The organism is Oceanibaculum indicum P24 (assembly GCF_000299935.1).
In the GTDB taxonomy this organism is placed as follows: Bacteria; Pseudomonadota; Alphaproteobacteria; order Oceanibaculales; family Oceanibaculaceae; genus Oceanibaculum; species Oceanibaculum indicum.
Genome location: NZ_AMRL01000020.1, coordinates 1 through 56,836 on the forward strand (window position 1 = coordinate 1; position 56,836 = coordinate 56,836).

Genomic DNA, 56,836 nt, shown 5'->3' on the forward strand with positions numbered 1-56,836 from the left:
GGCCGGCGTGGTGGCGACATCGCTGTCCGGCGGCATCACGCTGACCCGCGACCAGGCCCGCGACCCGGCGCGCTACCGCGCCGCCCGCGAGGCCGCCTCCCGCACCGGCCTGCCGCTGGCGATATTGGGGTAGGGAGTAGCTTCCCCCCTCACCCAGCTTCGGGTAAGGCGCTGGCGCGCCAACCCTTCGCATCCCTCTCCCCTTGCGGGAGAGGGTTGCGCAGCTTTGGCGAGGCGGCAGCCGAGCCTTAGGCGAAGCTGGGTGAGGGGTGTCGCACCGCCACCGCCGCCCCCTCACCCGGTTTGCTGGCGCTCACCACCCTCTCCCGCGAGGGGAGAGGGTTAAGGCCGCACCTACACGAAACGCCCCCTCGCCCAAACCACACCGCCCCTCAACAGGAGATAGAAGCCCATGGCCAATTCGCTTGGCGCCTATAACGCCACCTTCTTCGCGCAGGAAGCGCTGATCCAGCTGGAAAAGGCGCTGGGTCTCGCCAGCCGCGTCTATCGCGGCTATGAGGCGGAGCGCGCCAGTTACGGACTTGGCGACACGGTGAATGTGCCCGTACCCTCCAGCTTCGCGGCGCAGGACCATGCGCCGGGCAGCGGCAGCAGCGCGCAGGATATTGACGCCGGTACGGTGCCGATCCGCCTCGACCGCCACAAGGAGGTGAAGTTCGCCGTCTCCGACCGCGACCTCGCCTACGCCTCGGAGCGCATCATCGACGACCATCTGCGCCCCGCCGCCTATGCGCTGGCCGACGCCATCGACCAGGATCTGTGCGGCCTGTACCGCTTCGTGCCCTGGGCGGTGGATGTCACCGGCAGCGCCGGGGCCGGCTGGGTGACGGCGCCGCGCCGCCGCCTGCGCGAGCTGCTGGTGCCGGTCGATGACGGCAATCTGCATCTGATGGTCGATCCCGCCATCGAGCAGGATTTCCTCGGCCTCGACATCTTCCACGCGGCGCTGGTCACCGGCGGCACGGCGAACCAGGACACGCTGCTGCGCGGCAGCCTGGGCACCCGCTTCGGCGCGGAGATTTTCGTGAACCAGAATGTCCGGCCGCATGCCTCGGGCACGCTGATCTCGGCAGGCAGCGATGTGGACGGCGTGCTGGACAGCGCGGTGGCGCAGGGCGCTGCCAGCCTGTCGGTGGACGGCTTCGCCGCCGGGGCCACGGTGACGGCCGGCGACAGCTTCGTCATCGAGGGCCATGCCCAGCGCTATGTCGTCACGGCGGATGCCACGCTTTCCGATGGCGCCGGTACGCTCTCCATCCACCCCGCCGCCGTGACGGACTACGCCAATGGCGCGGTCGTCAGCTTCGAGGATGGGACCGGCAGTGCGGCGGGCAGCTTCAGCGCCAATCTGATGTTCCACCGCAATTTCGCGGCCCTGGTGCTGGCCCCGCTGCCGGCCACCGGCGACGGCCGCGGCGCGCAGATCGAGAGCGTCACCGACCCGGTGACCGGCCTCAGCCTTCGCGCCCGCATGTGGTACGACGGCGACACGGCGACCAACTATGTCGCCCTCGACGTGCTGTATGGCCTCACCGTGCTGGACGGCAACCTCGCGGTGCGGCTGCGCCGGCCGCTGAGCTAGCCATGAGCCTTATCGTGGAGCTGGGCGGCGGGGACAATCCCGCCGCCAACGCCTATGCCGATCTCGGTTTCGCCAACGCGCATCACGCGCTGCGTGGCCGGGACGGCTGGGCGGAGGCGAGCGAGGCGGCACGCACCGCCGCCCTCCTCGCCGCCACCCTGCATCTCGACAGCGCCTTCGCCTGGAAGGGCAGCCGCAAGCACCCATCCCAGCCGCTGGCCTGGCCGCGCCGCGGCGCCCGCGACGAGGAAGGCGCCTTGCTGACGCTGGTGCCCGATGTGGTGCGCCGGGCCTGTGCCGAGCTGGCCCTGCGCGCGCTCGACGGGCCGCTCACCCCCGATATCGCGCCCGGCGGACAGCCGCTGCGCGAGAAGGCGGGGGAGGTGGAGATCGCCTATGCCCCCGGCGCCTCTCCGCTTCCCCGCCACCCCGCCATCGAGCGGATGCTGGCCGGCCTCGTGCGCCCGCCGGAGCCGCTGGAACGCGCCTAGGAGGATTGTCCCATGGGCTTCTATAACCGGATGGCGCAAAGCGCACTCAGGCTGATTGCGGAGAAGGGCGCCAGCCTCACCTACCGCCGGCTGGTAAAGGGCTTCGACCCGCTGACCGGGGCGACCGTGACCGCCAGTACCGATTACGCCATCACCGGCGTGGTGCAGGAGGCCACGCCCGGCCCGCTGGACAATGCCATGGTCCGGCGCGGCGACCGGATCGTGCTGGTCGCCGCCGAAGCGCTGCCGGTGGTGCCGGAGGCGGGCTCCGTCCTGCTGCTGGAGGATACCGAATGGTCCATCGTGCATGTCGGCGCGATCAAGCCCGGCGACACCGCCATCGCCTGGCGGCTGCAGGTGCGGCGATGAGCCTGGAAGCGATCCGCCGCGCGGTCGAGGCGCATGCCGCCGCGAGCTGGAGCGAGACTCCGCTGGCCTGGGACAATCTGACCTACGATGCCGCCGCGCGCGGTCCCTGGCTGCGCCTCTCGGTCAGCGGCTCGACCGGCCGGCAGGTGACGCTGGGCGCGCCGGAGGGACGCATCTTCCGGCGGCGCGGGCAGGTGCTGCTGCAGTTGTTCGTGCCGGCGAACAGCGGCCCGTCCGAGGCCGCCGGCCTGGCCGACCGCGCAGCGGCATTGTTCGAGGGACGCAGTTTGGAGAGCACGATCGGCCCGGTCAGCTTCGCCGCCGCCGACATCACCGAGACCGGCCCCGACGGCCATGGCTGGCGCCTCACCCTCATCACCGTGCCGTTCCAGGCGGATGAACGGGTGTGAGGGGGGGGCATCTCTACATGTCACCCCCGGGCTTGACCCGGGGGTCCAGGGGCGGCGCGCTGCCTGTTGCGTCTCAGGCCGTGGCCCCTGGATTGCCGGGTCAAGCCCGGCAATGACAAATTACAACTCCCCCTATCCCTTAATCGCGCGTCTCAGCGCGGCGCGGGCGAGCAGGCGGGTGGAATCGAGCGTCGGCAGCGGCGAATTGCCGTCATGCATGATGAGCGGGATTTCGGTGCAGCCGAGGATGACGGCGTCGCAGCCCTCCTCCTCCTTCAGCCGGCCGATGATGCGCTGGAACACCGTGACACCCGCCTCGGTGAAGCGGCCATAGACCAGATCGTCCATGATGACGCGCATGATCGCGTCGCGCTCCGCGATGGTTGGCTTCACGCAGTTCAGGCCGCGTTTGCCCAGGGCGTCGGGATAGACGGCGCTGTCGGTCAGCCAGCGCGTGCCGGTCAGGGCGAGCTTCCTGTAGCCGCGCGCGGCGGCCTCCTCGGCCACTGTCTCAGCGATGTGCAGCCAGGGCAGCGGCGAGCGGGGGGCGACCAGATGGAAGGCCTGATGGATCGTATTGTCCGGGGTCAGTAGGAAATCCGCGCCGATGCGCGCCAGCTTCTCCGCCGAGGCCAGCATCAGGTCGGCCACGCCCTGCATGTCGCCGCGCTCCAGATGCACGACATAGTCGGACAAGGGCGGCGTGTGCATGCTGACCTCCGGGTGGGCGTGCGGACCGAGCAGCTCCGCGCCCTCGGCGCAGATGGTGCGGTAGCAAAGCGCCGCGCCCTCCGCCGAGCAGCCGACGATTCCGATATGCAGGGTCATAAGGCGATATCCCGTTTCTCCGGTTCCGAACGGCGAGCCTAACCGCCCGGCGCGCGTCGGGAAAGCCAGCGAAACATCAAATATCCCCTCACCCGGTTCGCTGACGCTCGCCACCCTCTCCCGCAAGGGGAGAGGGTTACGAAGCTGTCTCTAAACTTCCCTCTCCCCTGGAGGGAGAGGGTTGCGCAGCCTTGTGAGCGCAGCGAGCTAGGCGGCGCTGGGTGAGGGGGAACGCACCGGCTGCGCCAGACATAAGGCACACACCACCGGGCCGCCTTCGCGCGGCCCTTTTCTTATCCCTGAAGGAGGGTCAGCAATGGCGGATTCCAACCGCGTTTCCCTGCGCAGCGTGCGCGAAAGCGTGTGGGGCGAGACCCCGGCAAGCCCGGCGATGACCGCGCTGCGCATCACCGGCGAAAGCCTGAAATACCAGGTCCGCACCGCGCGCTCGAACGAGATCCGGCCCGACCGCATGGTCGCCGACATCCCGCAGGTGGGCGCCTCGGTCAGCGGCGATATCGGCATGGAGCTGAGCCATGGCGCCGCCGACGATTTCCTGATGGCGGCGCTGTTCGCCGAGGACTGGCAGGCGGTTGCGATTTCCGCCGACGACATCGCCGCCGATGCCGGCGGCGGGCGTTTTACTTCCAGCCTGACCGACTTCATCGCCGAAGGCATTACGCAAGGCCAGTGGGTGCGCGTGGGCGGCTTCGCCACTGCCGGCAATAACGGCTTCTTCCGCGTCATCGCCGTGGCGGCGGACGAGATCGCGGTCAGCCCGGCCCCTGCCGCCGACGAATCCGCTGGGGCGACCATTGGTCTCAATGCCGCGACGATCCGCAACGGCGTGACGCCGCACAGCTTCACGCTGGAACGCGGCCTTACCGATGTCGGCGAATATTTCGCCTATCGCGGCTGCCTGCTGACCGGCGCGCGGCTGACCATCCAGGCCGGGCAGATCGCCACCGCCAGCTTCGGCGTGATCGGCCGCGACGCCGCCGTCGCCGGCAGCAGCATCGCCGCCAGCGTGACGGAATCGCCAGCATCCGCCGTGCTGAACGCGACCCGCAATGTCGCCTCGATCCGCGAGGGCGGGGCGGAGCTGGCCGGGCCGAATTTCGCGCGCTCGCTCTCGCTGAACCTCGCCAACAATCTGCGCGAGCAGATGGCGGTGGGCAGCTTCGGCGCGGCGGGCATCGGCCTCGGCCAGTTCCAGGCGACCGGGCAGATCGAGACCTATTTCGGCAGCCGCGCGCTCTATCAGAAATTCCTCGATGGCAGTGATTCGGCGCTGTCCGTGCGGCTGGCCGACAGTGCAGGCAATGCGCTGATCCTCGATCTGCCGCGGCTGCGCTTCACCGATGCCGATGTCATGGCGTCGGGCCCGAACGAGGATGTGATGGCGCGCCTGTCCTTCGAGGCGATCCGCCATCCTTCGGAAGGCTTCGCCGCCGCCTTCCACCGGTTTGCGGCGTAGCCCTTCCCTCTCCCCTTGCGGGAGAGGGTTGCGCAGGCTTGTGAGCGAAGCGAGCTAGCCGAAGCTGGGTGAGGGGGAGCCGCACAGACCGAGCCGCCCCCTCACCCGGACGCTTCGCGTCCACCCTCTCCCGCGAGGGGAGAGGGTTTTAGAAAAGGAACCCCCATGCAGTCGATCTACGATCTGTTTGCCACCGACCCGAAGGCCGAGGCCGGGGAGGGGCTGGTGCTGGACTATGGCGCGTTCGGGCGCATCACCATCCGCCGTGCCGGCGGGGCCAACAAGGCATTCGCCCGCGCGCTGGAAACGAAGCTGCGGCCCTACCGCCGGCAGATGCAGGCCGGCACGCTGGACGAGGCGGTGGCGGAAAAGCTGCTGGCGGAAGTCTATGCCGAGACCGTGCTGCTGGGCTGGGACGGCATCCGGGACCGCGACGGGCAGGACATCGCCTTCACCCCCAGCGCCGCCGCCAAGCTGCTGACCGACCTACCGGAGCTGTTCCGCGACATTCAGGAACAGGCGCAGAAGGCGGCCAATTTCCGCGCCGCCGAACTGGCGGAGACGGCAAAAAACTGACCGCCGCGCTGCGCTGGCGGCTGGACTGGGGCAGCCGGGCGGACTGGCTGGCCGAGGCCGCCGCCGAGCGTAGCGCGGATCTGCCGGCAGCGGTGCTGGACGAACCGGACCTCGCCCCCGGCCTCGGCTGGTATCTCGATGCCTTCGCGGAGCTGGCGAGCTGCCGGTCGCTGGCGATGTCAGCTATCGGGCCGATCCCCTGGACGGCACTGGATTCTTACGCGCGGCGGCATGGCATCGCGGGCGAGGCTTTCGAGACCTTCGTCCTCCTGATCGCGGCGCTGGACGCCGCCTGGCTCGCCCATATCGAGGAACGCCGCTCATGAGGCTCACCGTCACCGGCATCGAGGAGACCGAGGCCGATCTGGAAGCCGCCATCACCGACACACGCGACCGGCTCGCCACGAGCCTGCTGACCGAGCTGCGCGCCGCCACGCCGGTCGAGACCGGCCGGGCACGCGACGGCTGGCACCTAACCGAGACGGGCATCCGCAACGGTGTGCCCTATGTCGGGCGGCTGAATGCGGGATCATCGCGGCAGGCGCCGGCGGGATTCGTCGAGGCCGCCATCGACCGCGCATTGGAGGACTGGCCGTGCAGAAAACCATCGAGATCGCGCTGGATACGCTGCCCGCCGAACGCGGCTTGCGCACGCTGTCGCGGTCGCTGGCGGAGATCGGCGAGAGCGCCGACCGGCAGCAGCCTTCCCTGCAACGGCTGAGCAGCCAGATCGGCGGCATCTCCGGCCAGCTGGCCGAGCTGGAGCGCCGCAGCCGGCCGATGACGGACGCGCTGCGCACGGCCGCCGAGGGCATCCAGCGCGGCTTCTCCGACGCCTTCACGGTGATCTTCCGCGAGGGGCGGCTGCGCTTCGGCGATCTGGCCGACCATCTGAAGAGCGCCTTCGCCCGGCTGCTGGGGGAACTCGCCGCGCTCGCCATCGCCCGCCCCGTGGTGGTGCCGGTGGTGACGGGGCTCGGCTCGCTGCTGGGCCTGTCCGGCAGCGCCGTCGCCGGGGTGACGGACAGGCTCGGTGGCCCCTTGGGCGGGTCTGGTCCGGGTATCACCGACCTGCTCGGGCTAGGCCGCTCCTTAATGGGCGGCGATATCCTGTCCCCATTACTCGCTTCGGGCCTGCCCTCTTTGTTCGGCGCGACGGCCGTGGGCCTCGGCGGTGGAGCGACCGCCGCCAGCCTGGGCGTCTCCGCCGTCGCCGGCGGCATGAGCAATGCCGGTATCGCCACGGCGGGTTCGCTGGCGGGATTCGGTTCCGCCCTGTCGCTGGCTTTGCCGGTGGCGGGCATCGCCCTGCCCTTCCTGCTGGGTGGCCTGTTCGGCGGCAAGCCGAGCGACCATACCGCCTCGCTGCAGGGCATGCTCTCCGGCACGCTGCGCCCGACCGAGGATGGCGCCAACGCCGAGACCCGGCAGGCCCGCGACGCGCTGCAAACACTCGTGATGGGCGCGCTGTCCGAGGTGACGCGCGGCCTGAAGCTGCCGCTGCCGGACGATCTCTATCTCGACCTCGCCACCGGCGGGCGCGACGGCAACCGCTTCTGGCTCTACCGCACGCAGGAAGACCTCTACGGCCAGCCGGCCTCCGCCCGGCCCGATCCGCTGGCCAGCGGCAGCTTCGCCGATGCGGAAGGGCTGGTGGCCGCGCTGGTGGAGTCGCTGAGCGAGGCGATGACCGGCAGCGCCGTCACGCTGGAACAGCTGACCGCGCGCAATTTCGCCGATGCGGCGCGGCGCGCGGCGGACGGCATTCCCGACGCGCTGGATCAGGTGATCGCCCGCTTCCGTGAGTTGCGCGGCAGTGCGGAGGATCTGGCGGCCAGGGGGCTGATCGACCTGGATGCCGTACTGGCCGATCTGCGCCATATCCGCGATGACGGGCTGACGCAGGCGCTGTCCGGCCTCGATGCCCCGGCCTTGCGCGCCGTCATCGACTATTACTCGACGGTCGAGAGCAACATCCCGGTGCTGCGCGCCGCCGAATCGGCGCTGGCCGCGCTGGGCCAGACGGCCGAGGGCACTGCCCTGCGGCTGACCGCGGCGCAGCGCGCCTATGCCGATGCCCAGATCGCCGCCGCCGAGGAGTATCTGCGCGCGCTGGAGGATCAGGCGGCGGACTGGCGGCGCATGGCCGATACGCTTGCCCGCACGCGCCTGTCGCTGCTGGTCGATCCCGAGCTGTCGCCGCTGTCGCCCGCCGACCGGCTGACCGAGGCGCGCCGCCAGTTCGACGAAGTGTCTGCCCGCGCGCAGCTGGGCGATAGCGCCGCCATCGGCGAGCTGCCGGACCTCAGCCGCCGGCTGCTGGAGGCAAGCCGCGCCTATCATGCCAGCTCCGCCGATTATTTCGCGGATTTCGAGCGGGTGAGCAGCGTGCTGCAGGCGACCGAAAGCCTGGCCACACGCCAGCTCGCCATCGCCGAAAGCCAGCTTTCCAGCCTGCGCAGCCAGACCGATACGCTGCGCCAGATGCTGACCGGCCAGCAGGCCATCGCCACCAGCCTGGCGCAGCTGCCCGCCATATTGCAGGGGCTGATCGCCGGGCTTGGCGCGAGCGGCGGGGGCGGCAGCGGGTCCGGTGGTGGCGGCTCGGGCGGTGTTTCCTATGTTCCCGGCAGCTATGGCGAGACGGCTTCGTCAAGCGAATACATGGCAGAGATCGGCCTGACGCGCTCGACCCGCGACGCCATCCTCGCCGGCCTCGGCCAGACCATGTCGGGCGGCGGCACGGTGCGCGACCGCATCGATTCCGACGCCGCCTTCGCCGACTCCTACCGCGCCGCCATCATCGCGGCGGGCGGCACGCCGAACTTCGCGGCGGGTGGCTGGCATGCCGGCGGTTTGCGCCTCGTCGGCGAGCAGGGACCGGAGCTGGAGGCGACCGGCCCGGCACGATTGTTCACCGCCGGGGAGACGCGCCGGCTGCTGGCGCCGGCTGACGGTGCGGACGAGACCGCCGGAGAAATCGCCGCCCTGCGCCGCCAGCAGGCCCGCGAGGCGGAACAGGCCCGCGCCGACCTTGCCAGCTTGCGCGCCGAAATGGCCGCCATCCGCCAGTCGCTCGGCCGAATCATCGCGGCGGGGTGAGGTACATCCCCTCTCCCCTTGCGGGAGAGAGATAAAGAGAAATGGACTCACCGCGCGGCGCCGTTTTTCTAACCGTCATTCCCGGCCTTGTGCCGGGAATCCAGGGTTCAGCCTGCTCGGGCGGGCATCCAGCAAGCGGAAACCTGGACCCCCGGTACAAGACCGGGGGTGACGGCCGGAGTGGATAGCGAAGAATCGCCACCGCCCCCTCACCCGGTTCGCTACCGCTCACCACCCTCTCCCGCAAGGGGAGAGGGTTCAAAACCCCTCACAGGAACCATCCCATGCCGATCCTGTATCTGGCCGAGATCGCGCTGTTCCAAAACGGCGCGGTGGAGACGCTGCGCCTGTCCACCGGCCCGTACCGCACCGCACCCGACGATCCAACACTGCCGGACATCGAGTTCCTGCCGCTGATCGTCAGCCCGCCCGGCTTTTCCGCCCATGCCTTCGGGGCGGGCCGGACCGGCGGGCGCTCCGTCACCGGTGCGGGCGAGATCGTGCTGAACAATGCCGACCGCTTCTTCGACCGCTATGCTGGCGCCGGCTGGGACGGCCGGCCCTTCCGCCTCTATCGCGGGCCAAATGGCGGTCAAGCTGGCAGGCGCTTCGACGATTTCGACCTGATCTTCGCCGGCACGGCGGAACAGGCGGAATGGCGGGACCTGCATCTGCACCTGTTCCTGCGCGACCGGCAGGCGCAGTTCGAGGTACCGATCCAGCGCGAGACCTACGCCGGCAGCAACAGCGGCTCGGCCGGCAATGAGGGCACGGCGGACGATATCAAAGGCCGGCCGAAGCTCCTGTGCTACGGCCTGTGCCACAATGTGCCGCTGGCGCCGCTGAACACGGCGGCGCTGCGCTATGGCGCGCATGACGGTTCGATCTTCTCGGTCGATGAACTGTACGACCGGGGCACGCCGCTCTCCAAGGTCACCGGCACGCCGGCCGCCGGCCAGTACCGCGAGACTGTGACCGAGGGCTTCGTGACGCTGGGTGGCAGTCCGGCCGGCACCATCACCGCCAAGGTTTCGGGCGAGCGGCTGGAAAACCTGTTCCTGTGGTCGGAGCAGTTCATGAACCCGGCCTGGGCGAAAGACCCCGGCGTGACGGTCGTGAACGATGTGATCACCGGCCCGAATGGCGGCCCCACCGCCGAACGCATCGACATCCCCGCCAATGAGGGCGCGGGCTTCCGCCAGAGCGTCAGCGTGACAGCCGGCCAGCCCTACAGTTTCTCGATCTATCTGCGCAGCGTGGTCGGCAGCGTAACGCTGGGCATGGGCATCAAGGCGGCAACCCGGCAGGAAATCACGCTGGACGAAGGCTGGCGGCGCTTCACCGTGACCGAGACCATCTCCGGCGCAACCGTCTCGCCCGGTATCTTCAGCCTGGGTGGGGCGGCGGCGATCCATGCCTGGGGCGCGCAGATCGAGCTCGGGCACGTGGCTAAGAATTGCATCGTCACCGGCGGCACGCCGCACCCCTCCAGCTATACCGCGCAGCCCGCCGACATGCTGCGCACGATTGCCGTCACCCGCTCCGAGCTGGTCGATTTCCTCGACCTCGACCATGCCAGCTTCCAGGCGCTGAACGAGGCTACGTCGGGCATCGGCCTCGGCCTGTTCATCGACCGCGCGATGAGTATCGCCGAGGCCTTCGATCTGATCTGCGAGAGCATCGGCGGCTTCTGGTACTTCACCCGCGCCGGCAAGCTCGCGGTCAGACGGCTGGAAGCGCCCGCCGGCAATCCGGTGGCCATGTTCGACCGGTCGATGGTCGCCCATCCGCGCCGCCTCGCCACCAACGATGCCGGGCGTGGCCTGCCGAACCACCGCGTGGTGCTGGGCTGGCGGCGCAACTGGCTGGTGCAGCAGGGCGACCAGCTGGCCGGAAGCGTGCCGGCCGAGCGCCGCGCCTTCCTGTCCGAGGAATACCGCACCGTGGCCGCCGCCGATCCTTCGGTGCTGGTGGCACACCCGCTGTCCGAGGAGCTGCGCCGCATGACGCTGCTGGAAGACCCGGAGGATGCGGCGGCGGAGGCCGACCGGCTGCTGGCCCTGCATGGGGTGCGCCGCGACCTGATCGAGTTCGAGCTGCCGGTCGCCGCCTATTTCGAGGCCGGCGCGCCCTGGCTGGGCGACGAGATCGCCTACCGCGACGATTGCTTCCTCGATTATGCGCAGGGCCGTGCGCTGATCCTGCTCGGCGTCGAGGAGGACTACACCGCCGACCGCATCACCCTGCAGGCCTGGGGGTAGGGGGATGCCAGCGCTGTTCTCCCCTCACCCGGACGCCGCGCATACACTCTCTCCCGCCGCCATCCATTCTCCAGCCGTCACCCCCGCACTTGTTGCGGGGGTCCAGGCCTCCGCTAGCTGGATGGTGGCCCGAGCAGGCTGAACCCTGGATTCCCGGGACAAGCCCGGGAATGACGGCTGAAGGAAACGGCAGCGAAGTGTGAACTCACTCCCTTCCCCCACTCCCCCCTTTTCTTGCAACCGGAACGGACCGACCATGGCAAACATGATCCTGGGCTGGGTGAACGAGGCTGACCGCGCGAAACTTGCCGGTGGGCGCTGGACGGCAGCGCTGCCGCAGACGGCGCTGGCGGATGACCGGTTGTCGAAGGCAGCGCGCACGCTGGGCAATCGGCCTGCCGATACGGCGATCCTGGCTGATCTGGGCGAGGCGAAGCCCATCGGCCTGGCCGCGCTGTTTGGCGCGGTTGCCGCCCCCGCTGCCGGCTGCCCCGGCCCCACGTCGCGTTACCGCCTGCGGGCCAGCGACGATGCGCGCCTCGCGGGGCCGTGGCTCGATCTCGACTTCACCGGCTATGGGCCGGAAGACCCGCGCATCGCCTTCACCCGCACCAGCCTCGCCACCCGCTTCGACCGCAATGGCGTGATCCAGGGCTATGGCCTGACCGAGCCGCTGACGATCAACCTCGACGGGTTCGATCCGCCCGGCACGCTGGAGATCGTGCTGCAGCAAAAGGACCGTGCCTTCTGTGTCGGCGAGGCGGTGCGGCTGGCCGATCCGGAGGATGCCGCCCGCTATCTCGATGGCACGCTGACGGCCTTCGAGCGGCGGAGCGGTCAGGCCCGCCTCGCCATCGAAAGCACCGCCGGGACCGGCAGCCCGACCATCGCCTGGCGGCTGGAGAGCCTGGCCCCGCGCTATGGGCGGCGGCAGGATCATCAGCCGGCCAGCGGCACGCCACGCGGCTTCCTGATTGAGGGCGCGCGAACCAACCTGCTGGCGCGCAGCGCCCGGTTCGCCGATGCCGCCTGGACCCGGCAGAATGCGACCATTACCGCCGAAGCCGCGATGGCGCCGGATGGAACTATCGCCGCCGATGCGCTGGTCGAATCCGCGGCGACCGGCATCCACCAGATCACCCAACCCGTCAGCGTGGCGGAAGGGGCCACAGTCACGCTCAGCCTGTTCGTGAAGCCGGCCGGGCGGACGCGCCTTGCCCTCCTGCTGTCCAGCGGCGGGGATTTTGCGCAGGGAACCTTCGACCTTACCGCCGGCACCGCGACAACGGCGCAGGGCGGGACCGGCACGGCGCTCTCGGCGCGGCTGGTCCCGCTGGCCAATGGCTGGGCGCGTTGCGTGCTGACCGGCTCCATCGCCGGGGAGGCCTCCTATCTCACTGCCTGCCGCCTGCTGAATCCCGGCGGCACTTACGAGGGCGACGGCAGCAGCGGGCTGCTGGTCTGGGGCGCGCAAGCTGAGGAAGGACCGGACGCCAGCAGCTATATCCCGACAGCCGATGCCCCCGCAACCCGCGCCGCCGATAGTGCAAGGCTGACGCTCGATACTGGCCTTTCGGAGGGCACCCTTCTGGCCGCCTACCGCAGCCGGCGCGCCGGATCGGTCGCCATCGCCGGGCTGAATGACGGCACGGCGGCCAACGCCATCGAGCTGCGCCACGGGTCGGGCGGCGCGCGGCTGGGCTATATCGTCGCCGGCGGGGTCGAGCAGGCAGCCCTGTCCACCGGCAGCCCGGCGGCCCTTGCCGCATCCGTGGCCGGGATCGCTTTCGCTGCCGGGGTCGCGGCCGCCTCCGCCGATGGCGGGGCGGCGGTGGCCGGCACGCCGGGCGCCCTGCCCGCAATCACCGGCCTCGATCTCGGAAGCCGGCCGGACGGCGAACGGCTGGACGGGCATCTCGCCCGTGTGCAGCTCTATGGCCGGCGGCTGAGCGATACCGAGCTGTCGGCGGCCAGCGCGGCGCTGGCGCTGCAGCTTGGCCCCGTCGCCTACGATTCCGGCTGGCTGGATGTCTGGCCGGGCGGCGGACGGCGCGACGGCTATGCTGCCGTGATGATGGCCACGCCGCCGGATGTCGCCGCGCGCTACTGGCGGTTCGATCTGGATGACGGCGCCAGCACCGACGGATTCCTCGACCTTGCCCGGCTGTGGCTGGGGCCGGCGGTGAGCCTGTCGGTGAATTACGAGTATGGGGCGTCACTGGGCCTTGAGGCGGAGGCCCGCATCGCCCGCGCGCAGGACGGCACGGCCCGCTTCGGCGACAGCGCGCGGCGGCGCGTCGCGACCTACCCCATCGAGCATCAGTCGGCGCAGGAGGCCTACCGCGTGCATCTGGAGCTGCAGCGCGCAGCCGGCCCCAGCGGCGAGGTGCTGGCGGTGGCCGATCCCGAGGATACCGAATTCCGTGCCGAGCGGGTGTTCATCGCCCGGCTGCGATCCTTGCGGCCGGTCACCCACCGCGCCTTCCAGCTGTTCGCCACCGAACTGGAGCTGGAGGAACGGCTGAGTTAGGCGGGGTGCCCGCCATCCTTGCCCTTGGGGGTGCCCTTTCAACTCCAACCGTCACCCCCGCATTTATCGCGGGGGTCCAGGCTTCCGCTCGCTGGATCCCCGGTCGAGTAAGCTGAACCCTGGCTTCCCGGGACAAGCCCGGGAATGACATCTGAAGGAAGCGGTAGCGAACTAGGCGAAGCTGGGTGAGGGGGAACAAAAATCCCCTACTCCGCCTTGTCGAGCCAGGCGGCGGAGAGGAAGACGCCATCCCGGAAATCGCAGCGCCAGGCGCGGCGCCAGCGGCCGTCCGGCGAGACCGCCTCGGCGAGGATCGTCCAGTCGCCGCCGCGATGCGTCAGTTCCGACGGGTCGAAGCGGGCATCCCGCGCCTCCGGCAGGGCGGCGCGCAGCGCGGCGAGGCAGGGTTCCATCTCGTAGCGGACCTGCCGTTCCGGCGGTGTCGAAGCACAAGCGCCAAGCATCAGCAGGCAGATCTGGATCGGCAGGATTCTAAGCACGGGTATGGCTCCGGGAGATGGGCTGTCACCCCTAGCACATTTCGACGAGACAAGGAGGGTTCGCATGACCCGCGACGAACGCGAGCGTCTGGCGACGCTGGAACAGCAGATGCGCGACAGCCGCGACGATATGGCGGAGCTGAAGCAGGATGTGAAGGCGATCCGCGGCACGCTGGCCGAGGCGCGCGGCGGCTGGAAGCTGCTGATGCTGCTGGGCGGCGCGGCGGCGGCGCTGGGGGCCGCCTTCGGCAAGCTGCTGGGCGGTGCCTTACCGTGAGCTTCTTCCAGCACTGGTCGCTTGTGCCGAATGCGCTGTGGCACTGGCCGGACTTCACGCCACGGGAGATCGCCAGCCGGGGCGATGGCTCCCTGCTGATCGCGCCAGCTGCCCTCGACCGGTTGCAGGCGCTGCGCGAGGCGCTGCGCCGGCCGGTGATCGTGACCTCGGCCTACCGCGATCCTGTCCATAACGCCCGTGTCGGCGGCGCGCCGCTCTCCCGCCACAAGAGTGGCGATGCCTTTGATCTTTCGCTGCGCGGCCACGACCGGGCGGCGCTGCTGGAGGCCGCCCGCGCATCGGGCTTCACCGGCTTCGGCTTCTATTCAACCTTCCTGCATGTCGATTGCGGGCCGACAAGAGAGTGGGGAGACAAACGATGGACGTCCTGAGCTTCTTCGCCTCGATCCTGACCGGCGGGGCGACCGGCCTGCTGGGCCTCGTGGCGTCCGCCGGCATCCGTCTCCTGGAGGCGCGCGAGAAACGCCGCACGCTGGAGCTGGAGCTGGCCCATGCCGAGCGGCTGCATTTGCTGCAGATGGAGGCGAAGAATGCCGAATGGGAGAATGAACGGCTGATCGCGGAGCTGGCCACGGCACGCGACCTGCGCACCGCCTCCTACGATCACGACCGCAGCTACGGCCGCGCCAGCCAGTGGGTCACGAACATCTTGCGCCTGGTGCGCCCCATGCTGACGCTGCTGCTGATCGGCCTGACCGGCCTGGTGTTCTTCGCGCTCTACAGTGACGAGGACCGCCGCCGCATCGTCGAGATGCTGGTCTATGCGACCACCGCCGCCATCATCTGGTGGTTCGGCAGCCGCGACCTGGAAAAGCGGAAGTGAGGGGAGACGCAAAGCGAACATCATCATCTTGTCACCCCCGGGCTTGACCCGGGGGTCCAGGGGCGGCGCTTTGCCGGTAGTGTCCCAGACCGTGGCCCCTGGATTGCCGGGTCAAGCCCGGCAATGACTTCGAGAAGAAAACAGATATCGGATCAAACTTCCCTGCGCTAATCCAGCAGCGTCGTGGGCAGCCAGAGGGCCAGGTCCGGGAACAGGATGACGAGGCCGAGGCCGATCACCTGCAGGATCACGAAGGGAATGATGCCGCGATAGATCGACTGGATCTTCATTTCGCGCGGTGCCACGCCCTTCAGGTAGAACAGCGCAAAGCCGAAGGGTGGCGTGAGGAAGCTGGTCTGCAGATTGACCGCCACCAGGATGGCGAACCACAGCACCACGCTCTGCGACGGCACATGCCCCTCGAAATCCAGCAGGCCGACGATCGGCGCGAAGACCGGCAGCACGATCAGCGTGATCTCGATCCAGTCGAAGAAGAAGCCCAGGAAGAACACCACCCCCATCAGCACGAACAGGATGCCCCAGGGGCCGAAGCCCAGGCCCTCGATGAAGTCGATCACCAGATCGTCGCCGCCAAGCGAGCGGAAGACGTAGGAAAAGGCGGTCGCGCCGACGAAGATGAAGAACAGCATGCCGCCGGTCAGGGCCGAGCGCTCGCACACTTCCTTCAGCACTGCGAAGCTGAGCCGCCGGTTGAAGATCGCCAGCAGCGTGGCGCCGAAGGCACCGACACCGGACGCCTCGGTCGGCGTCGCCCAGCCGGCGAAGATCGACCCCAGCACCAGCGTGATGAGCAGGATCGGCGGGATGAAGCTGCGCGCCACCATGATCAGCAGCTCGGCCGTGTTCTCCGGCCCCTCCGCGTCGGGCATCGGCGGCGCCATCTTCGGGTTCAGCGTGCTAGTGGTGGCGATATAGGCGAGATAGATCGCCGAAAGCAGGAAGCCCGGAATGATCGCCGCCAGGAACAGGCTGCCCACCGAGATCGCCAGCAAATCGCCCATGATGACCAGCATGATCGAGGGCGGGATCAGGATGCCCAGCGTGCCCGAGGCGCAGATCGTGCCGGCCGCCAGCGGATGGCTGTAGCCGCGCTGCAGCATGACCGGCAGCGCCAGCAGCGTCATCATCACCACCGAGGCGCCGATGATGCCGGTGGTCGCCGCCATCACCGTGCCCATCAGCGTGACCGACAGGGCAAGCCCGCCCGGCACCCGGCGCAGCAGCACCTGCAGCGCGTGCAGCAGGTCGTTGGCGACGCCGGATTTCTCCAGCATCGTTCCCATGAAGATGAACATCGGCACGGCAACCAGCACCAGGCTCTCAACGATGCCGCCATAGACCCGCGAGATGATGTTGAAGAATTCGATGGGCGAGAACACGTCGTAGATCACGCCCAGCCCGCCGAAGGCGAGGCCGATGCCGCCCAGCACGATGGCGACCGGCAGGCCGGAAAACAGCAGGAAAGCCAGCGCCACGAACATCAGCACCGGAAAATAATCTTCGATATAGAATTCCATGGAGGCGGGTCCGTTTCGGCGTTTCGCGATCGTCGTCAGGCGTTCAGAAGTGGCGCTTAGCTGCTGTGCGGGGCTGTGGGCTTGTCCGGCATCTCCATTTCACTGTTCGAGAAGAGATGCAGCCCGGCGCGGTCGCGCAGCCGGTCCGGCCCGAACAGATAAACGAGGTTGCGCAGGATCGAGGAAATCGCGGCCAGCGCCAGCAGGGCGAAGCCGAGCGGCACGAAGCTCTTGATGATCCAGCGGTGAGTGAGGCCGGTCAGCGCCGAGGAGACCTCGTGCGACAGGTAGGAGCGCATGACGAAGTCATAGCCGAAATACAGGATCACATAGCAGTAGGGCAGCAGGAAGAAGAGCATCCCGAAGATCTCGATCCAGGCCCTTGTGCGCCCGCTGAAACTCTCGCGCAGCAGCTCGATGCGGACATGGCTGTCCTTCACATAGGCGAAGGCGAAGCACATCAGGAACAGCACCGCGTGCAGGTGCCATTCCAGTTCCTGCAGCTTGGTCGAGCCCAGCACGAAGAAGCGCCGCGTCACCACGTCGAAGATGATGACCAGCATCAGCGGGATCGCCAGCCAGGCCGCCAGCTTGCCGATGGCGCTGACGAAGCGGTTCAGCCCGTCGCTGACCTTGATGAGGGTATCCATGATCCGTCCTTGAGAGTCTCTTGCCGCCTGCCAGATATTGCGGGCGGGGTAGGGGCAGAACGGCCAGGATCACATAGGCGATCCTGGCCGTTCGCCGTCATTAGGTCAGCCGCTGCTTACCGCAGGTAGCCGACTTCCTTCCAGGCCACATAGTCCTTGCGGAAGGCCTGCAGCGAGTCCCAGGCCCGCTTGAAGTCCGGGTCGACGGACTGTTCCTTGGCGACCTCCTGCCAGGCGGCCTCCAGCTGGTCCAGGATCGGCTTCGGCCAGGTGTGGATGTTCACACCCTTGGCCTTCAGCTCCTTCAGCGCGCCGAACTGGATGGCCTCACCCTCGGCGAAGCCGTAGCGGATATTGTCGCCGCACACCGCTTCGATCTGCGCCTGCTGGGTCTTGTCCAGCGCATCCCACTTCGCCTTGTTGATCATCAGGTCGAACAGCGTGGACTGCTGATGCCAGCCGGGGAAGTAATAGTGCTTGGCGACCTGGTGGAAGCCCAGCTTCAGGTCGATGGCCGGCATGGAGAATTCGGTGGCGTCGATGGTGCCCAGCTCCAGCGCCGGATAGATGTCACCGCCGGCGAGAAGCTGCGTCGAGACGCCCATCTTCTCCATCACCTTCGCGCCCAGGCCGAAGAAGCGCATCTTCAGCCCCTTCAGATCCTCGGCGGTCTTGATCTCCTTGCGGAACCAGCCCGAGGCCTCCGGCGCGATGATGGCGCACATCACCGAATGGATGCCGTTCTTGTGGTAGATGTCGTCGAAGATTTCCTTGCCGCCGCCGAAATAGAACCAGGCGAGATATTCGCCGGCATTCGGGCCGAACGGCACGGCGGCGAAGAGCTGCAGCGCCGGCACCTTGCCCGCCCAGTAGCCCGGCGTGGAGAAGGCGGTATCGACCGACCCCTGCGCCACCGCATCGAACACTTCCAGCGCCGGCACCAGGGCGCCCGGCTCGAAGAACTTGATCTGGATATTGCCGCCCGACACCAGATCGATCTGGGCATCGACACGCTTGGCCAGCGTGCCCAGCTGGGTCAGCGAGCCCGGATATGTGGAGCCCATCTTCCAGCGGATGCGCTTCTGCGCCTCGGCATCGCCGGCGGCCATCGCCAGGATGCCGCAGGCAAGGCCCGCGATGGTGGCGGCCTTCAGGATTTTACGTAGATTCATCCCATCGTCTCCCTAGAGTTCGTTTTTGTAAGTTTTGTTTTTGGTCTTCTTGATTTTGATGTGCCCGGCCAAGGGCAAATGCGGTGGCCGGGCACGGGCGCTCCCTGTCAGGAGGGTTGACATATTCGCAACCCCCTCATTCGTTATTGTGAGGCGAGCCTAGCGGCAATTGCTATGCGCGGCAAGATTGTTTCTTCTTTGGAACAATTACAGTCTGTAAGTGTCGAAAAGGCGCGGAACCGGGGCTCCCTCCGCGCTGCGCGCATGCCGGCCATGCGGCCTGTCGCCCTGGCACCCGCCACCTACTCCGCCCGTCACCCCCGCCTTTATTGCGGGGGTCCAGGCTTCCGCTCGCTGGATGTCTGTCGAGAAAGCTGAAGCCTGGATTCCCGCAACAAGTGCGGGAATGACGACAGGGGAAATGGCATCTCGGAGTCTGTGATTGCCGGCGACTTTCGCGCCGTCAGTCGCGCGGTTTCTTCACCAGCGGCATGAAGACCAGTGCGGCGCCGAAGGTCAGGCCGATCAGCAGCAGGCAGTCGTTGAAGCTGAGCACCAGCGCCTCGCGCTGGGCGAGCTGGAACAGTATCTTCATCGCCGCCAGTTCCGGATCGCCCGCCAGGCCGTCCCCCAGCCGTTCGGAGAGCCGGTCGATATAGGCCTGAACCTGCGGCCGGCTGAGCGTCAGGTTCTCGGTCAGGTAGGACAGATGATGGGCGCCGCGATCCACCAGCAGCGTGTTGATGACGGCCAGCCCCATGGCGCCGCCCAGATTGCGCATCAGGTTATAGAGCCCCGCCCCGTTCTTCAGCTTGTCCGGCGGCAGCGTGCCCAGCGCCAGCCGGTTCACCGGCACGAAGCAGAACATCAGCGACACGCCGCGCACCGCCTGCGGCACGAAGAATTCCCAATAGCTCGATTCCGCCGTCAGGAAGCTGTTCAGGTACAGCGCGAAGCAGAACAGCGAGAATCCGAACGCCAGCATCAGCCGCAGATCCAGCCGCGTGGACAGCGTGCCGACCAGCGGCGCCACGGAGAACTGGAAGGCGCCGGTCACCATCATGATGATGCCGATGTCGAGCGCGCTGTAGTCGCGCACCTGGGCGAGGAACAGCGGCGTCAGATAGACCGAGCCGAACAGCCCGATGCCGACCACGAAGCTGAAGAAGCAGCCGAGCGCGAAATTGCGGTCGGCGAAGGCGCGCAACTCCACGATGGGCTGGCGGTAGGTGAAGGCGCGCCAGAAGAACACACAGCCCGAGACGGCGGACAGCACGGCGAGGCGGAAGATCGTCTGGTCCTCGAACCAGTCTTCGCGCGGCCCTTCCTCCAGCACATAGTTCAGCGTGCCGAGCGAGATCGCCAGCGCCACCAGCCCCGGCAGGTCGAGACCGCGCAGATAGGCCGGCTCCGGCTTGTCCACATCGATGCAGCTCCACACCGTCGCGGCGATGATCAGGCCGGGGACGATGTTCACGTTGAACAGCCAGTGCCAGCCCAGCGTCTGGGTGATGAAGCCGCCCAGCGTCGGCCCGATGGTCGGCCCCATGGTGGCGACCAGCCCGATGACGACCGAGACCTTTCCCATGCTGGAGCGCGGAAACATGGTGTAGGCGGTGGAGAAGATCGACGGGATCATCGCCCCGGCGAAAAAGCCCTGCAGCGTGCGCGCCACGATCATCGCCTCCAGGCTGGTGGCCAGCGAGCACAGGAAGCTGAAGATGGTGAAGCCCAGCGCCGCGATGCTGAACATCACCCGCGTCGAGAGGATGCGCGCCAGCGCCCCGGACAGCGGGATCATCACCACCTCGGCAATCAGGTAGGAGGTCTGGATCCAGCTGATCTCCTCCACGCTGGCCGACAGGCCCGCCTGGATATCGGCCAGCGAGCTGGCGACGATCTGCACGTCCAGGATCGCCATGAACATGCCGAAGATCATCGCGAAGAAGCCGGCCTTCTGGCGGAAGGTCGGCGGCGGCCGGTCGCCGATGGCCGGGGCTGGGGCGGGCGTGCTGCTCATTCCCCGGAATCGCGGATATCCACCGACACCACGGCCGACAGGCCGGGCCGCAGCCTCTCCCGCAGCGGGTTATCCGGCGACAGCGCTATGCGGACCGGCAGGCGCTGCACCACCTTGGTGAAGTTGCCGCTGGCATTTTCCGGCGGCAGCAGGCTGAACTGGGAGCCGCTGGCCGGCGCCAGACTCTCGATGCGGCCTTCCAGCGGCGTGCCGGCAAAGGCATCGATCTCGACCCGCACACGCTGGCCGATGCGCATGCGGCCGATCTGGGTCTCCTTGAAATTCGCCACCAGATAGACCTCCGGCAACGGCACGACGGACATCAGGTTGGTGCCGGCGCGCACATAATGACCGACCCGCACGCCGCGATTGCCGACGACGCCATCGACCGGCGCCCGGATCACCGTATGGGCCAGATCGACCTCGGCGACAGTCTGGGCGGCACGCGCCTCCTCGACCTGAGCCTCGGCCAGCACGCGCTCGCTCTGCAGCACATCCAGGCGCTGGCGTTCCGCCGCCAGGGCAGCCCGTGCGCTGGCCTGCGCCGCCGTCGCCTTGGCGAAATCGGCCTCCGCCGTCTCCAGCCGCTGGCGGCTGACCACATCGTCGCGGCGCAAGGCCTTCAGCCGGTCATAGTCGCGCCGGCTGCGGTTCAGCTCGGCATCGGCGCCGGCGACCGCCGCCTCGGCCTGCTCAATCAGCGGCAGCTGCAACAACAGGCGGCTGTCGATGCCGACAATGACCGCCTGGGCTGAGGCCACATTGGCCGCCGCCTCGGCGACACGCGCGGCATAATCGCTGTCCACCAGCGTCACCAGCACCTCGCCCGCCCTGACCCGCTGATTGTCAGCCACCGGGACGCTGGCCACATAGCCGGGCACGATGGGGCTGACGACCGAGATGTCGGCATGGATATAGGCGTTGTCGGTCTTCTCGACGAAGCGCCATTCGGTCTGCCAGCGCCAGCCGGCATACAGCGCCGCCGACAGCAATCCCGCCAGGGCCAGCATCAGCACCAGCTTGCGCATTCCATCCCCGTCTTTTCCGTACCGTTTCTCTGCACCCGTCCAAACTGAACTGAACGGTTCAGTTTATCCTTGCCCGCACGCTACGCCCGGCTTCATAGTCCGTCAATATTGACTGCGTGGATTCGGTTCAACTCAACTGTCACCCCCGGACTTGATCCGGGGGTCCAGGGGCGGTGCCCAGCTTGGATCGTCTCAGAACGCGGCCCTGGATTGCCGGGTCAAGCCCGGCAATGACAAGGATAGAGAAGGGGCATCAGGTGGAGACGGTCCTGCTGGACAGTGTGATGGAGGAACCCGCCGCCGGCTCGAAGCCGGCGCAGGTGCTGGCCGCCGCCCGCGCGGAATTCCTGCGCCACGGCTTCGCCAACACCAGCATGGACACCATCGCGCGCGTGGCCGGCGTCTCCAAGGCCACGGTCTATGCCCATTTCGGCAGCAAGGAGGAACTGTTCGCGGCGATGGTCGCGACCAACTGCCGGCGCATCGCCGAAAGCCTGAAGGAGGAGACGCTGGAAGGGCTGCCGGTGCGCGCCGCGCTGACACAGATCGGGCGGCAGTTCCTGACCTTCCTGCTGAGCCCCGACACCCAGGCGATCTACCGCGTCGTGGTGGCGGAGACGCCGCGCTTCCCCGACCTTGGCCGGCGCTTCTATGCCGCCGGGCCGCAGAACACGCGCGGCCGCATCGCGCGCTATCTGGAGCGCGCCGCCGACCGCGGGCTGATCCGGCTCGACGATCCGGCCCGCGCCACCGAAATGTTCCTCGGCATGCTGATCGGCCCGCGCCACCTGAAGCGCGTGCTGGGGCTGGAGCCGGCCATGTCGGACACCGAGATATCCAGCGCCGTGGACCATGCCGTCGCATGCTTCCTCGTCCTGCATCCGACGCCCTGAGAGGGTCGGATCGCGAAGCGGGATTTTCATAAAATCTTAAGTATATTGATCCAAAATCCTGCCAACAGCGCGGCGTGGGCTATACTGCCGCGAAACAGGATCGGGATCTGTCACCCCTATGAGTACCCCCTTATGAGTGCGCCTGTCGATATCGCGCACAGCAAGCTGCGCAGCCTGTATCATTTCTGGGAATCGCGGCGCCCGGCCCCTGATCTGCTGCCCGGCCGCCAGCATTTCCAGGCCGAGGATATCTGGCCCTGGATCGGCTATATCGGCATGGTGGATGTGGAACGCGGCGATGGCCCGGATACGCCGCTGCGTTTTCGCATCCGGTTGCAGGGCGAGAATCTGGCGCGGCTGACCGGCAACAGGCAGGCCGGCCGCTATCTCGACGAGACGCTGAACACCAAGTATCGCGAGCTGATCCTGGACCAGCATATCCAGGCCGCCAGAACCGGCCAGCCGGCCTATCGCATCCAGCGCGACGATTCGAAACCCTGGAAGCGGATCGACCGGCTGGTGCTGCCCTTCGCCAGCGATGGCCATACTGTCGATCTGCTGATGACAGGGCTCTACATGGCGGTCACGCCATCGCGGCCCTTCAGCGAAAATATCCCCTGACTCGCCCCGCCACGGCCAGCTTCAATAAATATTTAGAACTTTATTAATTATTTGCCGATCATCCTGTAGCCACGGCCAAATTCCGACCCGGCAAGGACCATGGATTCGATACAGCATAAGGAACTGGCGGCGCTCCACCGCTTCTGGCAGGGGCTGTCGAAAGACGGCCGGCTGCCCGCGCGCCATGATTTCCTGGCGGAGGACCTTGCCGACTGGATCGGCCATATCAGCCTGCTGGAGGTGGAGCGCGATCCGCTGCGCTTCCGCTTCGTCCTGCATGGCGGCCATTTCACCCTGCTGTCAGGCCTGTCGCTGGCCGGCCGTTACCTTGAGGAAGGGCTGACACCGCGCTACCGCGACGAGGTGCTGGCCTGCTACCGGGAAGCCGTGGAGACGCGGCAGGCGGTCTATCGCCACTATAGCGACCACAGCCTGCCCTGGCGCGAACTCGACCGGGTGATCCTGCCGCTGGCCGATGACGGCGTTACCGTGGACCGGGTCATGGTCGGGCTTTACACCCTCGCCGACCCGCCGTCGCAGGGCGGCTCCCGGCTGCTTTCGCGCCGGAACTGAGCCGCCCCCAGACGTCTGTTATTCCGCCGCCGGTTTGGCGATCAGGATGTCACCGCCCTTTTCCATAAAGCTTTTCGACATCTCCGCCATGCCGCTCTGCGCATAGTCGCGGACTTCCTGGCTGATCTTCATCGAGCAGAATTTCGGCCCGCACATGGAGCAGAAATGCGCCAGCTTCGCGCCCTCGGCGGGCAGGGTCTGGTCATGGAACTGCTCCGCCGTCTCCGGGTCGAGCGACAGGTTGAACTGGTCGCGCCAGCGGAATTCGAAGCGCGCGCGGGACAGCGCATCGTCCCGCACCTGCGCCGCCGGATGGCCCTTGGCGAGGTCGGCAGCATGGGCGGCCAGCTTGTAGGTGATGACACCCACCTTCACATCGTCGCGGTCGGGCAGGCCCAGATGCTCCTTCGGCGTCACGTAGCACAGCATCGCCGTACCGAACCAGCCGATCATCGCCGCCCCGATGCCGCTGGTGATATGGTCATAGCCCGGCGCGATATCGGTGGTCAGCGGCCCCAGCGTATAGAACGGCGCCTCGCCGCAGACCGAAAGCTGCTTGTCCATATTGGCCTTGATCTTGTGCATCGGCACATGGCCCGGCCCTTCGATCATCACCTGCACATCATGCTTCCAGGCGATCTGCGTCAGCTCGCCCAGCGTCTCCAGCTCGGCGAACTGGGCGGCGTCATTGGCATCGGCGATGGAGCCGGGGCGCAGACCATCGCCCAGCGAGAAGGACACGTCATAGGCCTTCATGATCTCGCAGATTTCCTCGAAATGCGTGTAGAGGAAATTCTCCTTGTGGTGGGCGAGGCACCATTTGGCGAGGATCGAGCCGCCGCGGCTGACGATTCCGGTCACGCGCTTAGCGGTCAGCGGGATATAGGCCAGCCGCACCCCGGCATGAATGGTGAAGTAATCCACCCCCTGCTCGGCCTGCTCGATCAGCGTGTCGCGGAAAATCTCCCAGCTGAGGTCTTCCGCCTTGCCGCCGACCTTCTCCAGCGCCTGATAGATCGGGACGGTTCCGATAGGGACCGGGGAATTGCGCAGAATCCATTCCCGCGTGGTGTGGATATTGCGCCCGGTGGAGAGGTCCATGACCGTATCCGCGCCCCAGCGGATCGCCCAGACCATCTTGTCCACCTCCTCCGCGACCGAGGAGGTCACGGCGGAATTGCCGATATTAGCGTTGATCTTCACCAGGAAGTTACGGCCGATGATCATCGGCTCCGCCTCCGGGTGGTTGATGTTGGCCGGAATGATGGCGCGGCCGCGCGCCACCTCGTCGCGCACGAATTCCGGCGTCACATAATCGGGGATGGCGGCGCCGAAGCTCTCTCCATCGCGCTCGAACCGCTCCTTCAGCCGCTCCCGGCCCAGATTCTCGCGGATCGCGACATATTCCATCTCCGGCGTGACGATGCCGGCGCGGGCATAGGCCAGCTGGGTAACCGCCCTGCCCGCCTTGCCGCGCAGCGGCCGGATGCCGGACCGGTCGAACATCGCCACCTTGCGCTGTTCGCCCTGCTTCAGCCCATCATCCTCCGGCCTGATATCGCGGCCCTCATAGGCCTCCACATCGCCGCGGCCCTCGATCCAGGGGCGGCGCAGGGTCGCCAGGCCGCGCGCGATATCGATGGAGGCGGCGGGGTCGGTATAGGGGCCAGAGGCATCATAGACCCGCATCGGCGGCTCGCCGGAGGACGGCTCCAGATCGATCTCGCGCAAGGCGACCCGGATATCGGGATGGCGCGTGCCGGGGACGTAAATCTTGCGCGAGGCCGGCAGCGGCCCGGTGGTGACGGAAAATTCTTCGAAAGAGACTGGCTTTGCGGATGACATGGCGATCTCCAACAAGGTTGCAGGAGATCCGGGAGAGCTTCGAAATGGGGGTTGGCCTGTGATGTGTGTGCGGCCCTTTCCATCCCTACGCCGGTACGACCCGGATCAGGTTCTAAGGGTTCCCGCGCGCTAGCGGTATCTCAGCCCCTTCTCGGGGCGCCCCTTGGATAACGGCATGATGGCCCCGGTGGTTCGGCACTGTCAATCGGGGGGATCACGTCGTTGGGATGTCTGCGCTGGAAAGAAAACCGTGACTTTGGCACTTATACTCTTGCCGTCACCCCCGCATTTATTGCGGGGGTCCAGGCCTCCGCTTACTGGATATCTGCCGAGCAGGCTGAGCCCTGGATTCCCGCAACAAGTGCGGGAATGACGGTTTGAGAAAATGTGCGCAACCACAGTACCGCTACCCTCCCACCCGCCGCAGCGCGTAGAGTGCCGGCGACAAAAACGCAGGGGATAAGCTTTCCATGGGGATCATCACCGACATCGTGCTGCCGGTTTCGCTGGCCTTCATCATGATCTCCATCGGGCTGACGCTGACGCTGGGCGATTTCCGGCGTGTCGCGGCGCAGCCCCGCGACTTCCTGATCGGTGCCGTCAGCCAGATCATCGTGCTGCCGCTGGTCGCCTTCGCGCTGGTCACCGCCTGGCGGGTGGAGCCGGTGCTGGCGGTCGGCGTCATGATCATCGCCGCCGCCCCCGGTGGCGTGACCTCCAACCTGCTGACCCTGTTCGCGCGCGGCGATGTGGCGCTGTCGGTCTCGCTGACCGCGATCACCAGCCTGCTCAGCGTCGTCACCGTGCCGCTGATCGTGGTGACGGCGCACCAGCATTTTGTCGCCGGATCGGGGGGCGAAGTCGCGGGTGATCTGACCGTGACCGGGGCGGTGCTGAAGATTTTCGTCATCGTCACCGTGCCGGTGCTGGCCGGGCTGGCGGTGCGCCATACGATGCCGGGTTTCGCCCTGCGTTTCGAGCCGCTGGCGCGGCGGATATCGGCGGTGCTGTTCGTGCTGGTGATGGTGGGTGCGATCTATGCCGAGCGCGCCAATATCGGCAGCTATTTCGCGCAGGCCGGGGCGATCACCCTGACGCTGAACATCGCGATGATGGCGATTGCCTTCTATGGCGCGGCGTGGCTGGGCATGCGACGGCCGCAGCGCATCGCCATCGCGCTGGAATGCGGGCTGCAGAACGGCACGCTGGCGATCGCCGTGGCCGCCAGCCTGTTCCACGAGACGCTCTACGCCATCCCGGCAGCGATCTACAGCCTGATGATGTTCGGCACCGCGCTCGCCTTCGTGTTCCTGGTCACGCGCGGCAGGCCGGCAGCGGTGTAGGGAAAGCGGCGCTTATACCGGCGTGGCGGACAGGCGGACGCCGAAGCTCTTCAGCACCTTCAGCACCGTGCTGAATTCCGGCCGCCCCTCCGCGCTGAGGGCGCGATAGAGCGATTCGCGCGCAAGTCCGGTCTCCTGGGCGATCTGCGTCATGCCCCGCGACCGGGCGACATCACCCAACGCGGCGGTAATGACCGCCGGGTCGCCATCCTCCATGGCCGCATCCAGATAGGCGGCTATCGCCTCTGGACTGTCCAGATGCTCGGAAGCATCCCACAGCCGTGTCTTTACCGGCATCGTCCTATTCCTCCAGTTCCAAAACCAGCGCCCTGGCCTTCGCAATATCTCGGTCCTGCGTGCGCTTGTCTCCGCCGCACAGCAGAATCATCAGGACGGGTCCACGCTGGCAGAAATACACGCGATAGCCCGGCCCGTGATCGATCCGCAATTCGCTGACGCCGCCGCCGACCGGTTTCACGTCGCCCGGATTGCCCAGCGAGAGCCGCCGCAACCGGATCGCGATCCGCGCCTTTGCGTCACGATCCTTCAGCCGGCCAAACCAGCTGGCAAAGACCTCTGTCTGGCGCACTTCGATCATACTGAAATGTAACTTATAGATTACATTCATACAAGCAGCTGAAGTACAGATAACTTCCGCCGGGCGCCGAAACCCCTTATAGAATCCCGCCATGGCATACAGCATCGTTCCCGACACCGAGAGCGCACCCTGGCGGACCGTCGTGTCGGTGCGGGCCTGGTTCGACACCGCCACTGGTCGGGAGGAGAAGACAGGCAGCGGCGTGCTGGTCGGTCGCAATGATGTGCTGACCGCCTCGCACATCGTCTATGACGCCCGCTATGGCGTCGCCGACCATATCGAGATCGCACCGGGCAGCACGCCGCTGACACAGCCTTTCGGCACCTACACGGCGGTCAGCTGGTCGCACGAGATCGTCGATCCGGATGACGACAACGTGCTGGAGATCGACGAGGTCACGCGTGACTATGCGGTGCTGAGCTTCGACACCCCGCTGGGCGAGGAGCTGGGCTGGATGACGCTCGACCCCGGCTTCACAGCAGGAACCGCCACCCTGACTGGCTATCCGGGAATACAATCGGGCCGCATGACGACGGAGACCGCATCGGCTGGCCTGACGGAAGCCGCTGGCGTGCTGTCGCTGACGGGATTTGAAGTACGTCCTGGCCATAGCGGCGGGCCGGTCTGGGTCGAGGGCGCGAACGGGCCGGCGCTGGTCGGGCTGGTTTCCACCATCGCCTGGGGCTTCCAGATTGGCGGCGGCCAATACGACAAAATCCTGTCCCTGACGGCCGGCAACGAGCATCTGCTGGGCGCCTATGGCGCCATCGACGTGACCGGCGGCGCGCTGGCCGACATGATTGCCGGGGCCGACCATGCCGACCGCATTACAGGGGCCGGCGGCGCGGATACGCTGAGCGGCGGCAAGGGCGCGGACACGCTGACAGGCGGCGAGGGCGGCGATGTGCTGCGCGGCGGCAAGGGGCATGATTCGATCGTCGGCGGGGCCGGCGACGATACGCTCTATTCCGGGCTGGGGCGCGACACGCTGGAAGGCGGAGACGGGGCGGATGTCTTCGTGCTGCGCGGATACGATCCCATCTTTCCGGGCGCCGAGCTTGCCCCCACCCTGCTGGATTTCACACAGGGCATGGACCGGCTGATGGTGGAGGGGGTCACCGAGCCGGAAATCCAGGCGGCGCTCGCGCTGCAATCCGATGATGGTGAATTTCTGATATTTAACGTCAGCGGTAGCATGATAAGGCTGGCCGGCATCAACGCCTTGACCGAGGCCGATTTTCTTTTCGAAGTGACCAGCTAACCACTTTGAATAATTGGTTAATCATTTTGTAAAACACTATTATTCCATTGACGGCATGCTGGAAGCGGGCGCATGTTTCCATAAAATTGCTTCTATCTCCGATGCGCACATAGTATCGCCGCGCTAGAAACAGGCGGCAGCCAGCCTTCCAGAAAGGAATCCTCCCATGGCAACCATCCCCGGCGGCATCATCGACACGACGACCAGCATCTCGCAGATCACCAAGGATGTGATCAGCGCGATCCTGACGCAGCAGAACATCGTCGAGACCAGCATCCAGAAGGTGTCGATCACCACGCCGACCCAGACGGTGACGCTGACCGGATCCAATAACAAGGTTATCATCGACAGCTCCGCCAACGACACGGTGACGGTCGCCGGCAGCACGGGCGACGATCTGGTCGTCGCCGGGGCGGGCACCGACATCATCATGGGCGGTGCCGGCAACGATTCCCAGTTCGGCGGTGCCGGCAACGACATTGTCTCCGGCGGTGCGGGCGACGACCTCAATTATGGCGGCGAAGGCAACGACGTCATGTATGGCGGCAGCAATGACTTCCTTTATGGTGGCGTGGCGGCGGATGATGATGGCAACAACACGATGTTCGGCGACGAAGGCGACGACTCTCTGGTCGGCGGCTCCGGCAACGACACGATGCGCGGCGGCGACGACAACGACACCGTCGAAGGCACGGCCGGCAACAACCTGATCTATGGCGGAACGGGGGATGACTCCCTTGTGGGCGGCACCGGCAGCGACACGATGCAGGGCAATCAGGGCAATGATATCGTAACCGCTGGCAGCGCCATCTCCGCGGAACTGCGCGGCGGCAAGGATAATGACAGCATCGTCGGCGGCGGCGGCAACGACACGCTCTATTCCGGCAAGGGCACGGATACGCTGACCGGCGGGGCAGGCGACGATATCTTCTCCTTCAAGCAGGGCGACGGCACGGCGGTGATCACCGATTTCGGCACCGGCAGCGACCGGATCGAAATCGTCGGCTACAGCTTCAGCCAGCTGGCCATTGCCAACAATGGCTCGGGCCATGCCGTGGTCACGCTGCCGGACGGCTCCACCATCGAGCTGCAGGGCGTGGACGCCGCCACCCTGACGGCCGATTTCTTCCTGTTCAGCTGATCTTAACAAAGCAGGCGTAATTTCCCGCGAGAGCCCGGCCGGCAAGAATACCGGTCCGCTGTCGCTTCCTGCGGGTGGAACTGTCCCGCGCCAACAAGGGCTCGTATGCCAGATGCGGGAGACTGCGCCCTCCGGCTCCGCCGCCATCACCCTCTTCCTGCTCGGGCCGGAGCTGTATCTTGGCATCCTGGCCGAGACACAACCCTTTCCCGCCGACGCCACCCTTGCCCTCAATCGCGGCGAGAAGCCGGTGCAGCAGCTTGTCCGCACCGTCGTCGATGTGCGCGGCGGCGTGCGGCGGCGCGGCTTTGTCCTTTTCCGCCGCTCCGGACGCTCCGCGCAGCCCGTCTCGCAGATGAGAATCGGCGACCGCGGCAAACAGACCCTGCTTGTCCCTTCCGGGCCGGCACTGCCCTTCGCCGAGGCCGCGCGGCGGCTGGGCAACGATCTCTGCCTGCGCACCCTCGGTTTCCTCGTGCGTGAGGCCGCTCCCCGGCTTGGCCTGTTCGAACGCGGGCAGGATACATCCGCGATTCACGCCCTGCTGCTGGAGATGGCGACCGCCTATCTGCCGGTCAGCTATCACGCCGACCTGTCGCACGGTAAGCATTATGTCGAATCGCGGCTGGTGGCACCGGACACGCGCCCGGTGACGATCCTGTCGATCGGCCAGGATGGCGCGCGCGTCACCCTGACAAAACCTGTCGAGATTTCCCGCGTCTCCAACAGCGATTTCCGCCAGGGCCTGTTTTTGAACGGGCAGGATGAACAGCCCTTCCGGGACGAGATCGTGGTCATGCTGCAGGGCGATCAGGCGCTGAAGATCGCCGCGCCGAACGTCCGCGGCACCTCAATGAAGGCGTTTCTCGGGCGGGTCGCGGAGTTCGATATGGCGGCCCGGCTGCGCCTGCGTGAGGCGTTGGGCACGATCATCGGCAAGGACGATCCGTTCGGCTTGGTCTTCGCCTGGATGCAGCGGCTGCAGGCCTTCGGCGCCGTGACCAGCGCCAATGCCAGGGCGCCGTTCGGCGGCGGCATTGACCTTGCCGTGCCCTGCGGCGATGCCGGTATCTACCTGCGCGGCTGGCTGTGGGACCCGCATGAGGCGCTGCAGCGCTTCGACGTGGTGTCGGCCTATGGCGAAAAGACCTCCGCCCTCGACCGTCTGGTCCGCATCGACGATGAGAAAGTCGGCAAGCATTTCCAGAAGAACGGCCTGCCGATGCTGCGGGAAAAGCCCGGCTTCGTCGCCTTCCTGCCGATGGCGAAGGGCGCGCGGCATGGGCTGCAGACCCGCGCCGAGCTGGATTTTGCCGGCGGGGTGAAGATCGATCTCATGAGCCCGGTCTCGCAGATGACGCCACGCCTCGCCCGCGATCTTGTGCTGCGTTCCGTCCCGCGCGAGAGCGTCACGCCGGAGATTCTGGAGACCCTCTACCATCCGGCGCTGGGCGCCCTGCAGGCGGAGTGCCTGACCGGCAAGCGGATCGACCGGGTGGTTTCCTTCGGCACGCAACCGACGAAGCCCGGCGTCAGCATCGTCATCCCGCTCTATGGCCGCTATGATTTCATCCGCGCGCAATGGATGCGCTTTGCCTTCGATCCAGACCTGACCAATGCCGAGCTGATCTATGTGCTCGACAAGCCGGAGGATGCGGCGGAGGTCGACTCGCTGCTGCGCGGGCTGCACCTGACCTTCGGCGTGCCCTGCCGGCTGGCGGTGAATGCGGAGAATTATGGCTTCGCCGGCGCCTCCAATCTGGGGGCGTCGCTGGCCACCGCGCCGATGCTGCTGTTCCTGAATTCTGATGTCGTGCCGATGGGGCATGGCTGGCTCAGCCAGATGCTGGGCTTCTACAAGGCAACACCGGAGATCGGCCTGCTGGGGCCGAAGCTGCTGTTCCCCGATGGCAGCATCCAGCATGCCGGCCTGCATTTCATCGGTGGCATCACGCAATGGTGGCTGAACGGCGTCTATTGCAAGGGCTACCCCGCCGACTGGCCTGCGGCCTGTACCTCGCGGGAGGTTCCCGCCGTCACCGGCGCCTGCATGATGATCGCGCGCGGCAAGTACGAGGCGGTGGGCGGCATTCCCGAGCACTATGTGATCGGCGATTTCGAGGATACCGACCTCAGCCTGCGCTGCCGTCGGCAGGGCTGGCGCAACTGGTACATGGCCGACGCCGCGCTGATGCATATGGAGCGCGCCTCCATCGAGGGCCATGCCAGCTACAGCCTGGCGCCGGTCGATGCCTATAATGGCTGGCTGCACACGAAGCTTTGGGGCGCGGATATCGCCGCACTGCAAGGGGCGTTCGCGGGCGGCCCGCTGCGGCAGGTGGCGTGATGCGCATCCTGCAGGTTGCCCCGGCCTTCTTCGAGTTCCAGCCCGGCGGGACAGAGCTGTGCGCGCGCAGCCTGCACCGCGCCGCACTCGGCGAACCCGGCATCGAGTCGCATTTGCTGGCCTGCGTGCCTTCCTGGCATGCCAAACCTGGGGCTGGCAGCGATTTCCTGACGCCGACAGCCGGCCGGAACGAGACCGGCATCTCGATCCGGGCGTTCGACACCTTCCACCTGTCGCAGCTGGATGATCTGGGCGTCCTGCGCTCCTTTAGGGATTTTCTGCAGGATTACCGCCCGGACCGTATCCATTTCCACCATCTGCTGTATCTGGGCGTGGAAGGCATCGCTGTCGCGCGGCGCACCTGCCCGGACGCGGAAATCCTGCTGACGCTGCATGATTACTATGCGATCTGCGCCCATGACGGGCTGATGACGAAGAAGCAGGACGGCGCGCTGTGCTATGGCGCGCAACCGCATGCCTGCCTGCAGTGCCTGCCGGAAGCCTCGCTTGAGGATTTCGCCCTGCGCGAACAAGGCATCCGCGCCGCACTGGAGCTGGTGGACCGGCTGATCGCGCCCAGCGCCTTCCTGCGCGAGCGCTTCCTCGCCTGGGGCATCCCGGCGGAGCGGATCGTCTGCCAGCCCAACGCCCTGCCGGAAGGCTGGGCGGGGGTGACGCCGCTGCCGCCGCGCGAGTGCCGGCCGGACGCGCCCATTCGCTTCGGCTTCTTCGCCAATGTGATGCCGCACAAGGGGCTGCATGTGCTACTGGAGGCCGCCCTGTCGCTGAAGGAACAGGGCGTAGAAGGCTTCCGCATCGCCGTGCATGGATCGGACAAGCATGCGCCCGAGGCCTACAAGGCGCGGATCGCGGCGCTTTCCGACAGGCTGGGCGCATCCGTCTCGCAGCGCGGCGGCTATGCGCATGAGGAACTGCCGGGCCTGCTGGCGGGCGTCGATGCGGTCATCGTGCCGTCGGTCTGGTGGGAGAATGATCCGCTGATCGTCCGCCAGGCTACAGCCGCCGGGCGTCCCATCCTCTATGCCGATCTGGGCGGGCTGGCCGAGGCCGGGCAGCAGTCGGGCGGCATCCCCTTCGCTGCCTGCGATGCCGCATCGCTGGCGGACCGGATGCTGTCCTTTATTCAGGACACGGGCACTCAGGACGCAGGCGTCACACGGCAGCCGACGCTGGCCGTCGGAGGGCAGCGCTGATGGCCCCGGCGCCGGGGAGCAGCCTGCCGGCGCGCCAGGCCAGCCTGCCGGCGCACGCGGGCGGCATTCTCGGCTGCATCGATGCCATCGATGGCGACCGGCTGTTCGGCTGGGCCTGGGACCCGGCACGCCCGTCGGCACGGCTGCCGATCGAGATCTATGTCGATGGCGACCGGACGGCGCGGATGGAAGCCGGGCAGCTGCGCGAGGATCTGGCCGCCAACGGCATCGGCGACGGCTATCACGCCTTCGAATATCAGGACCCCCAGGGCCGGGCGCTGGCCAGCCACAGCATCGAGGTCCGGCTGGCAGGGCAGGCGGGATCGCTGCCGGCGGCGGGACAGGCGGCCTCCGTGCTGGCGACGCATGCGCTGTTTACGCGGCTGGCTCAGCTGGAGTCGGCGGTGGCGGGGCTGCAGGACGAACAGCAGAAAACCGGCAGGTTCTATCACTTCGCCCTGAAGGGGCTGGAGACGCTGCAGCGCGATGTCACCCTCCACGACAAGGTGCTGTATCGCCAGGACGAACGCACCGAGGCGATCCTGCAGCAGACCTCGCGCTTCGGCGACTTCGTCCGCAAGATCGTCTGGAACCGGCGGTTCATTGTCACGCTGTCCTTCCTCGGGCTGTTCGCCCACCTGTTCTGGATTTTCATTTTCTTCTTCTGAGGCGTAAGCGCGTTGCCGGAAACCGAGACATGACCGCCGAGAGCGACTTCCACCGGGAGATCGAGGATATCGCCGCGTATTTCGACGCGGTTTTCTATCTCGACCGCAATCCCGACGTGGCCGCCGACGGCATGGACCCCGTCGCGCATTATGTGCGGTATGGCTGGCGCGAACGCCGCGACCCGTCGCCCGACTTCTGCACACTGGCCTATCTGCAGGCGAACCCGGATGTCGAGGCGGCGGAAATCAACCCGTTCTGGCATTACGTCATCTTCGGGCGCTACGAGAATCGCAGTCTGCGCCCCGCCGAAGAAACGCCACTGCATGAGCGGCAGGCCGATATCATCGCGCCGCATGTCGATGCTGCCTTCTATCTTGGCAAATATCCGGACGTCGCCGAGGCCGGCATCGACCCGGTGCAGCATTACTGGCTGTCGGGATGGCGGGAAGGCCGCGACCCCAGCCCCGCCTTTTCGACCGGCTTCTACCTTTCCAGCAACCCCGATGTCGCCGAGGCGGGCATCAACCCGCTCTGGCATTATGTCGTCGCCGGCCAGGCAGAGGGACGCGCGCCGCGCCACCCGGCGGGCCGCCGGCATGAGCTTCTGGCGCAGCAGACCAGCTTCAATGCGCTGGTCGCCAAATGGCTGAAGCAGGAGAAGCCTCCCACACGTCAGAAGGCGGCGACGCTTGGCAAGCGCATCCTCGCGCGCCGCAAGGCCGGCCAGGACCGGCTGGTGATCGCAGCCGGGCAGGATGATTACCGGAAGATCGGCGGCGGCGTGCAGTTCTGCATCCAGCGCGAGGAGAAGCTGGCCCCGGCGCAGGGCGCGCTCTATGTGAACATCCATCCCTGGCAGCCCCTGCCATGCCTCGCGGACCGGAAAGGCGATCCGCTGATGCGGGTTATCGCGGCGGGCGAAGAGGTGGGCACCGTCCTGATGTCGGAGCTTACCGCCTGCATCGGATCGCTTGCGGGAAAGTTCACGGCGACCAGCCTGATTGTGCACCATCTGATGGGGCACCAGCCGGAGGCGCTGGCCGCGCTGGCGCAGGCCGCCGGGGCGTCGTGCCATGTCTGGCTGCACGATTCCTTCACCATCTGCCCCAGCTTCGCGCTGCAGCGGAACAATGTCGCCTTCTGCGGCGCGCCGGACATCGCCTCGAACGCCTGCCAGCTCTGCCTGTTCGGCGAGGCCCGCCGCGACCACCAGCGCCGGCTTGCCGCCTTCTTCCGCGACACCGGCGCCACCCTGATCGCCCCGTCGGAGCCAGCGCTGGCCTTCTGGCGCGCGCGCGGCGGGATCGAGGCCCGTTCCGCCATCGTCATCCCGCACCTGACACTGGCGGAGGAAAAGGTTACCACTGCTGCCAAGCCGGGCGATCCGGACAGACCGCTCCGGCTCGCCTTCATCGGCACACAGCTGCCCTACAAGGGCTGGACGGTCTTCTGCGACCTTCACGAAGCGCTCGCCGGCCAGACGGACCTGGAATTCTGGTGCTTCGGAACGGCGTCCCCCGGCCTGACGGGCATCACGCATGTTCCGGTGAACGTCAAGGCGGAAGATCCCGACGCCATGGTGACCGCCCTGCGCGAGAAGGATATCGATTTCGTCCTGCACTGGGCGGATTGCTTCGAGACCTTTTCCTTCTCCACCTGCGAGGCCATCGCCGCCGGCGCCAGCGTCATCACCAACCGCACATCGGGCAATGTGACGGCCATCATCGAGGAGACCGGCCACGGCATCGTGCTGTCCGACAAGGCGGAGCTGCTGGCTTTCCTGACAAACGGGCAGGCCGGGAAGATGGCGCGGAACCGGCGGAAGGCCGCCGGCATGACCCGCATCGAACGGCGCTACAGCGCCTTGTCCTTCGCCGCGCTGGACGGAAGTGCGCCATGACGATCCATGCCTTCACCAGCTTTTCCTACAGCTATCTGAACCGGGCGCGGGTGCTGGCCACGACGCTGCGCCGGCAGCATCCGGACTGGGTGCTGTGGGCGGTGCTGACCGACCGCGCGCCGGAAGGCTTCGCCATCGACTGGGACCGAGAGGAGTTTGACCGCGTCCTGACCGCCGAGGAACTGCTGGGCGAGACTGCCGGGCAATGGCTGTTCGGCCACGACGTCATCGAGGCCTGCACCGGCGTGAAGGCAGCCGCGATGCAGTGGATCATGCAGAGCGATACCTGCACGAAGCTGTTCTATTTCGACCCTGACATCGCGATCCTGAACCCGGTGACGGAGATCGCCGATCTGCTGGACAGCCATTCCATCGTGCTGACGCCGCACCAGATCGACCCGGAGCCACGCGCCAGGCGCGGCGCTATCATGGATAACGAGATGGCCTCGCTGCGCCACGGTGCCTTCAATCTGGGCTTCCTTGCCGTCCGCAACGACCAGGAAGGCAAGCGCTTCGTGGACTGGTGGGCGGACCGGCTGCAGGACTGGTGCCATGACCGGCAGGATATGGGCGTCTTCGTCGATCAGAAATGGTGCGATCTCGTGCCCTGCTTCTTCGACCGGGTGAAAATCCTGCGCGACCCCGGCTGCAATGTCGCCAGCTGGAACATCAGCCAGCGCCGCCTGTCCTTCGACGACCAGGGCATGGCACGGGTCAACGGCCAGCCCCTGCGCTTCTTCCATTTCACCAAGCTGGGCGCCGTCGGCGATGCGATGACGCAGCGCTATGCCGGGGACAATATCGAGGTCTATGAGCTGTGGCTCTGGTATCGCAACCAGATCGAGAAGGCGACCAGCCCGGAAATCCCCAACCGCTACTGGTATTATGATAGCTTCGACAATGGCGTACCGGTCCCCAAGCAGGCGCGGGTCCTGTACCGGGAACGGAGCGACCTTAGGGCCGCCTTCCCCGACCCCTGGAAGGCCGAGGGCGGCTATTTCGAGTGGCTGTGCAGGGAAACCGACTTCATGGCCGGTATGGCGGGCATTAGCGGGAAACCGGCTTGAGCAGTGTTCCTGAATCGATCGCGCGGTTCTTCGACCTCCGCAAGGCGGGAGAGTTGCAGGACTTCATCGCCGGTCTCGACCCCGCCGATCCGCTGCAGGCGGCCCTCAGGCGCTATGCGCTGACCTGGCCGGCGAGCAGCGCGGCGGACAACGAAGCCGCCTTCGACCCTGCCCGGCACCTGTCGGCGGACCTCAGCGCCGCCCTGCTGGGCGACTGCCCCTGCATCTTCCTCGGCAGCAACGACTGGGCGATCCGGGCGATGGCGCCCATCGAGGCGCTTGAGGATAAGATGCGGCTGTTCGCCCGCCATATCCGATACGTCCGCAAGCAGTATGCCGATCGCCAGGTGCTTGCTGTCGTTGTGCCGGAAAAGGACTTCCTGATGGATGCGCTGTTCACGCGCACAGGAGACTACGCTGGCATGACCGAGGCGATGCAGCGGCTCGGCGCAGGGCTGGACGAGAGCGGTATAGATCTGCTGTTTCACCAGTTCATTGACGGGCTGGAAAAATACCAGCCGCGCGAGGAGCTGCTCTATTTCGACACGCATCTGCCCACGCGTAATTACGTCCAGATTCTCGCCAATGTGCTGCAGACGCTCGACCTCAACTGGCAGGAAGTGGAATCCGGCTTACAAGTGATTCCAGGTGAGGACGCGCACGACCTCCTCGAAAAACTGGCGGGCAGACCGGAAGAGCTGCAGCCGGTTTATGTGCCGGATTTCCCCGGTGCCTCTGTCACACTTTCGGCAGGCGACGAGAGTTACCGCACGCCGCTGGGCGAGACCTGGCAGCGCCATGCCAACAAGAACCCGATCATCGCAAAGAAGGTGCTGCTGCTGGGGGATTCGCACAGTTCGATCCATGCCAACCGCAAGCTGACCTATCTGTTCAGCAGCGTCTTCGCGGAAACCGAGTTCCATTGGAATCCCTGCGGGGTGCGCGGTATCCTTCCGGAGACGGATGCCGATATCGTCATCCTTGAGATTTCCCAGCGCTTCGTATTCTGACAAATGCTAGGCAGAACGCTGTTCCTTCATGTTGGCTTCCCGAAATGCGGATCGACATCGCTGCAAGAGGCGCTGTCGCAAGCTGAAGGTGTTACTTTTCCCACCGCTGGCCGCAATGGTGGAGAGCATCTATGTCTGCCCTTAAAGCTTCGCGGCGTTGACGCCTACACATCCCAGTGGTTTTCGCATGAATGGGTTGATGTCCAGTACGCGGCATTAATGGACGAGATCGAGGCGGCGCCCGCTTCCAACTCCGTTGTCGTCAGTTCGGAGCGTCTGGCATCAACAACGCCCGAAGAGGCGCCAGTATTGGCTGCCATGTTTGAGGGCTGGTGGGTTGAAGTGGTTATCGTAAGGCGCCCGGCCGAACGGTTTATCGATTCGCTCTGGCGGCACGCGGTTTTCTGGCACGACTATGCTTGGGAACTCGACGTACTGAGGCGGGAGATGAGCGAGTTTTCCTTTGAGCGCACGCAAGCCATCTTCGCCCCCCACTTCCCGGTCCATATGCTGGATATGGACAGCCCCGATTATGAGGCCCGGCTGTCCGCGCTGTTCGGCGCACCGATCAGGGTGGGCCACGCGAATGTCGGCGTACCGGCGGCCCTTGCCGAACTGTTGCAGACCAACCACCGGCTGATGGGCAGCGCGCGCTTCAAGGCGGCCTTCCCCTATGCGGTGAAGGAGGCCATGCGCGCGGCCATGGCGGGCGAGCTGACGCCCGAGACCGATCCGTTTGACGTGCCTATTTTCTAGTGCCAGCCATCGACCGTCAGCGCGGCAATCAGGACAAATTTTCGGAGGGAAGGGCTGCAGAACCGGCACCGGTCTTGTGCATATCCGGTTCAGACGCTGCCCGGCAGCGCGGCGGTCCGTGACCTATTCCAGGTGGAATGGTCGGAGCAGCAGGATTTGAACCTGCGACCCCTGCCTCCCGAAGACAGTGCTCTACCAGGCTGAGCTATGCTCCGGACCGAGGGCGTGCTTATAGCGCCCCAAATCCCTGCCCGCAAGGGCAAAGCCACGACATTCGCGCGATTGTCTCCGCCTGCCTGCGAACAGCCGCGTCAGCCCTTGCCGAAAACCGCGGTGAAGGTGTTCGAGACCGTATCCCCAAGGCCTTTGAGGCCGATCAGGAAGAAGCCCGCGGTGGCAAAGCCGAAGCCGCCAGCGACCTGTTCCAGCGCCGCCTCGTCCAGCTCGCCATCGGCAGTGCGGGGGGCTTCGACCAGCGCGCTTTCGACAATCGCGGCATCGCTATCATCGACATCGAAGCCGGAGCGCCGCGCCACCGCGAGGATCGCCGCGCTGACCTCCGGCTTGCCGGGATTGGCGGGCAGCAGCTCCCGCACCTGGGCCTGCAGCCCCTCATCCTTCGCCAGATCGCCGAGAAAAGACGTAATTGCCGCTTCAGACATGGAGTGTCTCCCTTCTGTATCGAGGGAGACAGTATCGGCGGCCAGGAACAGCCGCACTGTCCCTTCCGTCCCGGATCGGTTGACGATTCGTCCTGAAAAGCCTCAGCCTGAAATAACCTCAGAAGGCGCGCTCGACCGTGAAGTCGATCAGGTCTTCCAGCGCGTCGCGCAGCGGCGAGGCCGGGGCGACATGCAGCGCCTCGCGCGCCGCCTTGCCGTAGCCGCGCGCCCGCTCCAGCGACTCCGCCAGCGTGCCATGCCTGGCCATCAGCGCCATGGCGTGTTCAAGATCGCCGTCGCGGATGTCCTGCTCTTCCAGCGTACGCTGCCAGAAGCCGCGCTCCTCCGCATCGCCGCGCGCAACCGCCAGGATGATCGGCAGGGTGATCTTGCCGTCGCGGAAATCGTCGCCGACCGCCTTGCCCAGCTCCGCCTGCTTGGCCGAATAATCCAGCACATCGTCGGTCAGCTGGAAGGCGATGCCGAGATTGAGGCCGTAGGCGGCGAGTGCCGCCTCCTGCTCCGGCGTCGCCCCCGCGACCACCGCGCCGACCTGCGCGGCGGCGGCGAACAGCTGCGCCGTCTTGGACTCGATCACCTGCAGATAGGCGGCCTCGTCGGTGGAGATGTCGTTGGCGGTGATGAGCTGCTGCACCTCGCCCTCGGCGATCACGGCCGAGGCGTTGGAGAGGATGCCCAGCACCTTCAGCGAGCCGGCATCGACCATCAGCTGGAAGGCACGGCTGAACAGGAAGTCGCCAACCAGCACGGAGGGCTTGTTGCCCCAGATCGCGTTGGCGCTGTCCACGCCGCGGCGCAGATCGCTCTCGTCCACCACATCGTCATGCAGCAGCGTTGCGGTGTGGATGAACTCCACCGCCGTCGCCAGCTTCACATGGTCATCGCCGCCATAGCCCAGCAGCTGGGCAGCGGCCAGCGTCATCATCGGGCGCATGCGCTTGCCGCCGGCGGCGACGATATGGCTGGCCAGCTGCGGGATCAGCGCCACGGGGCTCGCCATGCGCTCCACGATCAGCCGGTTCACCCGCTCCATGTCTTCGGCGACGAAGCCGCTCAGCCGGTCGAGTGCGCTGCGGTTCGCCGGCTTGCTGTCCTCTGATACGCTGGTGGCTGTGGCCACGGATGCACCTTATGCTCGGTTGGCTTTAGCGGCCCGGCTTGACGCCTGCCCGCGACGACAGCGAGCATAAGACCGGTGCACCATCGGTCAAGTGCAACCGACTGCCGCATGCAAGGAGAAGCCATTGCGCGAGCTGATGCGCACCAACGACCCGGTGAAACTGTCCTGGCTGGTCTCGCTGCTGGCCGATTCCGGCATCGAGGCGCTGGTGTTCGACACCCATACCAGCATCCTGGAGGGCAGCCTGGGCGTGCTGCCGCGCCGGCTGATGGTCACCGACGATGAGTATGATGCCGCCTGCCGGCTGCTGCGCGATGCCGGCGAGGAGCCGTATGAGCCCGGATTTTTCTGAAGACCGGCTGCTGGGCGGGCGCGTCCTGCTGCGCCAGCCGAGGCAGGGCTACCGCGCCGCCATCGATCCCGTACTGCTGGCCGCGTCGCTCGACCCGAAACCGGGCCAGCATGTGCTGGATATAGGCTGCGGTGTTGGCGCGGCGGCGCTGTGCCTGCTGGCGCGGCGGCCGGACATCACGATCACCGGCATCGAGATCCAGCCCGGCCTTGCCGAACTGGCGCGTCAGAACGCGGCGCTGAACGGCGTTGCCGACCGTTTCCAAATCATCGAGGGCGATATCGCCACCCTGCGGCTGGCGGAGCGCTTCGACCACGCGATGAGCAACCCGCCCTTCCTGCCGCCGGATCGCGGCAATGCCCCGCCCGATGCCTCCAAGGCGCTGGCCCATGTCGAGGGCGAGGCCGACCTGCCCGCCTGGACGCACTTCGCCGCCACCGCCCTGCCGCATCGCGGCACGCTGACGCTGATCCACCGCGCAGACCGGCTGACGGAATTGCTGGCAGCGCTGGAAGACGCGCGCTTTGGCAGCGTTGTGATCTTTCCGCTCTGGCCGCGCACCGGGACACCCGCCAAGCGCGTGCTGGTCCGCGCCGCCAAGGGCGGCAAGGCGCCGCTGGTGCTCTCGCCCGGCCTGCTGCTGCACGGCGCCGACGGCGGCTTCACCCCCGCCGCCGAGGCAATCCTGCGCGATGCGGCAGCCCTGACGTTGGGGTGAGGGCGCTCTACAGCATGTCTTTCAAGACGATTGTCCGTCTCCCCTCACCCAGATTCAGCTAGGCTCACTATCGTTCACCAAGCTGTCGCAACCCTCTCCCCTTCCGGGGAGAGGGATAAGAAAAATGACATCAAAAAAACTCCCTCGCCCCCTTGGGGGAGAGGGTTGCGCAGCCTTATCGAGGCGAAAGCCGAGATTAGGCGAAGCTGGGTGAGGGGGTAAGCAACTGGAATTCCTAGAAATTCATCCGCCCTCACATTTTTCTTCCCGAACGTTCCGGCATGCTATTGTGTGCCGCGCGCAAGAATGGTGAAATTTAATCAACTACACCATTTCTGGAGCGGCGGATGGCGACGGTGCCCTCGGCGCATTTCGCGGAGAATCCGGCGCTGTCCCCCTCCGAGAAGGCCGCGCTGGACGGTCTGCCCAGCTTCGATGCGATCCTCCGCCCCACCCACCCCGCCGATGTAATGAGTGCCGGCAGCGCCGGTTACGATTTGCTGCTGCTGGATTTCACCATCGACGCCCTGCCCGACGCGGTGGAGGCGGTGGAGATTACAGGCACGCAAGGTGTCTCGCTGGCCGCCAACGCGCTCGGCAATCTCGTCGTTGGCGGGCTGGGCGCTGACACGGTGCTGGGCCAGCAGGGCGACGACACGCTGCTGGGCGGCACCGGCAGCGACCTTCTGGGCGGCGGCAAGGGGAGCGACCGGCTGGAAGGCGGGGCCGGCGACGACACGCTGTTCGGCGGGCGCGGCAGCGACATACTGAGCGGTGGGGCCGGCCGCAACGAGCTGCAGGGCAATCGCGGCGCCGACACCATTCTGGGCGGAGATGAGGGCGATTTGCTGCGCGGCGGCAAGGACAGCGATTCGATCCGCGGCGGTATTGGCGACGACACGATCCATGCCGGCAAGGGCGGCGACACGCTGGCCGGCGGGGACGGGGCCGACAGCTTCCACTTCAAGGCCGGGGACGAGGAGAATCTGATCCTCGATTTCGACCTCGCCGAGGATGTCATCCTGCTGGCCGCCGATCTGGGCCTCGATGCCGCCATGGCGCTGGCGCGGATCGGCATTGATGGCGAGGGAAATGCGGTCATCGATCTCGGCCATGACAGCTACATAACGCTGGCCGGCATCGACCCGGCGGCCCTGACCCTCGATCACTTCCTGGTTCTGGGATGAGCAGCGCGCTGCCGCTGCGCAAGCCGGAGGTACAAACCTCTGCGCTGCCCTGCACCGGCTTCGCGCTGGCCGGGGGTGGCATCCTGCATTGTTTTGCCAGCGACCGCCCGATGGACACCCACCAGCCGCCGCTGCTGGAGGACCGCCTGGCGCGGCACTGGCGCATGCGCAACCATCTGGACGTGGCAGCGCGCGCCGCCGGCCTGCCGGGCTGGATCGTGCTGCTGGAAACCGTCGAGCCGGCCACGCATATCCGCCTCACAGCGCGGGACGGCAGCGCGGTGGACATCGCCTCGTCCGAAGCGCTGGCGCTGTCAGCGTTGGGGCGGCATATCCCCGTCGGCTGGCTGCCGCTGATCACCCGCTTCCTGCCCGGCGAACCGACACTGGCCCGATTACTGGAGAACGGCCCGCAGCCACGACGGCAAAGGCTGCACGATCCCGAACCGGACCAGCCGCAGGACACGCCCCTGCCCCTGACGCGGCTGATGACGGCGCTGCGGCATCTCAGACCCGATGTGACGGCGCGCCATCCGACTAACGGGGATTTCCTGGCCTGGTGCCTGCTGGAGGGAAGCCGCGACTATCCGGCCTTGCGTGAAAACCCGGCCTGGCAGGGCGCGCCCTTGCGCCGCGCGGTGCAGGCGGCGCGGGCCGATCTGCAAACCGCCTTCGCCGATCCGGATGGTCCAGCCTTCACTGACTGGTGCAGAACCCATGGCGCGGCGGAAGTGCCGGCGCTGGCGGCCCCTGCCATCCGGCGCACGCCTATTCATTTGCAGAAGGGCGGCGTCACCCTCGTCGGCCATGTGCAGGGGGCGCTCGGCATTGGCGAGGATTGCCGGATGGCCGCCCGCGCGCTGCAAGCCGCCGGGGTACCGGTCGCGGTGCTGGACGTGCCGGTACCGGGCGATACGGCGGATGACAGCTTGCGTGGCCTGCTGAGCGACGCCCCACCCTATGCGGCGACCCTGCTGTGCCTGACCGGCTTTGCCAGCCTGGAGCTGTTCGCCCGCGAAGGCGGCGGCTTCTGGGATGGCCGGCGGATCGCTGGCCTGTGGCCCTGGGAACTGCCGCGCTGGCCGGCGCGCTTCGCCGCTTCCTACGATCTGGTCGATGAACTCTGGGCCGCCAGCACCTTTACCGCCGCTGCCTATGGCGACGCGCCGGTACCGGTGCGGCATCTGCCGCCTGCCGTAGTGGTTTCTCCCGCCAGCCTCTCCCGCGCCGATTTCGGCCTGCCGGCGGGAAGCTTCCTGTTCCATGCCGGGTTCGACGGTAATTCGACGCTGGCGCGCAAGAACCCGCTGGGTGTCATCGACGCGTTCCAAATGGCCTTTTCGCGCGCCCGCCGCGATGTCGGCCTCGTGGTGAAAGCGATGAACCTGCCGCCGGAGTCGGAACTGCAGGACGCTATTGCCGCCGATCCGCGCATAAAGCTGATCGACCGCCGCCTGCCCCGTGCGGAGGCCGAGGCGCTGCTCGCCTGCTGCGACGCGCATATCTCGCTGCACCGGGCGGAGGGGTTCGGACGTATTCCGGCGGAAGCGCTGGCGCTGGGTCTGCCGGTGATCGCCACAGGCTGCTCCGGAACAGCGGATTACCTGACGGCGGAGACCGGCTTTCCCGTCGCATACAGCCTCGTCCCCGTGCCGCCCGGCGCCTATCCACACGGCGAGGGCCAGCACTGGGCGGAACCGGATATCGCGCATGCCGCCCGGCTGACGCGGCAGGTGGCGGACGATCCGGCCAGTGCCCGAACCGTCGCCGCACGCGGACAGGCATTGATCCGGCGGGATTACAGCCCCGAAGCCGCTGGCCGCCGCTACCGTGCCCGGCTGGAGGAACTGGGATGGCTGTGAAGCATCACGAAAGCCGGATCGGATGCCACCCGCGCTTCAAGTGCCGCCAGCGCAGCCGGCCCGGCCGCCGTGCCATAGGCAGCGCGCACCGAGGGCCAGCCAGCCGCCGGGGCAGTGCCCGCCGCCACCTCCTCTGCGTAGGAGAGCGGCCAGCGCTCCGGCACCTCCAGCCCGTGCCGGTGCAGCACCTGCATCGATTCGACGAACACGGTGGCGCGCAGCCGCTCGGTCTTGGCCCCACCATGGCGGCGCTGCAGCGCCTGAACCTCCGGCACAAAGCCGATCCGCCCCGGATAGCACTTCCAGGCGCGCAGCCAGAGGTCGAAATCCATCGCGGTTTCCAGCCCCTCATCCAGCGGCCCCAGCGCCGCCTGCGCCGCGCGGCGCAGAAGCACGGTCGGCTGGCAGACGAAGCAGCCATCGCGGAAATCATGCAGCAGCCCATCCGCCCGCACCGGATAGGCACCGAGATCGCGGCCATCCGTATCGATCCAGCGCGCATGGCCATGCGCCAGCGCGAGATCGGGCTGGGCGGCGAACATCGCCCGCATCCGGGCGAGCGCGCCCTCGGCCAGCACATCGTCGGCATTCAGCCAGCCAATGAGGTCGCCGGTCGCCAGCGCGAAACCCCGGTTCAGCGCCTCCGCCTGCCCGCCATCGGCTGCGCGCAAAACGGTCAGCCGGTCCGGATACCGGGCCTTGAAGCCGGCCAGCACCTCCGCCGTGCCATCGGTCGAGAGATTGTCGAGCACGATCACCTCATCCGCCGAATCCGCCCCGTCCAGAGCACTGGCGAGCGCCTGACCGATGAACCGGCCCTGATTGAAGGAGGGCATGACGAGGCTGATGCGCATGCCCCAGCGTCACACGGAACCGGATCGCACGAAAGGCGGAGGCGCGCATGAGCCTCCGCGCCTGCATCCTGGCCTCCTGCGACAATGCCCCCTATCTGGCAGACGCCATCGCCTCGGTACAGGCGCAGAGCCTGCCCTTCGAGGTCATTGTCATTGCCGACGATGCCTCCACCGATGGCTCTCGCGAGCTGATCCGCAGCCTCGCGGCGGCGGACAGAAGGATCGTCCCGGTCCTGCGCGAACGGCGGCTGGGGCCGGGCGCCAACCGCGATCTTGCCATCCGCGACACACAGGCGGACTGGATCGTCACGCTGGACGGCGACGATGTTATGGCGCCGGGCAAGCATGCAGCGGAATGGGCGGCGGTGGCGCCCTTCGCGGGCCGCGCGCCGGCCATCGGCTTCTCCGATGTGGCGCTGACAGATGCCTTCGGCGCCGAAACCGGGCGCTGGTCGCTGTCGCTCCATGCCGCGATGGATATGGCGGAGCGCACCGGCTGGTTCGCTCGTCGCACAGCACCGATCCCGCGCGACATGCTGCTGCCGAAGCCGCTGTATCTGCAGGCCGGCGGCTTCGCGCACGATCTGCCGCTCTATGAGGATTGGGACTTCAAGCTGCGGCTGTCCGCCCTGCCCGCTGTCTGGCGGCATTCCGGGATCATCGGTACGCGCTACCGCCGGCAGGGCGGCGGCCTGTCCGATGCGCCGCCGGGGGAGCATACGCGCTGGCAGGCAGCGGTGCGGGCACGCAACCGCGACCTGATTGCGGAACTTCCCGCATGATCCCGGTGCTGCGACCTCTGCCTGAGGAGGCACCGGAGGAAGGCTGGCGCGACACGCGGCGGCAGCTGGCGCAATTACTGCCGGAGATTCCGCCCATCGGCCTGGGCACGGCGCTGCGCGGCGATCTGGGCGTGCTGTACCGGCAGGTGGCGGCCCGGAACCTGCGCGCCCTGCCTGATCCGGGTGATCCGCTGCCTGCCTTCCCGGAACCCGGTGATCCGCGCTTCTGGCCCGGCCTGCTGGGCCAGCTGCTGTATGACTGGCCGCATCGCTGCCTGCCTGATATCGAGGCCCTGGAAGACTGCCCGCCACCGCTGCTGGAAGCGGTGGTGCACACGCTGCTGGAGACCGGCCTGCCGCTGGATACAGACGATGCCGAAACCGCCCGGCGCGAAGCCTGGTACGCCAGCCTCATCGGCTGGATCGAGGCGACAGTCTCGGCCGATCCCGCCGGGTACCGGGCACGCCTGCTGTTGCGCGCCTTCCAGTCCGGTTGCAATTTCCTCGCGCATTTCCGGGGCCGCACGGACCGCGAGACCCTCGCCCGGCGCGGCCGGCTGATTGCGCATCTCGCCGGGGCATCCGGCCCTTGCCGGCCGCCGCGCAGGTCGGGGCGGATACGGCTGGGTTTCCTTATCCTCAATGCCGGCAACCGTACCGAGACGCGCGTGCTGCTGCCCTTCCTTACCGGGCTGAACCGCGCCCGCATCGAGGGCTTCCTGATCCTGATCCACGGCATCCGCACCGACGCGGCGCGCGCCAATGCCGCGTGCGCGGAGCGCATCATCGATCTGTCAGGCGTTCCGGAGGCGGAACGAGCGGACTACATTCGCGGTTTCGACCTCGACATTCTGGTGTTCGCCAACAATCTGCTCGGCCGCGCCGGCGAATATCCGCGTCTTGCCTGCCAGCGACTCGCCCGGCGGCAGGTCGCCACCATCGCCAGCCCGGCCAGCACCGGGCTACCGGGGATCGACCGGTTCCTGACCTCGGCAGACGCGGAAAGCGGCGATATTTCCGGACGTTACAGCGAGAAACCGCTGCTGATGGAGGGGCTGCCGGTCTGCTTCGCCGAACCGCCCCTGCCTGCTCATCGACCACCCGAATCTCATCTGATCGACCTGCAGGTGGCGGAATTGCGCCGCGCGGTCCCCGGCCCGGCGACCCTGCTGCTGGCGACGGCGCATGCCGCCAAGCTGAACCCGGCCCTGCGTGACTGCTGGCTGTCGATCCTGGAACGCGCGCCAGAAACTGTGCTGTTGCTGCTGCCCGGCAATCCCGGCTGGACCGTGCCGGTGGAAAGCCGCGCGGTGCTACGCTGGATGCGGGAGGCCGCAACGGCGCGCGGCCTCGATGCGCGCCGCATCGCCGTGGCCGGGCCGTTCCAGGATCGGGCGGCGCTCGTCCATCTGGCGCGGCGGGCGGATATCTTCCTCGATTCCTTCCCCTATGCCGGCTGCGCCAGCCTGATCGACCCGCTGCGCGCCGGCACGCCGGTGGTAGCACTGGAGGGCGCGGCACAGAAGGAACGGCAGGGCGCGGCGCTGCTGCGATCCATCGCTCTGGACGCGCTGGTGGCCGGCGATCCGATAGCTTATGCCGATATCGCGGTGGCGCTGGCAGGGGATGCCAGCGCGCGCGAGCACTGGCGCAGCCGCATCCTGTCACGCATCGAAGCAGCCCCGTTCCTCGATCCGGCGGATTTCGGACGGCGCGCCGCCGCCTGCTGGGAAATCCTGTTCCGCGAGATCATGGAGCAGGAAGCACAGGCCGATCCACTGGCGGCGGAGACCCTGCGCGGCGATATGCGGTCGCAGGGCTTCGGGCGCGGCTGGCATGCTCCTGAGGCGGGAGGCTGGCGCTGGTCCATCGGCGGGGAGGCGGCGCAACTTTCGCTTCCTGTCCCGTTTGCCGGTCCTGCCATGCTGGAACTGGCGCTGCGGCATCTGCCGGATGGCGCAAGGGGTGGGCTGCGGGTGGAAGTGGGCGGCAGGCCTGTCCCGCACCGCCTGCTGCCGGCGCCCGATCCCGCCGAGGCGGCTCTGCTGCGTGCCACGATCCCGGAGGCGCTGCTGGTGGGCGGCACGGCCGAGATCGCCCTCCAAGCACCGCCGCAGCATGCGAAGGGCGACCCCCGCCCGCTTGGCGTGGCGCTGGCGCGCTTCGCGCTGCAGCCGGCGGCGGGCACGATCCGTATCGACGCTGCGAAACCGCTGCTGGCGACCGGCTGGGAGATAGCGGACGGGTTGTTCCGCCTGACGCCGGGCCGCACTGGCACGCTCTTTCCGCGCACCCCGCTCGCGGGCTGGCATCTGCTGGTGCTGGAGGGGCTACAGGCGCAGGCACCGCCACGCCTCACCGCCGGTGGGCAGGAGATCGCGGTGCGGGACGGCATCGCCTATCTGCCGCCCTGCGACCGCCTCGCCCTGACGGCAGCGTTCGGCCTGACGCTGAAAGCCTTCACCCTGTCGCCGGTGGCCCTGTGAGGGGGATGCTATGAAGCTGCGGCTTATCCATCAGCTCGCGCGCAGCGGCGGCACGCTCATCAACCGCCTGCTGCTGGCGCAGGGCGTGGCGGTGCTCAGCGAGGTGCATCCGCTGGGCTGGGCCAATCTCGACCCGCTGGCGCAGGCCCGCGACTGGTTCGGCCTGATCGGTGCGGACGATCTGCAAGGCCAGGACGGGCTGCCCTATGCCGACGCCCTCGCGCTGATCGCGGACAAGGCCCGGCGCAAGAGGCGGCCTCTGGCGGTCCGCGACTGGAGCCATCTCGACTTCATGCCCATCGGCATGGGGCTGAAGCCGGCGCTGGTGTCGGCACAGGCGGCGGTGCTGGCGGACTGGTTCGACCTGATCCGCGTGACCACCACCCGCCATCCGCTGGATCAGTGGCTGAGCCTCGCCGCCATGCTGGCCGCCGAGGGCCGCCCGCCCCGGCAGGCCGAGCTGGAGCACTGGCTGGACGGCATGGTGGCCTTCGCGGTAATGGCAGCGGCAACCGGTTTCGTGCGCTATGAGGATATCGCCGCCGATCCGGCGGCCGGCATGGCAGAGCTGTGCCGGAGACTGGCCCTGCCTTTCGATCCAGCGCGGCTAGAGGGCTGGCGCGAGACCACGCAGTTCAGCACCGGCGGCGTGCCGGGACGCGCGGCATTCTCCACGGCAATCGAGAGGCTGGCACCGCGCCCGGCGCCGCTGCATATCCTGCACCGGCTGAACCGCGACCGGCGCTACCGGCAGGCACTGGAATTGCTGGGCTATGAGGTGTGGGCATGAGCCCCCCGCTCCCCGCCTTCCGCCGTATCGCGCTGGCACGGCGCTGGCTGACGCGCAATGCCGCCGAGGCGGAAGCTTCCTTCCGTGGGCCGGAGGGAAAGACGCTGCTCGCCGCGCTGGATGCCCCGCCGCTGCGCTGGCCAGACGCGCCGGAGCTGCTGGAGGAGGCTGTTGCCAGGCTGCGCCACGCCGATACCCCCGCCGCGCGCGCCGCCCCCCTGCTGGCGGGGCTGCTGCTGGCAGAGCCTTATCGCCTGCCGCCGCTCGATCCGATTGCGGGCCTGCCCGTCTGGCTGGGGCCGGCGCTGTTCCGCACCCTCGCGCGCGGGCCGGATTTCTTCCGCGAGCCCGGCGATCCGGAGCGCTGGGCGCGCTGGGCGGAAAACCTGCTGGACGCCATTGAGGCCGCCCCGCCCGCGCGGCACCCCGACGCTTTCGCGCTGCTGGAGGCACTGCGCCTGCATGCCGCTTTCGCCGGGACCGGTGACCTGCGATCCCTCATGGCGCGGCGCGGCAAGCTGATCGCGCGCTTTTCCCATGCCGAGGAGTGGATACCGCCGAGACGTGACGACGGGCAGATCCGCCTCGGCCTGCTGGCGATGCGGCTGGATGACCGGCCGAACACGCGCTTCCTGCTGCCGCATCTGGCCGGACTGGACCGTAAGCGTTTCGTCGTCACCGCCTATGGGCTGGCCGGCGAAGAGGACAATATGGCGGCGCTGGCACGGCTGAAAATCGGCCGCGTAAAACGGCTGGACGGCATGAGCCTTGCGGCGCGGGTGGCGGCGATCCGCAATGACCGGCTGGATGTGCTGCTGGTCGGCGGCAATGTAGCAGCCGCGATTGACCCGCTGGCGCGGCTAGCGGCGCACCGGCTCGCGCCCGTGCAGATCGCCTTGGCCGCCAGCCCGGTCACCACCGGCCTGCCCGGCATGACGCATTTTCTGGTCGGCAGCGAGACACCGCCCGAGGCCGAGAACCATTACACGGAACAGCCAGTACGGCTCGACCGGCCCTTCTGCTGCTTCGCCCCCAGTCTGGCGCAGGAAGTGCCACCTCTGACCCGCGCCAGCCTCGGCATTCCGGCGGAAGCGACCCTCCTGCTCTCCACCGCCAACCTGATGAAGCTGACGGCGGAGACGCTGGGCTGCTGGCTTGCCCTGCTGGCGGAGGCGGAAAATACCGTGCTGCTGCTGGCCCCCTTCAACCCGTTCTGGACCGGCCCCGACGCTCCCGTCGCCCGCTTCCGCCAGCATGTCGAGGATCGCGCGCTGGCGCAGGGCGTGGCGCGCTGGCGGGTGCGGCTGGCCGGCCCCTTCGCCGAAGCCGGCAGCCTCACGGCACTGGCCGGAATGGCCGACATCTTCCTCGATGCCTTTCCCTATGCCGGCTGCACCAGCCTGCTCGCCCCGCTGGCTGCCAGCCTGCCCGTTGTCACCATGCGCGGCACAAGCCAGCGCGGCAATCAGGCGGCAGCGATGCTGGAGGCGCTTAGGCTTGGCCATCTTGTCGCCCGAAACGATGCGGAGTATCGGCGCATCGCCTTGCGGCTGACCGGCAACCCGGCAGAGCGGCAGCATATCGGCGACGCGATCCGCCGGGCGTTGCCGGCAGCGCCTTTTCTGGATGGTGCCGGCTTCGCCCGCTCGCTCGACGCCATGCTGTCGGCTATGATCGCGGAAAATCGAGGGAGAGTGGAATGACCCCGCGCGACATTCTGGATTTCTGGTTCGGCAAGCAAGCCTCGCCAGGCTATGGCGAGAAGCGGGCCGTCTGGTTCGAGAAGAACGAGAATTTCGACGAGGAAATCCGCGAGCGCTTCCTGCCGCTGGTGGAGGATGCGCTGGAGGGCGGCCTGTCCACCTGGGAGAGCGATCCGGAGAGCTGCCTCGCGCTCATCATCCTGCTCGACCAGTTCCCGCGCAACCTGTTCCGCGGCACGGCGCGCGCCTTCGATGGCGACATGCGCGCGCTGGAACTGGCGAAGAAGGCGCTGGCGGAGGGCTATGACCGCAAGCTGCTGCCCCTGCAGCGGCTGTTCGTCTATCTGCCCTTCGAGCATAGCGAGGATCTGGCCGACCAGGACCGCTCCGTCGCCCTGTTCGAGAAGCTGAGCCAGGAAACCGACGATCCCGGCTGGCATCATTACGCCGTCCTGCACCGCGACATCATCGCCTGCTTCGGCCGCTTCCCCCACCGCAACACGGCGCTGGGCCGCGAGATGACCGAGGAGGAAAAGAGTTTCCTCACCCAGCCGAATTCGTCGTTCTGAGGGGCTACATACCCCCTCACCCAGCTCTGCGTACACCCTCTTTCTTTCCCTCGCCCCCCGCTGATGGCGACCCATCGCTATCAGCTATCGTTAGCCAAAGGGGGAGAGGGTTGCGCAGCCTTATCGAGCCATCGGCGAGATTAGGCCAAGCTGGGTGAGGGGGATGGCGAAGGGCGGTGCCGGTCTCCCCTCACCCAGCTACAGCTAGGCTCACTACCGTTCGCCAAGCTTCCGCATCCCTCTCCCCTTCCGGGGCGAAGGATATCCTTACATTCCGCCATGCCTTCGGCGCATGGCCCGCCCCCGGAACCGCGCGGAAGGCGGTTTCATATTGCATGGCAACAGCGTTTCCTTATCGTGCGGGCGGCCTATTTGTCCGACAAAGCCCGATAAAGAGGAAACGCCGCCATGTCCGCCACACCGTCCACGCAAGAGAGCTTCCCCGAGATCCGCGAGGCCGTCCGCCAGCTCTGCGCCGGTTTTCCCGGCGAATACTGGCGCGAGAAGGACCGCGAGCGCGCCTATCCGACGGAGTTCGTGCAGGCGCTGACCGAGGCCGGCTACCTCTCCGTGCTGATCCCGGAGGAATATGGCGGCAGCGGCCTTGGCATCGAGGCAGCGGCGGCGATCCTGGAGGAAATCCAGAAGGCCGGCTGCAATGGCGCTGCCTGCCATGCGCAGATGTACACGATGGGCACGCTGCTTCGGCACGGCAACGAGGCGCAGAAAAAGCAGTATCTGCCGAAGATCGCCACCGGCGAGCTGCGCCTGCAGGCCTTCGGCGTGACCGAGCCGACGGCGGGCACTGACACCACCTCGATCCGCACCGTGGCGGTGCGTGAGGGCGACAAATACATCGTGAACGGCCAGAAGGTCTGGACCAGCCGCGCCGAACATTCCGACCTGATGATCCTGCTGGCCCGCACCACGCCGAAGGATCAGGTGACGAAGAAGACCGAGGGCCTGTCGGTGTTCCTGGTCGATATGAAGAAGGCGCTGGGCAAGGGGCTGACCATCCGGCCGATCCGCACCATGCTGAACCACGCCACCACGGAAATCTTCCTGGACGATCTGGAAGTGCCGGCGGAGAACCTCATCGGCGAGGAGGGCAAGGGCTTCCGCTACATCCTCGACGGCATGAATGCGGAGCGCATCCTGATCGCCGCCGAATGTATCGGCGATGCCCGCTGGTTCATCGCCAAGGCCACCGAATACGCCACCGAGCGCAAGGTGTTCGGCCGCCCGATCGGCCAGAATCAGGGCATCCAGTTCCCGATCGCCAAGGCCTATGCGCAGTCGGAAGCCGCCGCGCTGATGGTCGAGCGCGCGGCGCAGATGTATGACGGCAAGATTCCCTGCGGCAAGGAAGCCAACATGGCGAAGCTGCTGGCCGCCGACGCCTCCTGGGCAGCGGCCGACATGTGCCTGCAGACGCATGGCGGCTTCGGCTTCGCGGAGGAGTACGACGTGGAGCGCAAGTTCCGCGAGACGCGCCTGTACCAGATCGCGCCGATCTCCACCAACCTGATCTATGCCTATCTGTCCGAGCATGTGCTCGGCCTGCCGCGCTCTTACTGATGGGCGCACTGTAATGGGCGCACTGGACGGATTGCTGGTGGTGGCGCTGGAACAGGCCGTCGCCGCCCCGCTCTGCACCGCAAAGCTGGCCGATGCTGGCGCGCGGGTGATCAAGATCGAGCGTACCGAGGGCGATTTCGCGCGCGGCTATGACGATGCGGTGAAGGGCCAGGCGAGCTATTTCGTCTGGCTGAACCGCGGCAAGGAATCCCTGACGCTCGATATCAAGAACCCGGACGACAAGGCGCTGCTGGAACGGCTGATCGCGAAGGCCGACGTGTTCGTGCAGAACCTCGCCCCCGGGGCCACCACGCGCGCCGGCATCGGCGCGGAGGAACTGCGCAAGCGCCATCCCTCGCTGATCACCGTCGATATCAGCGGCTATGGCGAGGAAGGCCCGCTGGCCGAGATGAAGGCCTACGACCTGCTGGTGCAGGCGGAAAGCGGGCTGTGCTCGGTCACCGGCACGCCGGAGGGCATGGCCCGCGTCGGCGTGTCGGTCGGCGATATCGGCGCCGGCATGAACGCCTATGCCGCCGTGCTGGAAGCCCTCATCAAACGCGGCACGACGGGCCAGGGCAGCGCCATCAAGGTCTCGCTGTTCGACGGGCTGGCCGACTGGATGAACGTGCCCTACCTGCAATATGCCTATGGCGGCAAGGCGCCGGCGCGCATCGGCCTCGGCCATGCCACCATCCAGCCCTATGGCGCCTACGCTTGCGCCGACGGGCAGGTGATGCTGGCGATCCAGAACGAACGCGAATGGGCGCGGCTCTGCGCAGAGGTGCTGGGCCAGCCCTCCCTCGCCACCGATGAACGCTTTTCCACCAACGTCGCGCGCTGCGCCAACCGCCCGGCGCTGAGCGAGGCCATCGAAGCCGTGTTCAGGACGCTGCCGCGCGCCCAGGTGGTGGAGAAGCTGAAGGCGGCGAAGATCGCCTTCGCCTCGGTCAACAGCGTTGCCGATCTTGTGGGGCATCCGGCGCTGCGCCTCGTCCCGGTGGAGACGCCGGAAGGAGCGGTCGAGATCGTCGCCCCCGCCGCCATCGTGGATGGCATGACACCCGGCCTGAAGCCCGTGCCCGCCATCGGCCAGCACAGCGAGGCCATCCGCAAGGAATTCGCCGCATGAGCATCGACGCAGAGAAGCTGCAGGGCTGGATCGGCAAGCGCCAGGAGGTGAATGAACGCCTCGCCGCCTGGGCCGTGCATGCCTGGAACGCCACGCTGGACCGCGAGGACGAAAAGCCGAAGGAGGGCGATCCGCTGCCGCCCGGCGCGCACTGGATCTTCTTCCACGAGGCGGCGCGCACCAGCCAGCTGGGCGAGGATGGCCATCCGCAGCGTGGCGGCTTCCTGCCGCCGGTCGAGCTGCCGCGCCGCATGTGGGCCGGCGGACGGCTGCAATTCCTGAAGAATCTCGCCATCGGCGAGCGTGCGACCCGCACCTCCGAGGTGATGTCGGTCGCCGTGAAGGAGGGCCGCACCGGGCCGCTGGTGTTCGTCACTGTGAAGCACGAGATCGCCGGGGCGGAGGGCGTGGCCATCGTCGAGGAGCACGACATCGTCTATCGCGGCTGGCCCAGCGAGGCCGAAAAGGCAAAGCAGCCGCCGGCCGCGCCACCGGTGGCCGAGGCCGTCTGGTCGCGCGAACTGGTGCCGACGCCGCCGCTGCTGTTCCGCTATTCCGCGCTGACCTTCAACGGCCACCGCATCCATTACGACCACCCCTATGTCACGCAGGTGGAAGGCTATCCCGGCCTGATCGTGCATGGCCCGCTGATGGCAACGCTGCTGCTCGACCTGGTGCGCCGCGAAGCGCCGGAGAAGCGCCTGACCGGCTTTTCCTTCCGCGGCATGAGCCCGGTCTTCGACACCGCCCCCTTCCATGTAAACGGCACGCCAAAAGACGGCGGCGCCGATCTGTGGATCGCCGGGCCGGGCAATTACCTCGGCATGCAGGCCACGGCACAGTTCGGATAAGGAAACGCTACTTCGCTGTCTGTTCGCCGACGGGGGCGGCGCGGTCGGTCAGCACGCGGCGCGCCGGGAACAGCAGGGTCGCCGTGGTGCCCTTGCCGGGGCGGCTGGACAGCAGCAGCCTTCCGCCATGCGCCTCGATCATCGATTTCACAAGCGGCAGGCCAAGCCCGGTGCCGTGATGGCCACGCGCCAGCGGCGAATCGATCTGCCCGAACGGCGACAACGCGACCGGGATGTCCGCCTCCGTCATGCCGATGCCGGTGTCGCGCACGCTGAGGGCATAGCCGCCTTCTTCCGTCATCGTGCCGGTGATCTGGACCTCGCCGCCGGAAGGCGTGAACTTCACCGCGTTCGAGGCCAGGTTCAGCAGCATCTGCTTCAGCTGCCGTTCGTCGGCCAGCAGGTCCGGCACCGGCGGTTCCAGCGCGGCCTGGAACGCAACCCCGCCATTGCGGGCCCGGCCATCGACCATGCGCGCCACCGCCGCGACGATGCCGGCGATATCGACCCGCGCCTCGACCAGCTGGGTACGGCCGGCATTGAACTTCGCCATGTCGAGCAGATCGTTGATGATCGACAGCAGATATTCCCCGCTTTCACGGATACTGGCGGCATAGGTCCGGTAGCGCGGGTCGCCCAGCGGCCCGTTCACCTCGCCCATGATGAGTTCGGAAAAGCCCAGGATCGCGTTCAGCGGCGTGCGCAGCTCATGCGTCATGTTGGACAGGAATTCGGTCTTGCTGCGCTCGGCCCGCTCCGCCTCGCTGCGCTGCAGCAGCAGGGTCATCTCGCGCTGCTTGTCCGCGGTGATGTCCACCTGGGTGACGAGGATGCCGCCATCCGCCAGCTGCTTCAGCTCGCCGCGCAGCCAGCGCCCGTCGGCCAGCTGCTGCTCCGGATTGCTCCAGGGCGGCTGGCGCTCCAGCACCAGCCGGGCAACCCACGCCTCGCCCGATACCTCATCCTTCGGTGGGATCAACCCGGCGACAAGGCAGTCGCGCAAGATATCCAGCCGCAGCCGGCCAGTCCGGAAATGCGGCGACCAGTCCGGGTAGAAATTGCGGAAGGCCTGGTTGCAGACGACCATCCGGTCCGCCGCGTCATAGATGACGACCGCAACGTCCGAGGCCTCAAGCGCCTGCTCGATAAGCTCCGCCCGCATGGCTTCCGCAGGTGCCTGACTGCCGTTTTCCGTCACCGCCTATCCCCATATCCAGGCAATCCCGCGCGGCTGAGCGGGACCGCAAGACCCATT

At 67.2% G+C, this 56,836-nt stretch carries 52 protein-coding genes, 1 tRNA gene and 1 riboswitch; of the genes, 38 read left to right on the forward strand and 15 right to left on the reverse strand.

What is annotated here, in order from left to right; translation table 11 throughout:
• Positions 1-412: 412 nt before the first annotated feature.
• Genes P24_RS13865 through P24_RS19340 form a run of 4 tightly spaced genes read left to right on the forward strand, consistent with a single transcriptional unit; the run spans position 413 to position 2,873 of the window.
• The gene (locus P24_RS13865) at positions 413-1,603 is read left to right on the forward strand and encodes a P22 phage major capsid protein family protein (protein WP_008945364.1); all 1,191 of its coding nucleotides are present in this window, start codon (positions 413-415) and stop codon (positions 1,601-1,603) included.
• 2 nt (positions 1,604-1,605) lie between these two features.
• On the forward strand, positions 1,606-2,094 hold the full coding sequence (locus tag P24_RS13870) for a DnaT-like ssDNA-binding protein (protein ID WP_008945365.1): 489 nt from the start codon (positions 1,606-1,608) through the stop codon (positions 2,092-2,094).
• A 12-nt stretch (positions 2,095-2,106) separates the two neighbouring features.
• Positions 2,107-2,463, forward strand: coding sequence for a hypothetical protein (locus P24_RS13875; RefSeq protein WP_008945366.1), 357 nt, complete (start codon positions 2,107-2,109; stop codon positions 2,461-2,463).
• Positions 2,460-2,873 carry a phage tail terminator-like protein gene (locus tag P24_RS19340; RefSeq protein WP_008945367.1) on the forward strand — a complete coding sequence of 138 codons (414 nt, stop codon included), beginning with the start codon at positions 2,460-2,462 and terminating at the stop codon, positions 2,871-2,873. The genes P24_RS13875 and P24_RS19340 overlap by 4 nt, the downstream gene beginning before the upstream one ends.
• 132 nt (positions 2,874-3,005) lie before the next feature.
• On the opposite strand, the gene P24_RS13885 is transcribed toward P24_RS19340, so the two are convergent.
• The gene (locus P24_RS13885) at positions 3,006-3,701 is read right to left on the reverse strand and encodes an aspartate/glutamate racemase family protein (RefSeq protein WP_008945368.1); all 696 of its coding nucleotides are present in this window, start codon (positions 3,699-3,701) and stop codon (positions 3,006-3,008) included.
• Positions 3,702-4,017: 316 nt separating this feature from the next.
• Between P24_RS13885 and P24_RS13890 the strand changes: the two genes are divergently transcribed.
• The 6 genes from P24_RS13890 (at position 4,018) to P24_RS19345 (ending at position 13,647) form a co-directional block, all read left to right on the forward strand.
• Positions 4,018-5,178, forward strand: coding sequence for a phage tail tube protein (locus P24_RS13890; protein ID WP_008945369.1), 1,161 nt, complete (start codon positions 4,018-4,020; stop codon positions 5,176-5,178).
• Between the two features lie 165 nt (positions 5,179-5,343).
• Positions 5,344-5,754 (forward strand): hypothetical protein, encoded by a 411-nt coding sequence (locus P24_RS13895; RefSeq protein ID WP_008945370.1) that lies wholly within the window; start codon positions 5,344-5,346, stop codon positions 5,752-5,754.
• A gap of 47 nt (positions 5,755-5,801) precedes the next feature.
• Positions 5,802-6,080, forward strand: coding sequence for a phage tail assembly chaperone (locus P24_RS13900; protein ID WP_456319892.1), 279 nt, complete (start codon positions 5,802-5,804; stop codon positions 6,078-6,080).
• Positions 6,081-6,348: 268 nt separating this feature from the next.
• On the forward strand, positions 6,349-8,856 hold the full coding sequence (locus P24_RS13905; protein WP_008945372.1) for a hypothetical protein: 2,508 nt from the start codon (positions 6,349-6,351) through the stop codon (positions 8,854-8,856).
• Between the two features lie 284 nt (positions 8,857-9,140).
• A complete protein-coding gene (locus P24_RS13910) occupies positions 9,141-11,117 on the forward strand; it encodes a phage head spike fiber domain-containing protein (RefSeq protein WP_008945373.1) in 1,977 nt (658 codons plus the stop codon).
• A 256-nt stretch (positions 11,118-11,373) separates the two neighbouring features.
• Positions 11,374-13,647: a phage head spike fiber domain-containing protein gene (locus P24_RS19345; protein WP_008945374.1), complete on the forward strand. Its 2,274-nt coding sequence runs from the start codon at positions 11,374-11,376 to the stop codon at positions 13,645-13,647.
• Positions 13,648-13,853: 206 nt separating this feature from the next.
• On the opposite strand, the gene P24_RS20530 is transcribed toward P24_RS19345, so the two are convergent.
• Positions 13,854-14,147 carry a hypothetical protein gene (locus tag P24_RS20530; RefSeq protein ID WP_008945375.1) on the reverse strand — a complete coding sequence of 98 codons (294 nt, stop codon included), beginning with the start codon at positions 14,145-14,147 and terminating at the stop codon, positions 13,854-13,856.
• Positions 14,148-14,211: 64 nt separating this feature from the next.
• Between P24_RS20530 and P24_RS20535 the strand changes: the two genes are divergently transcribed.
• The 3 genes from P24_RS20535 to P24_RS13935 are packed head-to-tail and all read left to right on the forward strand — an operon-like array spanning position 14,212 to position 15,268.
• Entirely contained in the window at positions 14,212-14,424 is a 213-nt protein-coding gene (locus tag P24_RS20535) for a hypothetical protein (protein WP_008945376.1), read from the forward strand.
• Positions 14,421-14,816, forward strand: a complete 396-nt coding sequence (locus tag P24_RS20540) for a D-Ala-D-Ala carboxypeptidase family metallohydrolase (protein WP_008945377.1) — start codon at positions 14,421-14,423, stop codon at positions 14,814-14,816. Before P24_RS20535 ends, P24_RS20540 begins: the two co-directional genes overlap by 4 nt.
• Positions 14,804-15,268 (forward strand): hypothetical protein, encoded by a 465-nt coding sequence (locus P24_RS13935; RefSeq protein ID WP_008945378.1) that lies wholly within the window; start codon positions 14,804-14,806, stop codon positions 15,266-15,268. The genes P24_RS20540 and P24_RS13935 overlap by 13 nt, the downstream gene beginning before the upstream one ends.
• Before the next feature lie 167 nt (positions 15,269-15,435).
• Here P24_RS13935 and P24_RS13940 read toward each other — a convergent pair whose 3' ends face one another.
• From P24_RS13940 to P24_RS13960, 5 genes are all read right to left on the reverse strand, one after another.
• A complete protein-coding gene (locus P24_RS13940; protein ID WP_008945379.1) occupies positions 15,436-16,806 on the reverse strand; it encodes a TRAP transporter large permease in 1,371 nt (456 codons plus the stop codon).
• 56 nt (positions 16,807-16,862) lie between these two features.
• Positions 16,863-17,456 carry a TRAP transporter small permease subunit gene (locus P24_RS13945; RefSeq protein WP_008945380.1) on the reverse strand — a complete coding sequence of 198 codons (594 nt, stop codon included), beginning with the start codon at positions 17,454-17,456 and terminating at the stop codon, positions 16,863-16,865.
• Between the two features lie 116 nt (positions 17,457-17,572).
• Positions 17,573-18,628 (reverse strand): TRAP transporter substrate-binding protein, encoded by a 1,056-nt coding sequence (locus P24_RS13950; RefSeq protein ID WP_008945381.1) that lies wholly within the window; start codon positions 18,626-18,628, stop codon positions 17,573-17,575.
• Positions 18,629-19,091: 463 nt separating this feature from the next.
• A complete protein-coding gene (locus tag P24_RS13955; protein ID WP_008945382.1) occupies positions 19,092-20,648 on the reverse strand; it encodes a DHA2 family efflux MFS transporter permease subunit in 1,557 nt (518 codons plus the stop codon).
• A complete protein-coding gene (locus P24_RS13960) occupies positions 20,645-21,676 on the reverse strand; it encodes an HlyD family secretion protein (protein ID WP_008945383.1) in 1,032 nt (343 codons plus the stop codon). The genes P24_RS13955 and P24_RS13960 overlap by 4 nt, the downstream gene beginning before the upstream one ends.
• 230 nt (positions 21,677-21,906) lie before the next feature.
• On the opposite strand from P24_RS13960, the gene P24_RS13965 reads away from it, so the two are divergent.
• The 3 genes from P24_RS13965 to P24_RS13975 all read left to right on the forward strand — a co-directional run bounded on the left by P24_RS13965 (position 21,907) and on the right by P24_RS13975 (position 23,763).
• Positions 21,907-22,569 (forward strand): TetR/AcrR family transcriptional regulator, encoded by a 663-nt coding sequence (locus P24_RS13965; protein WP_083859788.1) that lies wholly within the window; start codon positions 21,907-21,909, stop codon positions 22,567-22,569.
• Between the two features lie 132 nt (positions 22,570-22,701).
• Complete coding sequence (locus tag P24_RS13970) at positions 22,702-23,190, forward strand: hypothetical protein (protein ID WP_008945385.1); 489 nt, start codon at positions 22,702-22,704, stop codon at positions 23,188-23,190.
• A 99-nt stretch (positions 23,191-23,289) separates the two neighbouring features.
• Positions 23,290-23,763: a PAS domain-containing protein gene (locus P24_RS13975; protein WP_008945386.1), complete on the forward strand. Its 474-nt coding sequence runs from the start codon at positions 23,290-23,292 to the stop codon at positions 23,761-23,763.
• An 18-nt stretch (positions 23,764-23,781) separates the two neighbouring features.
• On the opposite strand, the gene thiC is transcribed toward P24_RS13975, so the two are convergent.
• Entirely contained in the window at positions 23,782-25,608 is a 1,827-nt protein-coding gene (thiC, locus tag P24_RS13980) for a phosphomethylpyrimidine synthase ThiC (protein WP_040707827.1), read from the reverse strand.
• A gap of 65 nt (positions 25,609-25,673) precedes the next feature.
• Positions 25,674-25,782, reverse strand: a riboswitch (TPP riboswitch).
• Positions 25,783-26,078: 296 nt separating this feature from the next.
• Here thiC and P24_RS13985 point away from each other — a divergent pair.
• Positions 26,079-26,951, forward strand: coding sequence for a bile acid:sodium symporter family protein (locus P24_RS13985; RefSeq protein WP_008945388.1), 873 nt, complete (start codon positions 26,079-26,081; stop codon positions 26,949-26,951).
• A 12-nt stretch (positions 26,952-26,963) separates the two neighbouring features.
• Here the strand turns inward: P24_RS13985 and P24_RS13990 are convergent, their stop codons facing one another.
• Positions 26,964-27,248 (reverse strand): addiction module antidote protein, encoded by a 285-nt coding sequence (locus P24_RS13990; RefSeq protein ID WP_008945389.1) that lies wholly within the window; start codon positions 27,246-27,248, stop codon positions 26,964-26,966.
• A 4-nt stretch (positions 27,249-27,252) separates the two neighbouring features.
• A complete protein-coding gene (locus tag P24_RS13995; RefSeq protein WP_008945390.1) occupies positions 27,253-27,549 on the reverse strand; it encodes a type II toxin-antitoxin system RelE/ParE family toxin in 297 nt (98 codons plus the stop codon).
• A 91-nt stretch (positions 27,550-27,640) separates the two neighbouring features.
• Here P24_RS13995 and P24_RS20635 point away from each other — a divergent pair, with 91 nt between their 5' ends.
• From P24_RS20635 to P24_RS20125, 9 genes are all read left to right on the forward strand, one after another.
• Positions 27,641-28,810, forward strand: a complete 1,170-nt coding sequence (locus P24_RS20635; protein ID WP_008945391.1) for a trypsin-like peptidase domain-containing protein — start codon at positions 27,641-27,643, stop codon at positions 28,808-28,810.
• Positions 28,811-28,976: 166 nt separating this feature from the next.
• Positions 28,977-29,951: a calcium-binding protein gene (locus P24_RS19355; RefSeq protein ID WP_008945392.1), complete on the forward strand. Its 975-nt coding sequence runs from the start codon at positions 28,977-28,979 to the stop codon at positions 29,949-29,951.
• Positions 29,952-30,063: 112 nt separating this feature from the next.
• On the forward strand, positions 30,064-32,298 hold the full coding sequence (locus P24_RS19360) for a glycosyltransferase family 2 protein (protein ID WP_008945393.1): 2,235 nt from the start codon (positions 30,064-30,066) through the stop codon (positions 32,296-32,298).
• Complete coding sequence (locus P24_RS14015; RefSeq protein ID WP_008945394.1) at positions 32,298-33,512, forward strand: glycosyltransferase; 1,215 nt, start codon at positions 32,298-32,300, stop codon at positions 33,510-33,512. Before P24_RS19360 ends, P24_RS14015 begins: the two co-directional genes overlap by 1 nt.
• Positions 33,512-34,180: a hypothetical protein gene (locus tag P24_RS19365; protein ID WP_008945395.1), complete on the forward strand. Its 669-nt coding sequence runs from the start codon at positions 33,512-33,514 to the stop codon at positions 34,178-34,180. The genes P24_RS14015 and P24_RS19365 overlap by 1 nt, the downstream gene beginning before the upstream one ends.
• Before the next feature lie 29 nt (positions 34,181-34,209).
• The gene (locus P24_RS14025; RefSeq protein WP_008945396.1) at positions 34,210-36,081 is read left to right on the forward strand and encodes a glycosyltransferase family protein; all 1,872 of its coding nucleotides are present in this window, start codon (positions 34,210-34,212) and stop codon (positions 36,079-36,081) included.
• Complete coding sequence (locus tag P24_RS14030; protein WP_008945397.1) at positions 36,078-37,148, forward strand: glycosyltransferase family protein; 1,071 nt, start codon at positions 36,078-36,080, stop codon at positions 37,146-37,148. Before P24_RS14025 ends, P24_RS14030 begins: the two co-directional genes overlap by 4 nt.
• Complete coding sequence (locus P24_RS14035; RefSeq protein ID WP_008945398.1) at positions 37,145-38,158, forward strand: hypothetical protein; 1,014 nt, start codon at positions 37,145-37,147, stop codon at positions 38,156-38,158. The genes P24_RS14030 and P24_RS14035 overlap by 4 nt, the downstream gene beginning before the upstream one ends.
• Positions 38,159-38,161: 3 nt before the next feature.
• Positions 38,162-38,914: a hypothetical protein gene (locus P24_RS20125; RefSeq protein ID WP_156816317.1), complete on the forward strand. Its 753-nt coding sequence runs from the start codon at positions 38,162-38,164 to the stop codon at positions 38,912-38,914.
• A 138-nt stretch (positions 38,915-39,052) separates the two neighbouring features.
• Here the strand turns inward: P24_RS20125 and P24_RS14045 are convergent.
• From P24_RS14045 to P24_RS14055, 3 genes are all read right to left on the reverse strand, one after another.
• Positions 39,053-39,129: transfer RNA gene (locus P24_RS14045), tRNA-Pro, on the reverse strand.
• 96 nt (positions 39,130-39,225) lie between these two features.
• Positions 39,226-39,576 (reverse strand): hypothetical protein, encoded by a 351-nt coding sequence (locus P24_RS14050; RefSeq protein WP_008945400.1) that lies wholly within the window; start codon positions 39,574-39,576, stop codon positions 39,226-39,228.
• Between the two features lie 118 nt (positions 39,577-39,694).
• Positions 39,695-40,717: a polyprenyl synthetase family protein gene (locus P24_RS14055; protein ID WP_008945401.1), complete on the reverse strand. Its 1,023-nt coding sequence runs from the start codon at positions 40,715-40,717 to the stop codon at positions 39,695-39,697.
• A gap of 124 nt (positions 40,718-40,841) precedes the next feature.
• On the opposite strand from P24_RS14055, the gene P24_RS14060 reads away from it, so the two are divergent.
• The 4 genes from P24_RS14060 (at position 40,842) to P24_RS19370 (ending at position 44,836) form a co-directional block, all read left to right on the forward strand.
• A complete protein-coding gene (locus P24_RS14060; protein ID WP_008945402.1) occupies positions 40,842-41,069 on the forward strand; it encodes a putative signal transducing protein in 228 nt (75 codons plus the stop codon).
• The gene (locus P24_RS14065; protein ID WP_008945403.1) at positions 41,050-41,787 is read left to right on the forward strand and encodes a tRNA1(Val) (adenine(37)-N6)-methyltransferase; all 738 of its coding nucleotides are present in this window, start codon (positions 41,050-41,052) and stop codon (positions 41,785-41,787) included. The genes P24_RS14060 and P24_RS14065 overlap by 20 nt, the downstream gene beginning before the upstream one ends.
• A gap of 347 nt (positions 41,788-42,134) precedes the next feature.
• On the forward strand, positions 42,135-42,974 hold the full coding sequence (locus tag P24_RS14070) for a calcium-binding protein (RefSeq protein ID WP_008945404.1): 840 nt from the start codon (positions 42,135-42,137) through the stop codon (positions 42,972-42,974).
• Complete coding sequence (locus P24_RS19370; RefSeq protein WP_008945405.1) at positions 42,971-44,836, forward strand: glycosyltransferase; 1,866 nt, start codon at positions 42,971-42,973, stop codon at positions 44,834-44,836. Before P24_RS14070 ends, P24_RS19370 begins: the two co-directional genes overlap by 4 nt.
• Here the strand turns inward: P24_RS19370 and P24_RS14080 are convergent.
• Entirely contained in the window at positions 44,800-45,690 is an 891-nt protein-coding gene (locus tag P24_RS14080) for a glycosyltransferase (protein ID WP_008945406.1), read from the reverse strand. The genes P24_RS19370 and P24_RS14080 overlap by 37 nt on opposite strands.
• Positions 45,691-45,737: 47 nt before the next feature.
• On the opposite strand from P24_RS14080, the gene P24_RS14085 reads away from it, so the two are divergent.
• The 8 genes from P24_RS14085 (at position 45,738) to P24_RS14120 (ending at position 55,581) form a co-directional block, all read left to right on the forward strand.
• Entirely contained in the window at positions 45,738-46,472 is a 735-nt protein-coding gene (locus P24_RS14085) for a glycosyltransferase family 2 protein (RefSeq protein ID WP_008945407.1), read from the forward strand.
• Between the two features lie 5 nt (positions 46,473-46,477).
• Positions 46,478-48,958: an O-linked N-acetylglucosamine transferase family protein gene (locus tag P24_RS14090; RefSeq protein ID WP_192813249.1), complete on the forward strand. Its 2,481-nt coding sequence runs from the start codon at positions 46,478-46,480 to the stop codon at positions 48,956-48,958.
• Positions 48,959-48,968: 10 nt separating this feature from the next.
• Positions 48,969-49,748 carry a sulfotransferase family protein gene (locus P24_RS14095; protein WP_008945409.1) on the forward strand — a complete coding sequence of 260 codons (780 nt, stop codon included), beginning with the start codon at positions 48,969-48,971 and terminating at the stop codon, positions 49,746-49,748.
• A complete protein-coding gene (locus P24_RS14100) occupies positions 49,745-51,451 on the forward strand; it encodes an O-linked N-acetylglucosamine transferase family protein (RefSeq protein WP_008945410.1) in 1,707 nt (568 codons plus the stop codon). The genes P24_RS14095 and P24_RS14100 overlap by 4 nt, the downstream gene beginning before the upstream one ends.
• Positions 51,448-52,020 (forward strand): DUF924 family protein, encoded by a 573-nt coding sequence (locus P24_RS14105; protein WP_008945411.1) that lies wholly within the window; start codon positions 51,448-51,450, stop codon positions 52,018-52,020. Before P24_RS14100 ends, P24_RS14105 begins: the two co-directional genes overlap by 4 nt.
• Before the next feature lie 408 nt (positions 52,021-52,428).
• Positions 52,429-53,598 carry an acyl-CoA dehydrogenase family protein gene (locus P24_RS14110; protein WP_008945412.1) on the forward strand — a complete coding sequence of 390 codons (1,170 nt, stop codon included), beginning with the start codon at positions 52,429-52,431 and terminating at the stop codon, positions 53,596-53,598.
• A 13-nt stretch (positions 53,599-53,611) separates the two neighbouring features.
• A complete protein-coding gene (locus tag P24_RS14115; protein ID WP_008945413.1) occupies positions 53,612-54,730 on the forward strand; it encodes a CaiB/BaiF CoA transferase family protein in 1,119 nt (372 codons plus the stop codon).
• On the forward strand, positions 54,727-55,581 hold the full coding sequence (locus P24_RS14120) for an FAS1-like dehydratase domain-containing protein (protein ID WP_008945414.1): 855 nt from the start codon (positions 54,727-54,729) through the stop codon (positions 55,579-55,581). Before P24_RS14115 ends, P24_RS14120 begins: the two co-directional genes overlap by 4 nt.
• 7 nt (positions 55,582-55,588) lie before the next feature.
• Here the strand turns inward: P24_RS14120 and P24_RS14125 are convergent, their stop codons facing one another.
• Complete coding sequence (locus tag P24_RS14125; RefSeq protein WP_008945415.1) at positions 55,589-56,743, reverse strand: PAS domain-containing sensor histidine kinase; 1,155 nt, start codon at positions 56,741-56,743, stop codon at positions 55,589-55,591.
• Positions 56,744-56,836 lie beyond the last annotated feature (93 nt).

Coding starts and splice junctions, on each gene's coding strand:
- P24_RS13865 (WP_008945364.1), top strand. CDS start 413: ATGGCCAATTCGCTTGGCGCCTATAACGCCACCTTCTTCGCGCAGGAA.
- P24_RS13870 (WP_008945365.1), top strand. CDS start 1,606: ATGAGCCTTATCGTGGAGCTGGGCGGCGGGGACAATCCCGCCGCCAAC.
- P24_RS13875 (WP_008945366.1), top strand. CDS start 2,107: ATGGGCTTCTATAACCGGATGGCGCAAAGCGCACTCAGGCTGATTGCG.
- P24_RS19340 (WP_008945367.1), top strand. CDS start 2,460: ATGAGCCTGGAAGCGATCCGCCGCGCGGTCGAGGCGCATGCCGCCGCG.
- P24_RS13885 (WP_008945368.1), bottom strand. CDS start 3,701: ATGACCCTGCATATCGGAATCGTCGGCTGCTCGGCGGAGGGCGCGGCG.
- P24_RS13890 (WP_008945369.1), top strand. CDS start 4,018: ATGGCGGATTCCAACCGCGTTTCCCTGCGCAGCGTGCGCGAAAGCGTG.
- P24_RS13895 (WP_008945370.1), top strand. CDS start 5,344: ATGCAGTCGATCTACGATCTGTTTGCCACCGACCCGAAGGCCGAGGCC.
- P24_RS13910 (WP_008945373.1), top strand. CDS start 9,141: ATGCCGATCCTGTATCTGGCCGAGATCGCGCTGTTCCAAAACGGCGCG.
- P24_RS19345 (WP_008945374.1), top strand. CDS start 11,374: ATGGCAAACATGATCCTGGGCTGGGTGAACGAGGCTGACCGCGCGAAA.
- P24_RS20535 (WP_008945376.1), top strand. CDS start 14,212: ATGACCCGCGACGAACGCGAGCGTCTGGCGACGCTGGAACAGCAGATG.
- P24_RS13935 (WP_008945378.1), top strand. CDS start 14,804: ATGGACGTCCTGAGCTTCTTCGCCTCGATCCTGACCGGCGGGGCGACC.
- P24_RS13940 (WP_008945379.1), bottom strand. CDS start 16,806: ATGGAATTCTATATCGAAGATTATTTTCCGGTGCTGATGTTCGTGGCG.
- P24_RS13945 (WP_008945380.1), bottom strand. CDS start 17,456: ATGGATACCCTCATCAAGGTCAGCGACGGGCTGAACCGCTTCGTCAGC.
- P24_RS13950 (WP_008945381.1), bottom strand. CDS start 18,628: ATGAATCTACGTAAAATCCTGAAGGCCGCCACCATCGCGGGCCTTGCC.
- P24_RS13955 (WP_008945382.1), bottom strand. CDS start 20,648: ATGAGCAGCACGCCCGCCCCAGCCCCGGCCATCGGCGACCGGCCGCCG.
- P24_RS13960 (WP_008945383.1), bottom strand. CDS start 21,676: ATGCGCAAGCTGGTGCTGATGCTGGCCCTGGCGGGATTGCTGTCGGCG.
- P24_RS13965 (WP_083859788.1), top strand. CDS start 21,907: ATGACAAGGATAGAGAAGGGGCATCAGGTGGAGACGGTCCTGCTGGAC.
- P24_RS13970 (WP_008945385.1), top strand. CDS start 22,702: ATGAGTGCGCCTGTCGATATCGCGCACAGCAAGCTGCGCAGCCTGTAT.
- P24_RS13975 (WP_008945386.1), top strand. CDS start 23,290: ATGGATTCGATACAGCATAAGGAACTGGCGGCGCTCCACCGCTTCTGG.
- thiC (WP_040707827.1), bottom strand. CDS start 25,608: ATGTCATCCGCAAAGCCAGTCTCTTTCGAAGAATTTTCCGTCACCACC.
- P24_RS13985 (WP_008945388.1), top strand. CDS start 26,079: ATGGGGATCATCACCGACATCGTGCTGCCGGTTTCGCTGGCCTTCATC.
- P24_RS13990 (WP_008945389.1), bottom strand. CDS start 27,248: ATGCCGGTAAAGACACGGCTGTGGGATGCTTCCGAGCATCTGGACAGT.
- P24_RS13995 (WP_008945390.1), bottom strand. CDS start 27,549: ATGATCGAAGTGCGCCAGACAGAGGTCTTTGCCAGCTGGTTTGGCCGG.
- P24_RS20635 (WP_008945391.1), top strand. CDS start 27,641: ATGGCATACAGCATCGTTCCCGACACCGAGAGCGCACCCTGGCGGACC.
- P24_RS19355 (WP_008945392.1), top strand. CDS start 28,977: ATGGCAACCATCCCCGGCGGCATCATCGACACGACGACCAGCATCTCG.
- P24_RS19360 (WP_008945393.1), top strand. CDS start 30,064: ATGCGGGAGACTGCGCCCTCCGGCTCCGCCGCCATCACCCTCTTCCTG.
- P24_RS14015 (WP_008945394.1), top strand. CDS start 32,298: ATGCGCATCCTGCAGGTTGCCCCGGCCTTCTTCGAGTTCCAGCCCGGC.
- P24_RS19365 (WP_008945395.1), top strand. CDS start 33,512: ATGGCCCCGGCGCCGGGGAGCAGCCTGCCGGCGCGCCAGGCCAGCCTG.
- P24_RS14025 (WP_008945396.1), top strand. CDS start 34,210: ATGACCGCCGAGAGCGACTTCCACCGGGAGATCGAGGATATCGCCGCG.
- P24_RS14030 (WP_008945397.1), top strand. CDS start 36,078: ATGACGATCCATGCCTTCACCAGCTTTTCCTACAGCTATCTGAACCGG.
- P24_RS20125 (WP_156816317.1), top strand. CDS start 38,162: ATGCTAGGCAGAACGCTGTTCCTTCATGTTGGCTTCCCGAAATGCGGA.
- P24_RS14050 (WP_008945400.1), bottom strand. CDS start 39,576: ATGTCTGAAGCGGCAATTACGTCTTTTCTCGGCGATCTGGCGAAGGAT.
- P24_RS14065 (WP_008945403.1), top strand. CDS start 41,050: ATGAGCCCGGATTTTTCTGAAGACCGGCTGCTGGGCGGGCGCGTCCTG.
- P24_RS14070 (WP_008945404.1), top strand. CDS start 42,135: ATGGCGACGGTGCCCTCGGCGCATTTCGCGGAGAATCCGGCGCTGTCC.
- P24_RS19370 (WP_008945405.1), top strand. CDS start 42,971: ATGAGCAGCGCGCTGCCGCTGCGCAAGCCGGAGGTACAAACCTCTGCG.
- P24_RS14080 (WP_008945406.1), bottom strand. CDS start 45,690: ATGCGCATCAGCCTCGTCATGCCCTCCTTCAATCAGGGCCGGTTCATC.
- P24_RS14085 (WP_008945407.1), top strand. CDS start 45,738: ATGAGCCTCCGCGCCTGCATCCTGGCCTCCTGCGACAATGCCCCCTAT.
- P24_RS14095 (WP_008945409.1), top strand. CDS start 48,969: ATGAAGCTGCGGCTTATCCATCAGCTCGCGCGCAGCGGCGGCACGCTC.
- P24_RS14100 (WP_008945410.1), top strand. CDS start 49,745: ATGAGCCCCCCGCTCCCCGCCTTCCGCCGTATCGCGCTGGCACGGCGC.
- P24_RS14105 (WP_008945411.1), top strand. CDS start 51,448: ATGACCCCGCGCGACATTCTGGATTTCTGGTTCGGCAAGCAAGCCTCG.
- P24_RS14110 (WP_008945412.1), top strand. CDS start 52,429: ATGTCCGCCACACCGTCCACGCAAGAGAGCTTCCCCGAGATCCGCGAG.
- P24_RS14115 (WP_008945413.1), top strand. CDS start 53,612: ATGGGCGCACTGGACGGATTGCTGGTGGTGGCGCTGGAACAGGCCGTC.
- P24_RS14120 (WP_008945414.1), top strand. CDS start 54,727: ATGAGCATCGACGCAGAGAAGCTGCAGGGCTGGATCGGCAAGCGCCAG.
- P24_RS14125 (WP_008945415.1), bottom strand. CDS start 56,743: ATGCGGGCGGAGCTTATCGAGCAGGCGCTTGAGGCCTCGGACGTTGCG.